Source organism: Marinobacter shunpengi, assembly GCF_045449715.1.
Taxonomy (GTDB): Bacteria; Pseudomonadota; Gammaproteobacteria; order Pseudomonadales; family Oleiphilaceae; genus Marinobacter.
This window is the reverse complement of sequence record NZ_JBJJLA010000016.1, coordinates 1-56,953: the sequence shown is the minus strand read 5'-3', so window position 1 is coordinate 56,953 and position 56,953 is coordinate 1. Positions and strand designations below refer to the sequence as shown.

At 62.8% G+C, this 56,953-nt stretch carries 52 protein-coding genes (1 of these 52 cut by a window edge); 37 read left to right on the top strand and 15 right to left on the bottom strand.

The annotated features are described in order from the left end of the window. From hflK to ACJO3T_RS10555, 4 genes are all read left to right on the top strand, one after another. Positions 1–1,151, top strand: the 3' portion of a protein-coding gene (gene hflK / locus ACJO3T_RS10570; RefSeq protein WP_406964113.1) for an FtsH protease activity modulator HflK. It extends 67 nt beyond the left edge of the window; 1,151 of the gene's 1,218 nt are visible here — the last part of the coding sequence; its start codon lies beyond the left edge, outside the window; its stop codon occupies positions 1,149–1,151. A 2-nt stretch (positions 1,152–1,153) separates the two neighbouring features. Next, positions 1,154–2,032, top strand: coding sequence for a protease modulator HflC (gene hflC / locus ACJO3T_RS10565; protein ID WP_406964114.1), 879 nt, complete (start codon positions 1,154–1,156; stop codon positions 2,030–2,032). Positions 2,033–2,197: 165 nt separating this feature from the next. After that, positions 2,198–3,385 (top strand): ATP phosphoribosyltransferase regulatory subunit, encoded by a 1,188-nt coding sequence (locus tag ACJO3T_RS10560; RefSeq protein WP_406964115.1) that lies wholly within the window; start codon positions 2,198–2,200, stop codon positions 3,383–3,385. A gap of 83 nt (positions 3,386–3,468) precedes the next feature. Continuing rightward, positions 3,469–4,764, top strand: a complete 1,296-nt coding sequence (locus tag ACJO3T_RS10555; protein WP_406964116.1) for an adenylosuccinate synthase — start codon at positions 3,469–3,471, stop codon at positions 4,762–4,764. Between the two features lie 109 nt (positions 4,765–4,873). Here the strand turns inward: ACJO3T_RS10555 and cmoB are convergent, their stop codons facing one another. Genes cmoB through ACJO3T_RS10535 form a run of 4 tightly spaced genes read right to left on the bottom strand, consistent with a single transcriptional unit; the run spans position 4,874 to position 8,050 of the window. Beyond that, positions 4,874–5,875: a tRNA 5-methoxyuridine(34)/uridine 5-oxyacetic acid(34) synthase CmoB gene (gene cmoB / locus ACJO3T_RS10550; protein ID WP_406978455.1), complete on the bottom strand. Its 1,002-nt coding sequence runs from the start codon at positions 5,873–5,875 to the stop codon at positions 4,874–4,876. A gap of 13 nt (positions 5,876–5,888) precedes the next feature. Beyond that, positions 5,889–6,653 (bottom strand): carboxy-S-adenosyl-L-methionine synthase CmoA, encoded by a 765-nt coding sequence (gene cmoA, locus ACJO3T_RS10545; protein ID WP_406978452.1) that lies wholly within the window; start codon positions 6,651–6,653, stop codon positions 5,889–5,891. 10 nt (positions 6,654–6,663) lie between these two features. Beyond that, positions 6,664–6,996 carry a PA3694 family proteiin gene (locus ACJO3T_RS10540; RefSeq protein ID WP_406964118.1) on the bottom strand — a complete coding sequence of 111 codons (333 nt, stop codon included), beginning with the start codon at positions 6,994–6,996 and terminating at the stop codon, positions 6,664–6,666. A gap of 34 nt (positions 6,997–7,030) precedes the next feature. Continuing rightward, the gene (locus tag ACJO3T_RS10535) at positions 7,031–8,050 is read right to left on the bottom strand and encodes a serine/threonine protein kinase (RefSeq protein ID WP_406964119.1); all 1,020 of its coding nucleotides are present in this window, start codon (positions 8,048–8,050) and stop codon (positions 7,031–7,033) included. Between the two features lie 81 nt (positions 8,051–8,131). Between ACJO3T_RS10535 and ACJO3T_RS10530 the strand changes: the two genes are divergently transcribed. Continuing rightward, the gene (locus ACJO3T_RS10530; protein ID WP_406964120.1) at positions 8,132–9,235 is read left to right on the top strand and encodes an NAD(P)/FAD-dependent oxidoreductase; all 1,104 of its coding nucleotides are present in this window, start codon (positions 8,132–8,134) and stop codon (positions 9,233–9,235) included. Here the strand turns inward: ACJO3T_RS10530 and ACJO3T_RS10525 are convergent. Then, the gene (locus tag ACJO3T_RS10525; protein WP_406978451.1) at positions 9,176–10,021 is read right to left on the bottom strand and encodes a ComFC family protein; all 846 of its coding nucleotides are present in this window, start codon (positions 10,019–10,021) and stop codon (positions 9,176–9,178) included. The genes ACJO3T_RS10530 and ACJO3T_RS10525 overlap by 60 nt on opposite strands. 49 nt (positions 10,022–10,070) lie before the next feature. Here ACJO3T_RS10525 and bioB point away from each other — a divergent pair, with 49 nt between their 5' ends. From bioB to ACJO3T_RS10485, 8 genes are all read left to right on the top strand, one after another. Then, entirely contained in the window at positions 10,071–11,126 is a 1,056-nt protein-coding gene (gene bioB, locus ACJO3T_RS10520) for a biotin synthase BioB (protein WP_406978450.1), read from the top strand. Continuing rightward, positions 11,126–12,307, top strand: a complete 1,182-nt coding sequence (bioF, locus tag ACJO3T_RS10515; protein WP_406978449.1) for an 8-amino-7-oxononanoate synthase — start codon at positions 11,126–11,128, stop codon at positions 12,305–12,307. Before bioB ends, bioF begins: the two co-directional genes overlap by 1 nt. Before the next feature lie 123 nt (positions 12,308–12,430). After that, entirely contained in the window at positions 12,431–13,135 is a 705-nt protein-coding gene (gene bioD / locus ACJO3T_RS10510) for a dethiobiotin synthase (RefSeq protein WP_406964124.1), read from the top strand. Positions 13,136–13,383: 248 nt separating this feature from the next. Beyond that, positions 13,384–13,629, top strand: a complete 246-nt coding sequence (locus ACJO3T_RS10505) for a flagellar biosynthesis protein FlgE (protein ID WP_406964179.1) — start codon at positions 13,384–13,386, stop codon at positions 13,627–13,629. 21 nt (positions 13,630–13,650) lie between these two features. Continuing rightward, positions 13,651–14,352, top strand: coding sequence for a putative metalloprotease CJM1_0395 family protein (locus ACJO3T_RS10500; RefSeq protein WP_406978448.1), 702 nt, complete (start codon positions 13,651–13,653; stop codon positions 14,350–14,352). Positions 14,353–14,606: 254 nt separating this feature from the next. Next, positions 14,607–16,406 carry an acyl-CoA dehydrogenase C-terminal domain-containing protein gene (locus ACJO3T_RS10495; protein ID WP_406978447.1) on the top strand — a complete coding sequence of 600 codons (1,800 nt, stop codon included), beginning with the start codon at positions 14,607–14,609 and terminating at the stop codon, positions 16,404–16,406. 240 nt (positions 16,407–16,646) lie between these two features. Then, positions 16,647–18,437 (top strand): acyl-CoA dehydrogenase C-terminal domain-containing protein, encoded by a 1,791-nt coding sequence (locus tag ACJO3T_RS10490; RefSeq protein WP_406964145.1) that lies wholly within the window; start codon positions 16,647–16,649, stop codon positions 18,435–18,437. 136 nt (positions 18,438–18,573) lie between these two features. After that, entirely contained in the window at positions 18,574–18,837 is a 264-nt protein-coding gene (locus ACJO3T_RS10485; protein ID WP_406964146.1) for a hypothetical protein, read from the top strand. A 4-nt stretch (positions 18,838–18,841) separates the two neighbouring features. Here ACJO3T_RS10485 and holA read toward each other — a convergent pair whose 3' ends face one another. Genes holA through leuS form a run of 3 tightly spaced genes read right to left on the bottom strand, consistent with a single transcriptional unit; the run spans position 18,842 to position 23,016 of the window. After that, positions 18,842–19,843, bottom strand: coding sequence for a DNA polymerase III subunit delta (gene holA / locus ACJO3T_RS10480; protein WP_406964147.1), 1,002 nt, complete (start codon positions 19,841–19,843; stop codon positions 18,842–18,844). Then, a complete protein-coding gene (locus ACJO3T_RS10475) occupies positions 19,840–20,397 on the bottom strand; it encodes an LPS-assembly lipoprotein LptE (protein ID WP_406964148.1) in 558 nt (185 codons plus the stop codon). The genes holA and ACJO3T_RS10475 overlap by 4 nt, the downstream gene beginning before the upstream one ends. Before the next feature lie 33 nt (positions 20,398–20,430). Continuing rightward, a complete protein-coding gene (gene leuS, locus ACJO3T_RS10470) occupies positions 20,431–23,016 on the bottom strand; it encodes a leucine--tRNA ligase (RefSeq protein WP_406964180.1) in 2,586 nt (861 codons plus the stop codon). A 227-nt stretch (positions 23,017–23,243) separates the two neighbouring features. Between leuS and ACJO3T_RS10465 the strand changes: the two genes are divergently transcribed. The 6 genes from ACJO3T_RS10465 (at position 23,244) to ung (ending at position 28,794) form a co-directional block, all read left to right on the top strand. Then, the gene (locus tag ACJO3T_RS10465) at positions 23,244–23,801 is read left to right on the top strand and encodes a zinc ribbon-containing protein (RefSeq protein WP_406964149.1); all 558 of its coding nucleotides are present in this window, start codon (positions 23,244–23,246) and stop codon (positions 23,799–23,801) included. Positions 23,802–23,925: 124 nt separating this feature from the next. After that, a complete protein-coding gene (locus tag ACJO3T_RS10460; RefSeq protein WP_406978446.1) occupies positions 23,926–24,750 on the top strand; it encodes a hypothetical protein in 825 nt (274 codons plus the stop codon). After that, positions 24,747–25,253 (top strand): pilin, encoded by a 507-nt coding sequence (locus tag ACJO3T_RS10455; RefSeq protein ID WP_406964152.1) that lies wholly within the window; start codon positions 24,747–24,749, stop codon positions 25,251–25,253. Before ACJO3T_RS10460 ends, ACJO3T_RS10455 begins: the two co-directional genes overlap by 4 nt. A gap of 120 nt (positions 25,254–25,373) precedes the next feature. Beyond that, positions 25,374–26,469, top strand: a protein-coding gene (prfB, locus tag ACJO3T_RS10450; protein ID WP_406964153.1) for a peptide chain release factor 2 whose coding sequence is annotated in 2 segments (ribosomal slippage) — positions 25,374–25,445 and positions 25,447–26,469 — 1,095 coding nt in all. Because the reading frame shifts where the segments join, the coding sequence is not laid out codon by codon here. A gap of 54 nt (positions 26,470–26,523) precedes the next feature. Beyond that, complete coding sequence (lysS, locus tag ACJO3T_RS10445; protein WP_406964154.1) at positions 26,524–28,056, top strand: lysine--tRNA ligase; 1,533 nt, start codon at positions 26,524–26,526, stop codon at positions 28,054–28,056. A gap of 3 nt (positions 28,057–28,059) precedes the next feature. After that, positions 28,060–28,794, top strand: a complete 735-nt coding sequence (gene ung, locus ACJO3T_RS10440; RefSeq protein ID WP_406964155.1) for a uracil-DNA glycosylase — start codon at positions 28,060–28,062, stop codon at positions 28,792–28,794. 120 nt (positions 28,795–28,914) lie between these two features. Here ung and ACJO3T_RS10435 read toward each other — a convergent pair whose 3' ends face one another. The 5 genes from ACJO3T_RS10435 to nadB all read right to left on the bottom strand — a co-directional run bounded on the left by ACJO3T_RS10435 (position 28,915) and on the right by nadB (position 33,226). Beyond that, positions 28,915–29,748 (bottom strand): HDOD domain-containing protein, encoded by an 834-nt coding sequence (locus ACJO3T_RS10435; protein WP_406964156.1) that lies wholly within the window; start codon positions 29,746–29,748, stop codon positions 28,915–28,917. A gap of 76 nt (positions 29,749–29,824) precedes the next feature. Next, the gene (gene ygfZ / locus ACJO3T_RS10430) at positions 29,825–30,820 is read right to left on the bottom strand and encodes a CAF17-like 4Fe-4S cluster assembly/insertion protein YgfZ (protein ID WP_406964157.1); all 996 of its coding nucleotides are present in this window, start codon (positions 30,818–30,820) and stop codon (positions 29,825–29,827) included. After that, positions 30,810–31,331 (bottom strand): hypothetical protein, encoded by a 522-nt coding sequence (locus ACJO3T_RS10425; protein ID WP_406978445.1) that lies wholly within the window; start codon positions 31,329–31,331, stop codon positions 30,810–30,812. Before ACJO3T_RS10425 ends, ygfZ begins: the two co-directional genes overlap by 11 nt. Next, on the bottom strand, positions 31,315–31,575 hold the full coding sequence (locus tag ACJO3T_RS10420) for an FAD assembly factor SdhE (RefSeq protein WP_406964159.1): 261 nt from the start codon (positions 31,573–31,575) through the stop codon (positions 31,315–31,317). The genes ACJO3T_RS10425 and ACJO3T_RS10420 overlap by 17 nt, the downstream gene beginning before the upstream one ends. Before the next feature lie 46 nt (positions 31,576–31,621). Next, positions 31,622–33,226 carry an L-aspartate oxidase gene (gene nadB / locus ACJO3T_RS10415; protein ID WP_406964160.1) on the bottom strand — a complete coding sequence of 535 codons (1,605 nt, stop codon included), beginning with the start codon at positions 33,224–33,226 and terminating at the stop codon, positions 31,622–31,624. A gap of 214 nt (positions 33,227–33,440) precedes the next feature. Here nadB and rpoE point away from each other — a divergent pair, with 214 nt between their 5' ends. From rpoE to pdxJ, 13 genes are all read left to right on the top strand, one after another. Further along, positions 33,441–34,052: an RNA polymerase sigma factor RpoE gene (gene rpoE, locus ACJO3T_RS10410; protein WP_406964181.1), complete on the top strand. Its 612-nt coding sequence runs from the start codon at positions 33,441–33,443 to the stop codon at positions 34,050–34,052. Next, positions 34,049–34,648: a sigma-E factor negative regulatory protein gene (locus tag ACJO3T_RS10405; RefSeq protein WP_406964161.1), complete on the top strand. Its 600-nt coding sequence runs from the start codon at positions 34,049–34,051 to the stop codon at positions 34,646–34,648. Before rpoE ends, ACJO3T_RS10405 begins: the two co-directional genes overlap by 4 nt. An 81-nt stretch (positions 34,649–34,729) precedes the next feature. After that, a complete protein-coding gene (locus ACJO3T_RS10400; RefSeq protein ID WP_406978444.1) occupies positions 34,730–35,749 on the top strand; it encodes a MucB/RseB C-terminal domain-containing protein in 1,020 nt (339 codons plus the stop codon). A 10-nt stretch (positions 35,750–35,759) separates the two neighbouring features. Then, entirely contained in the window at positions 35,760–36,203 is a 444-nt protein-coding gene (locus ACJO3T_RS10395; protein WP_406964163.1) for a SoxR reducing system RseC family protein, read from the top strand. Positions 36,204–36,349: 146 nt separating this feature from the next. Further along, entirely contained in the window at positions 36,350–37,783 is a 1,434-nt protein-coding gene (locus tag ACJO3T_RS10390; RefSeq protein ID WP_406978443.1) for a DegQ family serine endoprotease, read from the top strand. Positions 37,784–38,054: 271 nt separating this feature from the next. Next, positions 38,055–40,778, top strand: coding sequence for a bifunctional diguanylate cyclase/phosphodiesterase (locus ACJO3T_RS10385; RefSeq protein WP_406964165.1), 2,724 nt, complete (start codon positions 38,055–38,057; stop codon positions 40,776–40,778). Positions 40,779–40,991: 213 nt separating this feature from the next. Beyond that, positions 40,992–42,794 (top strand): translation elongation factor 4, encoded by a 1,803-nt coding sequence (gene lepA, locus ACJO3T_RS10380; RefSeq protein ID WP_406964166.1) that lies wholly within the window; start codon positions 40,992–40,994, stop codon positions 42,792–42,794. 11 nt (positions 42,795–42,805) lie between these two features. Beyond that, entirely contained in the window at positions 42,806–43,642 is an 837-nt protein-coding gene (lepB, locus tag ACJO3T_RS10375; RefSeq protein WP_406964167.1) for a signal peptidase I, read from the top strand. A gap of 39 nt (positions 43,643–43,681) precedes the next feature. Beyond that, positions 43,682–44,056, top strand: coding sequence for a DUF4845 domain-containing protein (locus tag ACJO3T_RS10370; protein ID WP_406964168.1), 375 nt, complete (start codon positions 43,682–43,684; stop codon positions 44,054–44,056). Continuing rightward, the gene (gene rnc / locus ACJO3T_RS10365; RefSeq protein WP_406964169.1) at positions 44,053–44,745 is read left to right on the top strand and encodes a ribonuclease III; all 693 of its coding nucleotides are present in this window, start codon (positions 44,053–44,055) and stop codon (positions 44,743–44,745) included. The genes ACJO3T_RS10370 and rnc overlap by 4 nt, the downstream gene beginning before the upstream one ends. Continuing rightward, positions 44,742–45,659 carry a GTPase Era gene (era, locus tag ACJO3T_RS10360; protein ID WP_406964170.1) on the top strand — a complete coding sequence of 306 codons (918 nt, stop codon included), beginning with the start codon at positions 44,742–44,744 and terminating at the stop codon, positions 45,657–45,659. Before rnc ends, era begins: the two co-directional genes overlap by 4 nt. 7 nt (positions 45,660–45,666) lie before the next feature. Further along, a complete protein-coding gene (gene recO, locus ACJO3T_RS10355) occupies positions 45,667–46,386 on the top strand; it encodes a DNA repair protein RecO (protein WP_406964171.1) in 720 nt (239 codons plus the stop codon). A gap of 13 nt (positions 46,387–46,399) precedes the next feature. Beyond that, entirely contained in the window at positions 46,400–47,134 is a 735-nt protein-coding gene (gene pdxJ, locus ACJO3T_RS10350; protein ID WP_406964172.1) for a pyridoxine 5'-phosphate synthase, read from the top strand. A 190-nt stretch (positions 47,135–47,324) separates the two neighbouring features. Here pdxJ and ACJO3T_RS10345 read toward each other — a convergent pair whose 3' ends face one another. Beyond that, on the bottom strand, positions 47,325–50,216 hold the full coding sequence (locus ACJO3T_RS10345) for an ATP-binding protein (RefSeq protein ID WP_406964173.1): 2,892 nt from the start codon (positions 50,214–50,216) through the stop codon (positions 47,325–47,327). 480 nt (positions 50,217–50,696) lie between these two features. Here ACJO3T_RS10345 and cysM point away from each other — a divergent pair, with 480 nt between their 5' ends. The 5 genes from cysM (at position 50,697) to ACJO3T_RS10320 (ending at position 56,609) form a co-directional block, all read left to right on the top strand. Beyond that, positions 50,697–51,590, top strand: coding sequence for a cysteine synthase CysM (cysM, locus tag ACJO3T_RS10340; protein WP_406964174.1), 894 nt, complete (start codon positions 50,697–50,699; stop codon positions 51,588–51,590). A 28-nt stretch (positions 51,591–51,618) separates the two neighbouring features. Continuing rightward, positions 51,619–52,950: a 23S rRNA (uracil(1939)-C(5))-methyltransferase RlmD gene (gene rlmD / locus ACJO3T_RS10335; RefSeq protein ID WP_406978442.1), complete on the top strand. Its 1,332-nt coding sequence runs from the start codon at positions 51,619–51,621 to the stop codon at positions 52,948–52,950. Positions 52,951–52,992: 42 nt separating this feature from the next. Then, positions 52,993–55,230: a GTP diphosphokinase gene (gene relA / locus ACJO3T_RS10330; protein ID WP_406964176.1), complete on the top strand. Its 2,238-nt coding sequence runs from the start codon at positions 52,993–52,995 to the stop codon at positions 55,228–55,230. Then, entirely contained in the window at positions 55,227–56,072 is an 846-nt protein-coding gene (gene mazG, locus ACJO3T_RS10325) for a nucleoside triphosphate pyrophosphohydrolase (RefSeq protein WP_406978441.1), read from the top strand. The genes relA and mazG overlap by 4 nt, the downstream gene beginning before the upstream one ends. A gap of 192 nt (positions 56,073–56,264) precedes the next feature. Continuing rightward, positions 56,265–56,609 (top strand): pilin assembly protein, encoded by a 345-nt coding sequence (locus ACJO3T_RS10320; protein WP_328185410.1) that lies wholly within the window; start codon positions 56,265–56,267, stop codon positions 56,607–56,609. Between the two features lie 82 nt (positions 56,610–56,691). On the opposite strand, the gene ACJO3T_RS10315 is transcribed toward ACJO3T_RS10320, so the two are convergent. Then, a complete protein-coding gene (locus ACJO3T_RS10315) occupies positions 56,692–56,919 on the bottom strand; it encodes a hypothetical protein (protein WP_406964178.1) in 228 nt (75 codons plus the stop codon). Positions 56,920–56,953: the final 34 nt, after the last annotated feature.

Here is a 56,953-nt window from a genome sequence, read left to right as displayed (position 1 = left end):
GCGGCAATGATCAGGGGCCCCCGGACCTGGATGAGGCCCTGAAGAAGGGGCTGGACAAGCTCAACCGCATGCTCGGAGGCAAGGGCGGCAATCGCTCGGGCGGTTCCGGTGGTTCCGGCGGCAAGGGCGGTGGTGCTGCCGGACTGGGTGCCGTGTTCGCCCTGGGGGCCATCATCGTGGTGGGCTATGTGGTCTTCCAGTCCTTCTACACGGTTGACGAGCAGGAGCGGGCCGTGGTTCTCCGCTTCGGTGAATACCATCGTACCGAGAATCCGGGCCTGCGCTTCAAGATGCCGCTGATCGAGTCGGCTACCAAGGTTCGTGTCACCAACGTACGGAACGCTGAATCCCAGGGTCAGATGCTGACCCAGGACGAGAACATCGTTACCGTGGACCTCCAGGTGCAGTACCGGGTGTCCGACGCCAAGGCTTATGTGCTGAATGTGCGGGATTCCAACCAGGCCCTGGCCTTTGCCACCGACAGCGCCCTGCGTCACGAGGTGGGTAGTTCCGGTCTGGATGATGTCTTGACCGAGGGTCGTGCCGAGCTGGCCATCAATGTGGAGCAGCGGCTGCAACGCTTCCTGGTCGATTACGGCACCGGCCTGGAAATCGTCCAGGTCAACGTGGAAAGCACCCAGCCACCGCCCGCGGTGCAGGACGCCTTCCGCGAGGTCCAGCGGGCCCGGGAAGACGAGCAACGTTTCAAGGAAGAGGCGGAAACCTACCGTAACCGGGTGGTCCCGGAAGCCCGGGGTCGCGCCCAGCGCCTGGTGGAAGAAGCCAGGGCGTACCGTGATGAAGTCGTCGAACGGGCCCGTGGTGAAACCGCCCGCTTCACCGAACTGCTGTCGGTCTATCAGGACGCGCCGGTGGTCACCCGTGAGCGCATGTACCTGCAGGCCCTGGAGAATGTCTATTCCAACACCACCAAGGTGCTTGTGGACACTGCCAGTACCGGCAACATGATGTACCTGCCCCTGGATCGCATGTTCAGTGGCCGTGGCGCCAGTGCCGGTACAACAGGCGGTTCGGACACACAGGACAGCAGCCAGCGACAGGATGAGCAGGGTATTCAGGCGCTGACCGACCGTGTCATCGAGGAGCTGCGCAACCGTCAGGAACTGAGTAACAGCCGGAGGAGTCGATAATCATGGGGCCTAAAAGCATAGCGGGCCTTGCAGGGGCCCTGGTCGTTATCCTGCTGGTCCTGTCCAGTGTGTTCATCATCCCGGAAACCCACCGGGGTGTGGTGCTGCGCTTTGGTGAGCTGATCGAGACCGATGTGCCGGCGGGGCTGCACTTCAAGGTCCCGGTGGTGGATCAGGTGCGGCAGTTTGATATCCGGGTGCTGACCACGGACCTGCCCGCCAAGCAGTACCTGACCATCGAGAAGAAACCGCTGGATGTGGATTCCTACGTGGCCTGGCGTATCCGTGACGTGGACGAGTACTACCGGTCCACCGGTGGCGACGAGTTGCGTGCCCAGTCACTGCTGCTGTCCCGTATCGACAATGGCCTGCGGGACGAGTTCGGTGTCCGTACCATGCATGAGGTGGTCTCCGGCCAGCGCGATGAGCTGATGGAAACCTTGCGGGGCCGGGTCAATGAGCGGGTCATGGAAGCGTTCGGTATCGAGGTGCTGGACATCCGGGTGAAGGCCATCGAACTGCCCGAATCGGTCAGCCAGAACGTCTACCGCCGCATGGCCACCGAACGTGAGAAGCTGGCCCAGGAGTTCCGTTCCCGGGGGCGTGAGCTGGCCGAAGGTATCCGCGCCGACGCCGATCGCCAGCGCACGGTGGTCCTGGCGGAGGCTTTTGCCACCGCCGAGGAAACCCGCGGTGAAGGGGATGGCGAGGCCGCCCGTATCTATGCGGGTGCCTATGGCCGCAACCCCGAGTTCTACCAGTTGTACCGTAGCCTGGAGGCCTACCAGAAGACCTTCTCCGGCAAGGACGACATTATGGTGATCGACAGCAACAACGAGTTCCTGCGGTATTTCAAGGAGGCCAGCCCGGCAACCGAGTAATACCTGGGGTGGTTTGACCCGAAAACCGGGCCCCTCCGTCAGCTGGCGGAGCGGTCCGGTTTTTTTGCGACCGTCAAAGGTGTAGAATCCGCCGGGTTTTGGGTAAAGTTTGGTGCCGCCCCGGGCTCCCCGCCCCAACTGAATTCAGCAGAAGGTAAACAGGATATGACGGTTTCTGACCGCTGGCTGCTCCCCGACGGCGTCGAGGACATCCTGCCGCCCCTGGCCGGCCAGATCGAATCCCTGCGCCGGGACATCATGGATACCTGCCAACGCTGGGGGTACCAGTTGGTGATCCCGCCGCTGATCGAATACCTGGAGTCCCTGTTTACCGGCACCGGCCATGACCTGGCCCTGCAGACCTTCAAGCTCACCGACCAGCTCACCGGTCGCATGATGGGGGTCCGGGCCGACATGACGCCCCAGGCCGCCCGCATCGATGCCCATACCCTGCACCAGGAAGGCATCACCCGGCTCTGTTACGCAGGCCATGTGCTCCATGCCCGTCCACAGCATATGCTGACCGGGCGTACGCCCATCCAGGCTGGTTGCGAGCTGTTCGGCAGTGCCTCGGAGGAGGCCGACCTGGAGGTGATCCGCCTGATGCTGGAAACCCTGAGGGTGGCGGGCATTGGCGAGGTGCACCTGGATCTGGCCCATGTGGCCATTTACCAGTCACTGATTGAGGCGGCGGCGTTCAACGACGAGACCGAGGCGGCCATTTTCGACGCCATGGCCCGCAAGTCGGTACCGGAGCTGGACCAGCTTCTGGGTGACTGCCCGCCGGATTCCCCCGGCGCCCTGCTGAGGGTGCTGGCTCGGGTCAGTGGCGGTCGTGATGCCCTGGGGCGTGCCCGGGAGGCCCTGGCCGGTGCGCCGGACAACGTACTACAGGCACTGGACCAGTTGCAGCGGGTAGCGGATCATCTGATGGAAACCCACCCTGATCTGAGCCTGGGTTTCGATTTCTGCGAGTTACGCGGCTACAACTATCACACCGGCCTGGTGTTTGCGGTCTATGTGCCCGGTCACGGCGATGCAGTAGGCAAGGGTGGCCGTTACGATGCCATCGGCCAGGATTTTGGCCGTGCCCGGCCTGCCACCGGCTTCAGCCTGGATGTCAGGGCGCTGGTGACGCTGGGGCGCCGTGCCGGTCGCTCCCGTTCGGCGATCTGGGCCCCGGCGGACGCCGATCCCGCGCTGGACGCCACCATTGCCGGCTTGCGGATGACGGAAACCGTGGTGCGCGCACTGCCCGAGGATGCCGGTGCCGATCCGGCGGAACGGGGCTGTGATCGGGTACTGGTGCAGCACGACGGGCAGTGGGTGGTGGAACAACTGGGCGCATACTGACGCCGGGCGTGGCCCGTGTTCGGATGCACCCGCATTCATTCTGACAGTGACCGGTCCCTGGCCGGACGGTATGAGAGATTGTCATGGGAAAGAACGTCGTAGTGCTGGGCACCCAATGGGGTGATGAAGGCAAAGGAAAAATCGTCGACCTGCTCACCGACCAGGTGGCGGCTGTGGTCCGTTTCCAGGGTGGCCACAACGCGGGCCACACCCTGGTGATCGAGGGCAAGAAAACCGCGCTGCACCTGATCCCCTCCGGCATCCTGCGAAAGCATGTCCAGTGCCTGATCGGTAATGGCGTGGTGCTGTCCCCGGATGCCCTGCTCAAGGAGGTACGCCAGCTTGAGGATAGCGGAGTTGCGGTCCGTGACCGGCTGCGCATCAGTTACGCCTGCCCGCTGATCCTGCCCACCCACATCCGCATTGACCAGGCCCGTGAGCGGGCCCGGGGCAATGACAAGATCGGCACCACCGGTCGTGGTATCGGCCCCGCCTACGAGGACAAGGTGTCCCGTCGTGGCCTGCGCCTGGGGGACCTCCACAATCCCCGGGCTTTCGAGGAAAAGCTGCGGGAGATCATGCACTACCATAACTTCGTGCTCACCGAATACTTCGGGGAAGAGCCCGAGGACGTGGACCAGGCCCTGGCCACCCTGAAGCAAATGGGCGACGAGATCCTGCCCATGGCCGCAGACGTCACCGACCTGCTGCACGACTACCGCAAGCGCGGTGAGAACATCCTGTTCGAGGGCGCCCAGGGCTCCCTGCTGGATATCGACCTGGGAACCTACCCCTACGTCACCTCCTCCAATACCACCGCGGGCGGTACCGCCACCGGCTCCGGTTTCGGCCCCCTGTTCCTGGACTATGTGCTGGGCATCACCAAGGCCTATACCACCAGGGTGGGTTCCGGTCCCTTCCCGACGGAACTGTTCGACGACCTGGGCCAGCACCTGGCGGTGAAGGGCAACGAGATCGGCACCACCACCGGTCGCTCACGCCGCTGTGGCTGGTTTGACGCCGTGGCCCTGCGCCACGCCATCCAGATCAACAGTGTGTCCGGTATCTGCCTGACCAAGCTGGATGTGCTGGATGGCATGGAGACGGTCAAGGTCTGTGTGGGCTACAAGACGCCGGATGGCGAGATGAGTCGCCCGCCGATCAACTGTGAGGAATACGGTCTGATCGAGCCGGTTTACGAGGAACTGCCGGGCTGGAGCGAGAGCACCGTCGGGCTGACCAGTATGGACCAGCTTCCGGCCAACGCCCGTGCCTATATCCGCTTCCTGGAGGAGCAGATCGAGGCGCCCATCGATATTATTTCCACCGGTCCGGACCGGGTGGAGACCATTACCATGCGTCATCCGTTCGGGGCATAATCCCGGTCCGGAAGCCATGATGAAAAAGCCCCTGACGCGGTGATCGCTTCAGGGGCTTTTTCGTTGTGGGGCGGTCGCAGCGGTGTGACTTTCTACCGTGCAGACTCCTCTAACCGGGCTTGCGGGCGATCACCGTGGCCCGCTGTGGTCCGGGATAACCCTCGATGGTAAGGGTGTGGTCATTGGGATCCAGGAAGTGCTCCAGGGACTGGAACCTCATCCAGTCCGTGGACCGTTGCTCCATCGTGGTGGTGACCGTGACATCCACCACCTCGGCCCCCTCCAGGCCGGCCCTGGCCATCCAGCGTAACAGGGTGGGGCACGAGGGCAGGAACCAGACGTTGCGCATGCGTCCGTAGCGATCCTCCGGCATCAAGGTATAGCCTTCCGGGCCCTCCACCACCAGGGTTTCCAGCACCAGCTCGCCGCCGGGGCGCAGGGTGTCCTTCAGCTCCAGCAGGTGGTCGATGGGGGAGCGTCGATGGTAGAGCACTCCCATGGAGAAAGTGGTGTCGAAGTATTCCAGGGGACGGGGCAGGTCCTCGATGCGCAGGGGCAGCAGGTCCACCGGGGCCGTGGGCTGGTATCGCTTGACCGCCAGGAACTGGCACAGGAACAACAGGCCCGGGTCAATGCCGATCACCTCCGCCGCGCCGGCCCCGAACATGCGCCAGAGGTGGTAGCCGGAACCGCAGCCCACATCCAGGACGCGTCGACCGGACAGGTCCGACAGGGCGGGCGCCACCCGGTCCCATTTCCAGTCGGAGCGCCACTCGGTGTCGATGTGGGTGCCGAAGAAACGGAACGGTCCCTTACGCCAGGGCATCAGCCCTCGCAGCCCCTTCTCCATCAGCTCCGCTTCCGGGGACGACAGGGGAACCAGGCTATCCACCGTCACCTCGCTGCGGTCGCCATAGACCATTGAATCCTGTCGGTCGGGCAGGTGGGCAAGGGCATCCTGCCAGCGCGGCAGGTCGCCGTGAGGATTCTCCACAAAGCGGCGGTAAAGCTGGGTGCGGATGGCATCGGCCCAGTCCTGCCAGCCTTCCTTCTCCAGGCGTAGCAGCATGTCTGACCAGGTGGCCTGCCAGTCGAACTCCGCCATGGTAATACTCACTCCTCAATCAGGCCGGCTTGAACGCCAGCATGGATACAAAATTAAAGCACTGGTACCAGACCATGATGTTCCGGAAGCCAGCCTGTTCCAGCCTGGCCCGGTGTTCCGCCAGGGTTTCGGGAATCAGCACCTGCTCCAGGGCGGAACGCTTCTGGCTGATCTCCAGGTCTGAGTAGCCATTGGCCCGCTTGAATTCATGGTGCAGCCGGGTCTGGGTGTCCTGTTCGGCGTGGTCCTCGAAACGGATTTTTTCCGACAGGATCAGTATGCCCCCCGGGCGCGTGGCCTCGGCGATGCGGGTCAGCAGCTCCAGGCGCCGGTTCGGATCCACGAACTGCAGGGTGAAGTTCAGGGTGGTCACCGACGCATCCTTGATCGGCGTGTCCAGGATATCCTCGCAACGTAACACCACCGGCTGGGGATGATCGTCCAGGGCGATGTAATGTTCGCAGCGCTCGATCATGGCACCGGAATTGTCCACCCCCACCAGGGTGCAGCCGGATTCCCGCATGCCATGGCGCATGGCCAGGGTCGAAGCGCCCAGGGAGCAGCCCAGGTCATAGCAGTGGGAGCCAGGCTGTACGTACTGCTCGGTGATGACCTCGATCATCGGGATGATCGTGGTGTAGCCGGGCACGGAGCGCCGGATCATGTCCGGGAAGACCCGGGCCACTGAGGCATCGAAGCGGAAGTCCTGCCGGGGCTGGTCGGCGGCGTACAGGGTGTCCAGCGCCTGGGCCGGTTTGGCCGTTCTGTTGCGATCTTCTGTCATGATGTTTCCGTCACTCCTGAGCCTGTATGGCAGTCGGGTGGCAGCGTATGCCCCGGTTCTTGTAGTCCACCAGGATGCCCTGGTACCCGGGGTCCGCGTCGGCGGCAATGGCCAGATAGCCATTCTGGCAGGTGGCGTGCAGTTCCGACGATCTGGAGGACATGCGGAAGGGCTGGTCCGGCGTGATGTGGATGGCCTCGAACTCGCCCACCGGCACATGGTCCTTGTTGTCGCTGTGGCTGATCCTGCCACTCATTTCCAGCACCACGACCGTGGCGATAATGCTGACCACGGCAGTGGCAATCAGGCTGCGGATGCTAAAGGAGGCCTCGCGTTGGCTCATGGTGTCTCCGAATGCGAATGTGTGTCAGGCGGGGTTAATACTGGCCGGGAATGGTCAGCACCGGCCCCTGCAGGGCCGCGAGCTGTTCCCGCAGCGACAGCACCTGGTCAGACCAGAACCGGGGCTGGGCAAACCAGGGGAAGAAGCGGGGGAAGGCCGGGTCGTCCCAGCGCTGGGCCAGCCAGGCGCAGTGGGACAGTTGCCGGTAGCAGCGCAGGGGTTCGATCAGGTAGCGTTCCCGGCGGTTGAAGTCCCGGAACATCTCGTAGCCCTCCAGCAATTCGCCAAACTGGAGGCCGCGTTCCTGGTCGTCCCCGTTCAGCAGCAGCCACAGGTCCTGTATGGCCGGCCCGCTGCGACAGTCATCCAGGTCCACAAACAGCAGTTGCTCTTCGCGCACCAGGATATTGCCGGCGTGGCAGTCGCCGTGGAGGCGGATACTGGTGAGTTCGCCGGCTTCATCCACCAGCCGGGCACAGGCGTCGATCAGGTCTGGAATCAGGCTGTCCCAGGCCGGGCGCAGGTCGTCCGGAACCCAGCCGTTGTCCGTCAGATAGGCACTGAAGTTGGTGATGGCGGGCAGGATCGACATGGCCGGCCGGTGCTGGAAGGGTTTACTGGCACCAATATTGTGAAGCTGGCCCAGCCACTGGCCCAGGCGGTAGAGGGTATCCGGGGTACTGGTGTCGGGGGCCTGTCCGCCCCGCTGGGGGAAGACCGCAAACAGGAAGTCGCCGCCGCGACCGAGGGTGTCGCCGGAGGGCAGTCTCATGGGTGCCACCACGGGCACGTCCGCGTCCTCCAATTGCAGGGTGAAAGCGTGTTCCTCGCGGATCTGGTCCTCGGTCCAGCGTCCCGGCCGGTAGAACTTGACGATCACCGGCGGCTGGTCGTCCAGCCCCACCTGGTATACCCGGTTCTCATAGCTGTTGAGGGCAAACAGTCGACCGCTGACGGGAAAACCTTCGTCTTCCACCGCATCCAGGATGATATCCGGTTTCAGATTGTCATAGGGATGGCTGCTGGTGCTGGCCGGTTGGTCGTCCGAGGACATGGTGCTCCCGTTGCGCTGTTAGAATAAGAGAGACAGTATACCGGTTCCTGAGCCGACAGTTCATTAGCCCGGAGGAATGAGGTGGAAACCCTGGAAATCGATACGGTGGTGATCGGCGCCGGCGTGGTGGGCCTGGCCGTGGCCCGTGAGCTGGCACAGGCGGGCCAGCAGGTGATCGTACTGGAACGGGCCGGCCACTTTGGCGAGGGCATCTCGTCCAGGAACAGCGAAGTCATCCATGCCGGACTCTACTACCCGAAGCATTCCCTCAAGGCGCGCCTGTGCCTGCAGGGCAGGGAGCTGCTCTACGACTATTGCCGCCATTTTCCGGTGGGCCACCGACAGACGGGAAAGTGGATCATTGCCAGCGATCAGGGCCAGCACGAGCGGCTGGAGCAGGTGCACCGGGCCGCGACGGACAACGGGGTTGAGCTGCAGGTGGCGGAAGGGGCGTCGCTGGAGCGGGCATTGCCGGGGGTGAAGGCCACCGCCGGGCTGTTCTCTCCCCGTACCGGCATAGTCAGCAGTCATGATCTGATGGTGTCGCTGCTCGGAGAACTGGAAGCCGCCGGGGGGCAACTGGTCTGCCAGGCTCCCGTGGAGGCTGCGTACAGCGATCATGCCATGCACCGGCTGACGGTTGGCGGGGCGTCGCCCTGCGAGGTACGGTGCCGGCGGGTGGTGAACGCCGCCGGCCTGGAGGCGGTCCACCTTGCCCGCTCCTGGTCCGGCCTTGATGCGGCTGCCTGCCCGGAAGCGCACTTTGCCCGGGGCGTCTACTTTTCCTACAGCGGGCGTCACCCGTTCAACACCCTGATCTATCCGGTCCCCGAACCCGGTGGCCTGGGTGTCCACCTGACCCTGGACCTGGCCGGGCAGGCCCGGTTCGGACCGGATGTGGAGTGGGTGCCGGCGCCGGACTACACCGTTGATCCGGGGCGCCGCCAGGCCTTCGCGGCGTCGGTCCGTCGCTGGTGGCCGGGGCTGGACCCGGCACGGCTGCAGCCGGCCTACGCAGGGGTCAGGCCCAAGCTGGCGGGCCCGGACAGCGGGTTCGCGGATTTTCGCATCGATGACGAAGGCCATCATGGTATTCCGGGACTGGTTCACCTGTTCGGTATAGAATCACCGGGGCTGACCGCCAGCCTCGCTATCGCCCGCCATGTGAGAGAACGACTGGCCTGATCGCTGCACCGGTGTGCGGGCCAGGGCCCAGACTTCCACGGTGCGGGCGCCATGCCGGCGCAGCAGCGAGGCCAGGGTGCGGGCAGTGGCGCCGGTGGTGACCACATCGTCCACCACCGCCACATGCCCGGGCACCGTCCCGGTAACCTCGAACACGCCCCTGAGGTTCGACAACCGCTGTCGCCGGTCCAGCCCCGACTGGGCGGTGGTGGCGCGGACCCGTTGCAACAGGCCATCCGTCCAGGGAATGCCGGTGCCAAGGCTGATGGCCTCGGCGATTTCCGCCGCCTGGTTGAAGCCGCGTCTGCGCTGGCGTTTGCGGTGCATGGGTGCGGCGACCAGCAACTGCGGCCGCCGCTCGGGTTCCTCCGCCAGCATCTCCTGCACCTGCGTCACGTAGTCCGCCAGCAGGGGGCGGGCGAACTGACGCTGCCCCCGGTACTTGTAGCGGCCGATCATCCGGTCGACCGGGAACTGGTAGCGCCAGGGGATGAAGGCCCGCCCGAAGGCCGGTGGACTCTTGAGGCACTCGCCGCAGACCAGACCGGGCCCCGGCGTCGCAAGCACCAGGGGCAGGCCGCACCGGAAGCAGGCGGTGGTGTTGGCCGGCAGGTCTTCACGGCAGCCCCCGCAGAGTCCGTTCGAGGACTGGGGCGCCAGGCAGGAGACGCAAAGATCGGGCAGTATCCGGTGATTGTCACCGGTGGCTGGAAACCTGGAATGTCCGGTGATCTGGTTAACCAGATGTCGAAATCCGGTTGACAGGGAGGCGAGGGGCTTTATCATGCGGTTTATCCGTAAACCTGATTCGCTAAAAAGTTAACAGGATAACCCCATGACTGCTACCGCCATCCGACACGACTGGTCCCTTCAGGAAATCAGCGACCTGTTCGCGCTCCCCTTCAACGACCTGATCTTCAGGGCCCAGGGTGTCCACCGGCAGCATTTCGACCCCAACGAGGTCCAGGTCAGCACCCTGCTGTCCATCAAGACCGGCGCCTGTCCCGAGGACTGCAAGTACTGCCCCCAGAGCGGCCACTACAACACCGGTCTGGAGAAGGAAAAGTTGCTGGAAATCGAAAAGGTGGTCGCGGAAGCCAAGGCCGCCCGGGAGAAAGGGGCTTCACGTTTCTGCATGGGGGCCGCCTGGCGCAGTCCCACCAAGAAGGACATGCCCTACGTCACCGAGATGGTACGCCAGGTCAAATCCCTGGGCCTTGAAACCTGCATGACCCTGGGCATGCTCAACGACGACCAGGCCACCGAGCTGGCCGACGCCGGGCTGGACTACTACAACCACAACCTGGACACCTCCGAGAAGTACTACAATCACATCATCACCACCCGCACCTACCAGGACCGTCTGGACACCCTGGAGCGGGTACGCAAGGCCGGCATGAAGGTCTGCTGTGGTGGCATCATGGGAATGGGTGAGGATGCCGATGACCGCTCCGGGCTGCTGATGCAGCTGGCCAACCTGCCGCACCATCCGGAAAGTGTGCCCATCAACATGCTGGTCAAGGTGGCCGGCACCCCGATGGAAGACGTGGAAGACCTGGATCCTTTCGAATTCGTGCGCACCATCGCCGTGGCCCGCATCCTTATGCCCCAGTCCCACGTACGCCTGTCCGCCGGTCGTGAGGATATGAACGACCAGATGCAGGCCCTGTGCTTCATGGCTGGCGCCAACTCCATCTTCTATGGTGAAAAGTTGCTGACTACCGCCAACCCGGAAGCGGACCACGACCGTCAGCTGTTCAAACGCCTGGGTATCCGTCCGGAAGAGCATGCGGTCAAGCACTCCGAGGAAGAGCACGAGGAAGCCCTGGTTCACGCCCTGGAGGAAGAGCGCAACCGTCACCTGTTCTACGACGCCGCCAAGAGCGCCTGATGCGAGACTTCGCCGCCGAACTGGAGCAGCGCCGGGAAGCCGGGCTCTACCGCATCCGCCGCCAGATGTCCGGTCCCCACCAGCCGCTGCTGACGGCGGACGGTGAACCGGTACTGGCCTTCTGTTCCAACGACTACCTGGGCCTGGCCAGCCACCCCGAGCTGGTGGCCGCCACCCGGGCCGGCCTCGACGAACATGGCCTGGGCGGCGCCGCCTCCCACCTGATCTGCGGTCACCACAGTGAGCACCACCGCCTGGAGGAGAAGCTGGCGGCCTTTACCCGACGCTCCGGGGCACTGTTCTTCTCCACCGGCTACATGGCCAACGTCGGCGTGATCACCGCGCTGGCGGGGAAGGGCGATACCATCTTCTCCGACGCCCTCAACCACGCCTCCATTATCGACGGCTGTCGCCTCAGCGGTGCCCGGGTGCGTATCTACCCCCACTCGGATACCGAAACCCTGGCCGAACAACTGGCGGAAACCGACGGCCACAAGCTGGTGGTCACCGACGGCGTATTCAGCATGGATGGCGACATCGCCCCCCTGCGGGAACTGGCGGCCCTGTGCCGGCGCCACGACGCCCTGCTGGTGGTGGACGACGCCCACGGCTTCGGCTGTGTCGGCCCCGAAGGCAGGGGCTCGGTGCTGCAGGCTGGCCTGTCGGAAGAGGACGTTCCCCTGGTAGTGGGCACCCTGGGCAAGGCCTTCGGCACCAGCGGCGCCTTCGTCGCCGGCCCGCCCATGCTACTGGACTACCTGGTCCAGAAAGCCCGGTCCTACATCTACACCACCGCCATGCCACCGGCCCTGGCCACCGCTTCCTGCCGCAGCGTTGACCTGGTGGAACAGGATGAACACCGGCGCGGGCACCTGACCCGGCTGATCAACCGCTTCCGCTCCGAAGCGGCGATCATGGGCTATGAGCTGATGCCTTCGGCGACCCCGATCCAGCCCATCATGATCGGTGATCCCCACGAAGCGGTGCGCCTGAGCGGTGAACTGGAGAGGCGGGGCTTACTGGTTACCGCCATACGCCCGCCAACCGTCCCCCAGGGGGAATCGCGGCTGCGGGTCACCTTCAGTGCATCCCACACCGAAGAACAGCTGGACCAGCTCCTGACCGCCCTTCGTGAATGCGCTCCCCAGGGTGTCGTGGACCGGGCCCTGGCCAATGCCTGAAGCCCTGTAGTCCGGCAACCGCTGGCATGCCATCATTTGCGATAATCATGAAACCCTTTCCTGCGTTGCGCCTGCCCCACTCCTGAGCCAGGCGCAACGACAATCCACCGGGAGGACCGAATCTTGGCCAGACGAACCTATTTTGTCACCGGCACCGATACCGAAGTTGGCAAGAGCGTTGTATCGGCAGCCATCCTGCAGAAAGCCGCCGACCTGTCCCTGCGCACCGTGGCCATGAAGCCCGTGGCCTCCGGCTGCGAACAGACACCGGATGGCCTGAAGAACGAAGACGCCCTGCTGCTGATGGAACACATGACCGAAGTGCTGCCCTACGAGCAGGTCAACCCCATCGCCCTGGAACCGGCCATCGCCCCCCACGTCGCCGCCATCCAGGCCGGCCGGACACTCTCCGCCCAACGACTGGTGGGCCTGGCCCGGGGCCTGATGATGAAACCCGCCGACCTGATGCTCATCGAAGGCGCCGGCGGCTGGCGGGTCCCCCTCAACGACCGGGAAACCTATGCCCGGGTCCCCAATGAATTGGGCCTGGGCGTCATCGTCGTCGTCCCCCTGCGCCTGGGTTGCATCAATCATGCCCTGCTTACCGTCGAAGCCATCCGCCACGACGGCCTGACCGTCGCCGGCTGGGTCGCCAATCGCCCCGAGGAAACGGTCATGAGCTGCGAGGAAGAAACCCTGGATTTCCTGAAGGGACATATGGGGGCGCCGTGTCTTGGTGTACTGCCATGGTCTCCGACGGCGGATATCAATGCGCTGGCGGGGGAGCTGGATATTGAGCCGTTGCTGGGAAGGGCTTCTCCGATTTGATGTATCTCTTTTTGGAGGTACGCACGTAGTCGGAGAGCAAGCGGTGGGGTGCCCTTTTCAAACATGGACGTTTTTGAAGAGCCTCCAGGGATGGATCTACGGCGTGTCCCGGAAAAGGGCACCCCGCCGATTGCTCAGGCACCACACCCAAAGGCTAGCAACATTCCGTAACCAAACCTGTTTGAATTTTATACACTCCTGTGGCCCAATATACCCTGGTGAAAAGTCCGGGAGACAGCAGTCCCATGATGATCAACAATGCACTGAACATTGGCATCCAGGGTGTCCAGGACGGCATGCGCGGTATGGACGGCGCCGCCCGGCAAATCGCCCGTGGTGGCGTTGACGGCCCCCGTGGCAGTGCCGACGGCGGCAACAGCCTGATCGAACCGATCACCGACCTCCAACTTTACAAGCGCAGTGTTGAAGCCTCCGCCCAGGTCGTCAAGACCGCCGACGAAACCCTCGGCACACTCCTCGACCTCAAAGCCTAGGAACAACACACGGGCCCGGCCATGGCAATCTCCTCTGCTCTGCCTACCGTCAACCCCTTCCCGGTACAGCCCACCACCGGCCGGGGAACCATACAGCCCGTAACCGGCTCCGAAAGCCGCAATATCGCCGAATCCCGCAACCCCGAAACCGCCCGTGCCGCCGACGAGGCCCCTGAAGCCAGGGGCGAGCGGGGCGAAAAACAACGCCCCGACAACGCCAGCGACAGGACAGCGCAGAACGGCCAGCAACTGGACGAGGCCCTGCTCAAGGAACTCCGGGACCTCAAGGCCCGAGACCGGGAGGTCCGTGCCCACGAACAGGCCCACCAGGCCGTTGGCGGCCAGTACGCCGGATCCATCAGCTACACCTATGAGCGGGGCCCGGACGGCAACCAGTATGCTGTTGGTGGGGAAGTATCCATCGACACCTCGCCCGTGCAGGGGGACCCCCAGGCCACCATCGAAAAAATGCGGACCGTTCGCGCCGCCGCCCTGGCACCAGCGGAACCCTCCGGACAGGACCGGGCCGTGGCAGCCGAAGCCATGCAACTGATGTTGCAGGCCCAGATGGAAATGTCATCCGAGAGCCGGGAAACCGGAGAAGCATCCCCTGATCGTGAATCTGGTCGTAGCCAGAGTATCAGCGCCTCCAATGCCTACCGTGATGTTTCCGGTATGGTTGATCCCGCCAGTGGCAGGGCCGCCTTCCAGGCTGTTGCCTGAAACCTTCCGTCCGTCGTTTTTACTCCCCACAGCAGCTGTTTATAGCGAGCGAAAAGTCTTGACAAGACGATGGCTATAAACGTATGTTTCAAACAGCCGTTTGAAGCGCCCATTACAATGTTGCTCCGCGCCACTGTCAAAGTGCTTCGAACCCGGGACTCTCCGGTTTGCCCTGTTACGGGAGTGGCCGGTTCAACCAGATTTATCATCAGGTCCGATATGCGATCGAACCTGATCGACGTGAGGTGAATTTCATGCCCGAATACAAAGCGCCCCTGCGTGATATCCAGTTCGTAATGAAGGAGCTGCTTGGCAGCGAACAGCACTACGCTTCTATCGAGGGTGGGGAAGATGCCACTCCGGATATGGTGGATGCCATTGTCCAGGAAGGTGCCAAGTTCTGTGAGCAGGTGCTCTCTCCGCTCAACCAGGTGGGTGACCGTGAAGGCTGCACCTGGAGCGAGGACGGCGTGAAGACCCCCACCGGTTTCCGCGAAGCTTACCAGCAGTACGTGGAAGGCGGCTGGCCCTCCATGACGTCCGACCCCGAATACGGTGGCCAGGGCCTGCCTAATTCCGTGGGCATCGTGATGAGCGAGATGGTCGGCACCGCCAACTGGTCCTGGGGTATGTATCCGGGCCTGAGCCACGGCGCCATGAACACCGTTGAGGCCCACGGCACCGAAGAACAGAAGCAGACCTACCTGAGCAAGCTGGTCAGTGGCGAATGGACTGGCACCATGTGCCTGACCGAGCCCCACTGCGGCTCCGACCTGGGCACCCTGCGTACCAAGGCCGAACCTAACGCTGACGGCACCTACAGCATCACCGGTACCAAGATCTTCATCTCCGCCGGCGAGCACGACATGGCGGACAACATCGTCCATATCGTGCTGGCCCGCCTGCCGGGCGCACCGGAAGGCACCAAGGGTATCTCCCTGTTCATCGTGCCCAAGTGCCTGCCCAACGACGACGGTTCCGCCGGTGAGCGCAACGCCGTGTCCTGTGGCTCCCTGGAGCACAAGATGGGTATCCACGGCAACGCCACCTGTGTCATGAACTTCGATGGCGCCAAGGGTTGGCTAATTGGCCCGGAGAACAAGGGCCTGAACTGCATGTTCACCTTCATGAACACCGCCCGTATCGGTACCGCCATCCAGGGTCTGGGTGCCGCCGAGCTGGGCTTCCAGGGTTCCCTGGCCTACGCCAAGGAGCGTCTGGCCATGCGCTCCCTGTCCGGCCCCAAGAACCCGGACGGCATTGCCGACCCGATCATCGTCCACCCGGACGTACGCCGCATGCTGCTGACCCAGAAGGCGGTGGCCGAAGGCGCCCGTGCCCTGATCTACCTTGCGGCGCAGCAGTCCGATATTGTTGTTCGCGGCAAGACCGAGGAAGAGCGCAAGGCGGCTGACGCCATGCTGGGCTTCCTGACCCCAATCGCCAAGGCCTTCCTGACCGAGATTGGCTACGAGTCCGCCAACCTGGGCATGCAGGTCTTCGGTGGCCACGGCTTCATCTCCGAGTGGGGCATGGAACAGAACGTCCGTGACGCCCGTATCGGCATGATCTACGAGGGTACCACCGGTATCCAGGCGCTGGACCTGCTGGGCCGCAAGATCCTGATGACCCAGGGTGAGGCGCTCAAGCAGTTCACCAAGATTGTCCACGTATTCTGCAAGGAAAATGCCGACGACGAGCAACTGAAGGAGTTCATCGAGCCGCTGCAACAGATCAACAAGGAGTGGGGCGAGATCACCATGAAGCTGGGCATGACCGCCATGCAGAACCGTGAAGAAGTGGGTGCAGCTGCGGTGGACTACCTGATGTACTCCGGCTACGCGGTATTCGCCTATCTGTGGGCCCGGTCCGCCAAGGTGGCGCTGGACGCCATGCGTGAAGGTACTCCCGAGGAAGCCTTCTACAACGCCAAGGTCCAGACCGCCCGTTTCTACTTCAAGCGCCTGCTGCCGCGTACCCGCACGCATGTGGAAACCATGTTTGCCGGTGCCGATACCTTGCTGGACATGCAGGAAGAGCACTTCGCGTTCTGAGGATCGCAACCTGAGTGAGACCCTGGTGACCTCCCGGTTGCCAGGGCCGGATTCAGGCATACCGTGGATTTCGGCCCAAGGCCAGTCCAGCCCGCGCTCCGTCAGGACGCGGGCTTTTTTGCGGGCGCTTCAGGCTGCCCCAAAGGCGGCGGATGCGGTAGACTGTTTCCCCTTTATTTTGTGAGAAAGCCCCGTAAAGAGGGCGTTATTCCCCCATACCAATAGACTGGAGAAAACACGATGGCTGACTATAAGGCTCCGTTACAGGAAATCCGTTTCGTCATGAACGAGGTATTTGACGCGCCGTCGCTCTGGGCATCGATGCCCCGGCTGGCTGAACGGGTCGATCCGGATACGGCTGACGCCATTGTCGAGGAGGCCGGCAAGGTCACCACCAATGTCATCGCTCCCCTGAACCGCGAAGGCGACGAGCAGGGTTGTCAATGGGACAACGGCAACGTCACTACACCGGACGGCTTCCGGGAGGCCTACCAGACCATCGTGGAAGGCGGCTGGAACGGCCTGGGTGGCAACCCGGATTTCGGTGGCATGGGCATGCCCAAGACCCTGGTCGTCCAGTTCGAGGAAATGCTGCAGGCCTCCAACATGGCCTTTGGCCTGGCCCCCATGCTCACCGCCGGTGCCTGCCTGGCCCTGGACGCCCACGGCAGCGAGGCGCTGAAGGAAAAGTACCTGCCCAACCTCTACTCCGGTGTCTGGTCCGGTTCCATGGACCTGACCGAGCCCCATTGCGGTACCGACCTGGGCATCATGCGCAGTAAGGCGGAACCCCAGGACGACGGCAGCTACCGCATTACCGGTACCAAGATTTTCATCACCTGGGGTGAGCATGACATGGCCGAGAATATCGTCCATTTCGTATTGGCCAAGTTGCCGGACGCCCCCAAGGGGCCCAAGGGCATCTCCCTGTTCCTGGTGCCCAAGTTCCTGGTCAACGATGACGGCTCCCTGGGTGAGCGTAACGCCTTCAGCTGCGGTTCCCTGGAGAAGAAGATGGGCATCAAGGGTTCCGCCACCTGCGTGATGAACTTCGACGGCGCCAAAGGCTGGCTTGTGGGTGAGGAGAACAAGGGCCTGGCGGCCATGTTCACGATGATGAACTACGAACGCCTGGGTGTGGGTATCCAGGGCCTGGCGGCGGCGGAAGCCTCGCTTCAGAGCGCCCGGGAATACGCCTTCGAGCGGATCCAGAGCCGTGCCCCCACCGGTGCCCGCGAGCCGGAGAAGGCCGCTGACCCGCTGGTGGTGCACCCGGATGTGCGTCGCATGCTGCTCACCATGAAGGGCTATGTGGAAGGTGGCCGTGCCTTCTCCACCTATGTCGGCCAGTGGCTGGACGTGGCCAAGTTCTCGGATAACGACGAGGACCGTGAGCGGGCGGAGGGCCTGGTGGCCCTGCTGACCCCCGTTGCCAAGGCGTTCCTGACCGACCGTGGTTTTGACATGTGTGTGCTGGGCCAGCAGGTGTTTGGCGGCCACGGCTATATCCGTGAGTGGGGTCAGGAGCAACTGGTCCGTGATGCCCGCATCACCCAGATCTATGAGGGCGCCAACGGCATCCAGGCCCTGGACCTGATGGCCCGCAAGGTGGTGGGCAGCCAGGGCAAGCTGTACGAGCTGTTTGCCGGGGATATGGCGGACTTTATCGAGAAAGAGCAGGGCAACCCCGCCCTGGCACCTTTCCTGGCCCCCCTGGCTGCGGCCCTGGAGCGCCTGTCCGATGTCACCGAGCAGGTAGTGGCCCAGTCCAAGGACGATCCGAATGCCCCGGGGGCAGCCTCCGCCGACTACACCAATCTGTTCGGTATGACCGCGCTGGCCTACATGTGGGCGAAGATCGTGGTGGCTGCGGCGCCGAAGGCGGAGGGTGACAGCTCCGGGTTCTATACCGGCAAGCTCAAGACCGCCCGTTTCTACTACGAGCGTCTGCTGCCCCAGACCGTGGCGCTGGCGGAGAGCATTCGCAGTGGCAGCCACTCCATGATGGAGCATGCCGACAACGAGTTCTGATTCAGATCAAGGTATTGCTGGAAACCTCACAAGAGGCCGGCCATTGCCGGCCTCTTGTGTTTCCGGGGTATTGACACCATTTCCGAAACAGGCGCATGTTTAAGTTCGTTCAATCATTGTTACCAAGGAGGTAACCATGAGCATGAAAGACGACCTGAACAAACTTTCGGAGACCGTCAAGCAGTATCGTGATGAACTGAGAGTCCAGCTCCATCTGGCCCGGCAGGATGTCCGCGACGAGTGGGATGACCTGGACGAGTACTGGGAAAAATTCCGCCAGAAACTGGATGAAGTCCGTCACGATGCCGAGGAAGTGGGCGAGGAAACCCGGCAAACCGCCCACAAACTGGGTGAGGAGCTGAAAGCCGGGTATGAGCGGATCCGCCAGCGGTTGAAGTAACGGCTTACTGCCGTAGTAAAGCCGCCAGGTTGGACAGATGGTGCCAGGGCGGCAGGTCACCAAAGCCTTTGGCGGCCCGGTCGGCGTCACTGCACAGGTTCAGTGCCTGATGCAGGCGGGCGGCGTTCAGCCGGCGGGCAGCCTGCTCAATGGCCCTGGCCCGCTGGGGCTGGAATACGCCGTTTTTCTTCAGGAAGTTTCCGGGCACCTCCCGCTTTTTCATGGCCTGCTGCAGTTCCAGTGTCATGTTGATATCCCGCACCAGCATGGCCAGCAGGCCCAGGGGATTCTCCCCTTCCTGCCTCAGTGAGGTGATGACTTTCTGGGCGTGGGAAGCCCGGCCCGCCAGCAGGTCGGTGATCACCTCGAAAATATTGAAGCGGGCGCTGTACTGCACCGCGTCCTCCACCACATCCTCGTTGATCGTCTTGTCCCGTGTCAGCAACTCCAGGCGGTCCAGTTCCTGGCTGGCGGCCAGCAGGTTGCCTTCCAGCCGTTCCGTCAGCAGATCGAGGGCGCCCTGGGTCAGGGTCAATCCCCGGGACCGGGCCCGCTGCTGCAGCCAGCCACCGAACTTGTCGTTATCGATGGGCCACACCGTCACATGGACCCCGGCCTTCTGCATTTGCTTGTACCACTTGCGTTTGGTTTCCGCAGCATCCAGGCGGGCACTGATCAGCAGCAGGAGGATATCGTCGGCGGGTTCCAGAAGGGCCTGTTCGATCACATCGCGACCGTCCCCCAGCTTGCCGGAAGGCAGGTGGATCTCGATGCGGCGGCGTTCGGCAAACAGCGACATGGCCCCCAGCTCATCCCGTACCGAACCCCAGTTGAGGTGCTGGTCGGCATGGTAGACCTGGCGGTCGTTAAAGCCGGCGTCCCGGGCTTTGGCGCGGATCTGGTCGCAGGCTTCCTGTACCAGCAGGGGTTCGTCCCCGGACACCAGGTACACTGGCGCCAGGGATTTCTCCAGTGCCTGTGCCAGTTGCCCGGGGTTGATCTTCATTGTGACGGCTTCTGCTGCTGGTCTTTGGTGGCTTCCAGGATCTCGTCGATCCGCTCCTGGTCGAAGGACACCAGCCGGTAACCGATCTGTCGTACCAGGTTGTCGTAGAGCTGACGTTCAATCTCCTCCCGCTCCCGGCGCTTGGCCAGCACGCTGGTGGAGTCGAAGCGATAGCTCTGGGAGGCACTGACCTCGGTTTCCGGTAGCAGGGGAATGCCCTCGCGGGTCTGCAGGACCACGCTGACGGTCTGGCGCAGCTCGTACTCCGCCGCTTCTGCCTGGGCGGTGATGGCGCTGGTACGCTGGTTCTGGCGGAAGTCGCCCAGCAGGAGCAGGTGGGCGGCCTCTTCCCGGCTGTCGGCGAGTTGCACGTCGCCAATGGTGAACTGGGACTTCAGCGAGTTGCACAGTTCCGTGGGAACGCCGTCATGGCAACCAACCCAGATGGGCTCCAGGGCGGATGGCACCGGTGAGGCGCCCCGCAACTGGAACCCGCAGGCACTGACCAGCAGGGTCAGCAGGGCAAGGGTGCTGGCGTGTCTGAGCTGTTTCATTGCCGTCTCCCGGGACTGACCTGTCGGTACCTGTTAGTTGGCAACCACGTTGACCAGTTTGCCTGGTACCACGATGACCTTGCGTACCGTCTTGCCTTCGGTAAAGCGGGTGACGTTGTCGTGCTCCAGGGCCAGTTTCTCCAGGTCGGCCTTGTCGATATCCGCGGGCACATCGGCCTTGGCGCGCACCTTGCCGTTCACCTGCAACACCACCTGGATCTGGCTGCGTACCATGGCACTTTCATCGGCCACGGGCCAGTGTGCGTCCACCACCGGCTCCTCATGGCCCATGGCTTGCCACAGGGTATGGCAGATATGGGGTGCGATGGGGGAGAGCATCAGCACGGCGGCGTCCAGGGCTTCCTGGATCACGGCGCGGTCCTGCTCGTCCTTCGGCTCCAGCTTGGCCACTTCGTTAAGCAGCTCCATCACGGCGGCGATGGAGGTGTTGAAGGTGAGGCGGCGGCTGATGTCGTCGCTGACCTTGGCAATGGTCTCATGGGTCTTGCGGCGCAGGTCCCTGCGGGCGTCGGTCAACTGCTCCACGTCAATGGCCGCCACCGGGCCTCCGCCAGTATGCTCGCGCACCAGGCGCCACAGGCGTTTGAGGAACCGGTTGGCCCCTTCCACGCCGCTGTCGGACCACTCCAGGGACTGCTCGGGGGGAGCGGCGAACATCATGAACAGGCGAACGGTATCGGCCCCGTACTGGTCGATGATGGCCTGGGGATCGATGCCGTTGTTCTTGGACTTGGACATCTTGGTGACGCCGCCGATCTCCACCGGCTGGCCGTCTTCCCGATGCACGGCCTTAACCACCTGACCCTTGGTGTCCCGCTCGACGGTGACATCCGCCGGGGCGATCCAGGTGGTCTTGCCGGCGTCGTCGGTGCGGTAGTAGGTCTCCGCCAGCACCATGCCCTGGCACAGCAGGCGGTTGAAAGGCTCGGAACTGGTCACCAGGCCCACGTCCCGCAACAGTTTGTGGAAGAAGCGGGCGTAGAGCAGGTGCAGGATGGCGTGCTCGATACCGCCGATGTACTGGTCCACCGGCAGCCAGTAGTTGGCCGCAGACGGGTCCAGCATGCCCTTGTCATAATTGGGGCTGCAGAAGCGGGCATAGTACCAGGAGGACTCCATGAAGGTGTCAAAGGTGTCCGTCTCCAGGGTGGCCGGTTGACCATTGTAGTCGGTTCTGGCCCACTCCGGGTCCGCCTTGATGGGGGACTGTACGCCGTCCATCTCCACGTCCTCCGGCAGGCGCACCGGCAGCTTATCGTCCGGTACCGGCATCTCGGTGCCGTCTTCCAGGGTCATCATGGGAATGGGCGCGCCCCAGTAACGCTGGCGTGATACGCCCCAGTCCCGCAGGCGGTAGTTGACGGTGCGCTTGCCAATGCCGTTCTTTTCCAGGTGATCGGCGATGGCCTCGAAGGCCTCCTCGCTGGTCAGGCCGCTGTAGCTGCCGGAGGATACCAGGGTGCCTTTCTCGGTGAAGGCCTCTTCCTGGACATCCAGCTCGCGGCCGTCGCGGGCGGCAATCACCTGCTGGATGGGCAAGCGGTACTTGCGGGCGAACTCATGGTCCCGTTCGTCGTGGCCCGGTACGGACATCAGGGCGCCGGTACCGTAGTCGGCGAGCACGAAGTTGGCGACCCACACCGGGATCTCTTCCTGGGTGAGGGGGTGGATGGCCTTGTGGCCGGTGTCGATGCCTTTCTTTTCCATGGTCGCCAGCTCGGCTTCGGCCACCTTGCTGTTGCGGCACTCCTCCACGAAACGGGCCACGTCGGAGTGCTCCTCGGCAGCCTGCTTTGCCAGGGGGTGCTCGGCGGACACCGCCATGTAGGTGACACCCATCAGGGTATCCGGACGGGTGGTGTACACGGTCAGACCATCGTCACGGTCCTTGAGCGGGAAGGTCAGCTCGGTGCCCATGGACTTGCCGATCCAGTTGCGCTGCATGGTCTTGACCTGTTCCGGCCAGTCTTCCAGGTCATCCAGGTCGTTGAGCAGTTCCTCGGCGTAGTCGGTGATGCGGATGAACCACTGGGGAATCTTCTTCTGCTCCACCACGGCGCCGGAGCGCCAGCCACGACCGTCCACCACCTGCTCGTTGGCCAGAACGGTCTGGTCCACCGGGTCCCAGTTGACGGTGGACATCTTCTTGTAGACCAGCCCTTTCTCGTACAGGCGGGCGAAGAACCACTGCTCCCAGCGGTAGTAGTCCGGGTCGCAAGTGGCCAGTTCCCGGTGCCAGTCGTAGCCGAAGCCCAGTTGCTTGAGCTGCTGCTTCATGTAGTCGATATTGGACCGGGTCCACTTGGCAGGAGCGGACTTGTTGGCAATGGCGGCGTTCTCGGCGGGCAGGCCGAAGGCGTCCCAGCCCATGGGCTGCATCACGTTCTTGCCCTGCATGCGCTGGTAACGGGAGATCACGTCGCCAATGGTGTAGTTGCGCACGTGGCCCATGTGCAGCTTGCCACTGGGGTAGGGGAACATGGACAGGCAGTAGTACTTGGGTTTGCCGGGCTCCTCCTTCACCGTGAAGGTGTCGTTGTCTTCCCAGAATCTGCGGGCATTCTGTTCAACATCGCGGGGATTGTATTGCTCGTCCATTCCTGCCATTGCCGTGCGTTACCTTGTGTCGAAAGGGGTGTAGGGCCCCTGTCAGAAAAGTGTTGTCAAATGGGCCGGACATTCTAACGTACTGCAGGCGCAACAGGTAGCCTGCCGGTGAGAGCGGTCCGACCCGCTCCCGGGGGCTGCGCGCCCCGCGTGATTCCGCACTTGTTCGGTGGCCCTGATGTGCCACACTGAAAGAAACCCGGTAGCGAGGAGTTGCCATGACCGAGCAGGACAAGAAACAGCAGCCAAAACAACTGTCTGAACAGGCACTCAAGGCCTATGACCGGATGCTGGAGCGGGTGGAGGCCCGACTGGCGGAGACCGAGGAACGGACCCTGGAGACCCTGCGCGAGGAGATCGACGATGCGGTGGAGTTCGAGACCGAGCTCAAGCGCCTGACCCGGGACGAGGCCAGCCTGCTGGCCGCCTACCTGCGCCGGGACCTGGAGCACCTGGTGACCTATGTGGAAGGCACCGGCGAGGGCCTGAAGGAATGGCTGCAACTGGACCTGTCACTGCTGGAGCACAAGCTGGCGGACATGCTGTTCTCCATCGCCGACAAGACCCGCCTGGATACCCTGGAGCTGGACCAGAAGCTCCACAACGAGAACGTCACCCATTACCTCTCCGGCGAGGTGGCCACCGCCGGTATGTTTCGCTGCCTCAATTGCGGCCACATGAAATGCCTCACGGCGACCAGCCAGATTGCCCCCTGCGAGGCCTGCGAGAGCCATTACTTCGAGCGGGTGACGGGGCAGTGGCCGGAACGGGAGTAGTGGTGGATGTCCGGGGACTTCCGGTTAACCCGTAGCGGTATCTGTGACGACAGATACTGAACTGCAGGCTGCTTTGCGATAGCATGCAGCCTTCCACCTTTTTCTTCCGGGAGAGTTGCCACCCATGGACTGGGACCGTTTCCATTTCCTCTGTCGTCACTACCAGGCCTCGCCCGGTCGTCTGCTGCCGGGTGGCACCGATTGTCACCAGGAGGGAGAGCTGACAGCGTTCGGTGCACCCCTGCCGGCCCGGTCACTGGGGGCGGCATCGTTGCGGCGTCTGCAGGGGCTACCTCCCGATACGGCCGAACCCCTGCTGAGCTGGTACGGCGAACAGGATTTCAGCCCCATCCTGGCGCCGCCGCCCCGGGTGCGCGGCGTGCTCCTTTATCTCAGCGCCCTGTCGCTGGTCCTGGGCTTCATGATGGCGATCTACCACTTGGTGGTGCTGCCGCGCATGCGGGAGTTCTATACCAGTGTCGAGGTGCCCGGCACCGCACCGGCGTTTGCCATGATCGAGCAGGGTAGCGCCCTGCTCGGTGTGGTGGTTGTCCTGCTGGTCCTGGTCTGGCTGCTTGCCTGGCAGGTCCGGCGCCTGTACCGGTTCCCCGCCTCCGGTGCCGACAGCCTGGTATTGCGATGGATGCCCGGGGGTATCGGCAGGCGTTATCGGGAACTGGCGGACCTGATCCAGGTGCCGGTTGCCCATGCCGTTGGCGAGTCGCCGGGCAGCGCGACCGCCCGGGAATACCTGGCCTGTTGTCAGGGCCGGGTTCCGGGACCTGACCTGCCACGCCTTATCCGGCGTCAGGCGGAAGCGCTGGCGCGCAGGGTGGTCCTGTGTCTGCAGGTTGCGGTCGCGCTGGTTGGCGTGCTGATCGCCCTGGGCATCGGGCTGTTCCTGGCAGGCGCATACTCACCCATCTTCTCAACAGGAGCGATTGTATGAACAGGAAGGTTCGGGCTTCCCGGGGGTTTACCCTGATCGAGCTGATGGTGGTGGTGTCGATTATCGGCATCCTGGCGGCCATTGCGCTGCCCCGGTACCAGGAGTACATCCAGCGGGCCCAGATGGCGGAGGCCCTGAGCCTGTCAGCCCCCATCAAGGAGGCGGTCAACAGTTACTACCGGGAGTACCTGGCGTTTCCGGAGGACAACAGGGCGTCGGGAGTGCCGGCTCCGGAGCTGCTGCCGTCCAACTATGTAACGGGCGTTGAGGTGGCGGAAGGCGCGATCCACATCCACCTTGGCAACAAGATTGGTGCCCCCCTGCAGGGCAGTATCCTGACCCTGCGGCCGGCACGGGTCGACGGCAGTCCCGTCAGCCCCATTTCCTGGCTCTGCGGCTACGATACCCCGGTGCCGGGAATGAGTGCGGTGGGGGAGAACCGTACCGATATAGCCCCCGAACTCCTGCCTCATTCCTGTCGCGAGCGTCGGGTTCAGGGGTAGGCTGAACTGACGCCAATTTTCCGGTAGAATTCCGCCTCTGTTTTCAGGACCCTCCGGTATGGCGTCGATGCTGTTTCCGGGGGTTCCGCAATGCCATTGACCATAACGAGTAAGGGCTCCATGGAAATCAATCCTATTGTTACGAAGATCAAGGAACTTCGTGAGCGCACTGAAGCGCTCAGGGGGTATCTTTGACTACGATCAACGTAGTGAACGCCTGACCGAAGTCGAACGCGAGCTGGAGCAGCCATCCGTCTGGGACAATCCGGACCGGGCCCAGGCCCTGGGCAAGGAGCGCGCGGATCTGGAGCTGATTGTCCGCACCATCGACAACCTCACCACCGGCCTCGACGATGCCGACAGCCTGCTGGAAATGGCTGCCGAGGAAGAGGACGAGGGCACGGTAGCCGATATCGAGTCCGATCTGGACGCGCTGGACAGGGAGCTGGAAAAACTCGAGTTCCGCCGCATGTTCTCCGGCGAGATGGACGCCAATAACGCCTACCTGGATATCCAGGCGGGCTCCGGCGGCACCGAGGCCCAGGACTGGGCCAACATGCTGCTGCGCATGTACCTGCGCTGGGCCGAACGCCGTGGCTTCAAGGCCGAGATTGTCGAGCTGCAGGAGGGCGAGGTTGCTGGTGTCAAGAGTGCCACCATCCATATCCAGGGCGACCATGCCTATGGCTGGCTGCGCACCGAGACCGGCGTGCACCGCCTGGTTCGCAAGTCGCCGTTTGATTCCGGCAATCGCCGTCATACGTCGTTCTCGTCTGTGTTTGTATCGCCAGAAGTGGACGACAGCTTCGAGATAGAGATTGATCCCTCGGACCTTCGGGTGGACGTGTACCGGGCATCCGGCGCTGGTGGTCAGCACGTTAACCGGACGGAGTCCGCAGTGCGTCTGACCCACAACCCCACAGGTATTGTAGTGGCCTGTCAGGCTGGTCGCAGTCAGCACCAGAACAAGGCCCAGGCCATGAAGCAGCTCAAGGCCAAGCTGTTTGAGCGTGAGATGCAGGAGCGCAACGCCGAGAAGCAGAAGCAGGAAGATGCCAAGTCCGACATCGGCTGGGGCAGCCAGATCCGCTCCTATGTGCTGGATGATGGCCGCATCAAGGACCTGCGAACCAAGGTGGAAACCAGCAGTACCCAGAACGTACTGGATGGTGATATCGACAAGTTCATCGAAGCCAGTCTGAAGATGGCGCTGTAACCAGCGCCGTCTCAATCGTATTAACCCGGAAACCCCGACCTATTGTGAGCCAAAATGACTGATCACAACCCGAACGCCACCCATTCCGAGGACAACAAGCTGATTGCCGAGCGCCGGGCCAAGCTGGCCGAGCTGCGTGAGGGCGGCAATCCGTTCCCCAATGACTTCCGCCGCGATGCCACTGCCGCCGAACTGCAGGAGAAATACGGGGATAAATCCAAGGAAGAGCTGGCGGAAATGGGCATCCAGGTGGCCATTGCCGGTCGCATGATGCTTGATCGCAAGGCGTTCAAGGTGGTCCAGGACATGACCGGCCGTATCCAGATCTACGCGTCCAAGGACGTGCAGAAGGATACAAAACAATGGGACCTGGGGGATATCGTTGGTGTCCGCGGCACCCTGTCCAAGTCCGGCAAGGGTGACCTCTACGTGACCATGGACGAGTATGTGCTGCTCACCAAGTCCCTGCGCCCGCTGCCGGAGAAGCACAAAGGGCTGACCGACACCGAGGCCCGCTACCGTCACCGGTACGTGGACCTGATGATGAACGAGGACAGCCGGCGGGTTTTCAAGGCCCGCTCGAAGATCATCAACGTGATGCGTCAGTACTTCACCGAGCGGGACTTCACCGAGGTGGAGACGCCCATGCTCCAGGTCATCCCCGGCGGTGCCACCGCCAAGCCGTTCGTGACCCATCACAATGCCCTGGGCATCGACATGTACCTGCGTATCGCCCCGGAGCTGTTCCTCAAGCGCCTGGTGGTGGGCGGTTTCGAACGGGTGTTCGAGATCAACCGCAACTTCCGTAACGAGGGCCTGTCCACCCGTCACAACCCCGAGTTCACCATGGTGGAGTTCTACCAGGCCTACGCCGACTACAACGACCTGATGGACCTCACCGAGGACATGTTGCGCACCATTGCACAGAAGGTACTGGGCACCACCACGGTGACCAATACCCGTACCCTGGCGGATGGCACCGAGGAAACTGTTGAGTACGATTTCGGCAAGCCCTTCGAGCGTCTCACCGTGGTGGACGCCATCCTGCGCCATAACCCGGACATTACCCGGGAACAGCTGGCGGACGATGCCAGCGCACGCCAGGTGGCCAAGGATCTGGGCATCCAGCTGAAGCCGGGCTGGGGTCTGGGCAAGGTGCAGATCGAGATTTTCGAGGCGACCGCCGAGCATCGTCTGATGCAGCCCACGTTCATCACCGATTACCCGAAGGAGGTGTCGCCCCTGGCCCGCTGCAAGGACACTGATCCCTTCGTCACCGAGCGTTTCGAGTTCTTCGTGGGTGGTCGCGAGATCGCCAACGGCTTCTCGGAGCTCAATGACGCCGAGGACCAGGCTGAGCGCTTCCTGGCCCAGGTGGCGGAAAAGGACGCCGGCGACGACGAGGCCATGTTCTACGACGAGGACTACGTCATGGCGCTGGAGTACGGCCTGCCGCCCACCGCCGGTGAGGGCATCGGTATCGACCGCCTGGCCATGCTGCTGACCGACTCCGCGTCCATCCGCGACGTCATCCTGTTTCCGGCCATGCGCCCGGAGCATAAGGCTGGCCACGGGCAGGAGGAATAAGTCATGACCCCGGCCGAAGGACTGGCGCAGCAACTCCGGCCCGAGCGGGGCTGGGGCCAGTGTCTTGCCGACGAATTCCGCCAACCCTACATGGAACAGTTGGCGGAGTTCCTGGCCAGTGAGGAACAGGCCGGCAAGGTGCTGTTTCCGGAGAGCCGGCATTGCTTCAACGCCCTGAACAGCACGCCGCTGGATCAGGTGAAGGCGGTGATCCTGGGGCAGGACCCATACCACGGTCCGGGGCAGGCCCATGGCCTGTGCTTTTCGGTGCGGCCCAATGTGCAGGTGCCGCCGTCGCTGGTGAATATCTTCAAGGAAATCCAGGATGACCTGGGCATTGCGCCGCCGGATCACGGCTGTCTGCAGCCCTGGGCCGAGCAGGGTGTGCTGCTGCTCAATGCTGTACTGACGGTGGAGCAGGGTAATGCTGGTGCCCATCAGGGCAAGGGCTGGGAAACCTTTACCGACAGGGTTATCGAGACCATCAACCAGCGCCGCGAGGGCGTGGTGTTCCTGCTATGGGGCAGCTACGCCCGCAAGAAGGGCCGCATCATCGACCGCAACCGTCACCTGGTGCTGGAAGGTCCGCACCCGTCCCCGCTCAGTGCCTACCGTGGTTTCTTCGGCTGCAAGCATTTCTCCCGCGCCAACCAATGGTTACAGGAGCAGGGCCAGACGCCCATCGACTGGTCGCTACCCAGCAAGGCGGAGCTGCTGGAGCGTTACAGGAAGAGGTAGAGGGTGCTGGAGACCGGACAGTGGAGTGGGGGCGCTCCCACCTCTCCCCAACGAGGGAGAGGGCCTGGGAGAGGGCGCGCAGGGCGTCGGACGCAGAGTGGGAGTCCGGGGGCTCAAGCGTTACTTCAGTAACGCCATGGCCGCTTCCATCTGGGCGTTCAGGTCTTCCTCCTCACTCATGTCGAGGTTCGGATCCAGGCCCAGGCGGTCGAAGGCGGTGACGGTGCTCCAGTCCATGTCGTTGACCGGATGGTCGGTGCCGGCCAGCAGTTGCAGGTTGGCAACCATCACCAGGTCGGCATAGTCCGCCGACGCCACCTGGCGCTTGTAGTTCTGGTATTCCAGGGGAACCATCTGCAGCTCTTCCGGGAAATCCCATTTCCTGAGAATGGCGGCGCCGATACGCGGATGGATCTCGTCCACCACGTTATCCAGCATCACGCTGCTCACCTGGACATCATTATCTTCCACATAGCGCAGGATGGGCAGCACGCCGATCAGGTGTACCAGACCCCCCAGGGTGGCCTGGTCCGGCTTCAGGCGGGTGTATTGCTGTGCCAGTACATGGCAGACGCCGGCCACTTCGGTGCTGGTTTGCCAGGTGGCCCGCAGGCGCTTGTCGATCATATCCGTGGTGGCCTGGAACATCTGCTCCATCGCCAGGCCCATGGCCAGGTTGCTGGTATAGGCCATGCCCAGGCGACTGACTGCCATGTTCAGGTTCTCGATGGCCCGGGAGCCCCGGAACAGGGGGCTGTTGCAGACCCGGATCAGGCGGGCGGACAACGCCGTGTCATTGCTGATGACCTTGGCCAGATCCATGATCGAGGAGTCTTCGGCCTCGGCGATGTCGCGTACCTGCAATGCCACTTCCGGCAATGTCGGCAGGATCAGCTTGTCGTTCTCGATGGCCGTGAGTATCTCGCTGCGAATGGCGTCAACAAATTCGGACATAGTGTGTCTGGGTTCCCGATCGTATTGATATTAATGGTCACTGTTATAGCAGAATGCGCCAGCTTTTCCTGTCACCTTATGTATCCGGGGACTGCTCGGCGGGCTGTTCCCGCTCAGGTACGGCATAGGGTAGCGGCAGGATGGTCAGGGGCTGGCCGGTGGCTTCCAGGTTCAATCCTGCATCGGCTGCGGCGTGCTTGATCACCGCCAGCAATTGAACGCTGCCGTCATCCAGTGACACGGAACGCACCACCTCTCCCACCGGCTTGCCATCGGCGACGATACTGCTCCCGGGTGCCGGCGCCTCTCCCCCGGGGGCGCTCAGGCGATAGACACTTTTCTTGAGCTGCCCCAGGAAGTGCATGCGGGCAATCACTTCCTGGCCGGTGTAACAGCCCTTTTTAAAGTGAATGCCATCCAGGTGTTGCCAGTTCAGCATCTGGGGTACCCACTTCTCCCGGGTGTCGGCATCCAGCTCGGCAACGCCCGCGGCAATTTCGCTGGCATTCCAGTCCGCCAGGGTGGCGTCCCCGAGCTGTTCCAGTCTTGCCTGTACTGACGGGGCTGCTGCGGATGGCAGCCAGAGTTCGAAACGGGGCAGGCCCTCGGCCGTGGGCTGGGTCCGGATCAGGTGCCCGTCGCCGAGGGCCATCGTTCCACCGGGTTCGGTGGGCAGGGTGGTGTCGTCCAGGAGGGTCCTGGCGGACTCCTCGCCGAGCAGTCCGATGACCTCGCCGCTGTCCAGCCGCTCCATGGAAGTGCCTCGGAACAGCATCAGGTACTTGTTCAGGTGTCTGGATACGTCGTCGGCAATGGCCGTCGGCATGGTCAGCAGGATGTCATCACCGTCCCTGACCAGCCGGGTGAGCAGGTAGGCCCGGCCCTTGGGCGTGCTGGCGGCGGCCCTGGGTGAGTAGCCGGGGCTCACGTCCGCCAGGTTCTGGCTCATCTGCCCCTGCAGGAAATCGTTGGTACCGGGGCCACTGATGCGGAACAGGACCCGGTCGGAGAGATGGGCCGCAGCCGGGAGTACCGGCTGTGTTCGGGCGAGGGGTGTGGCGTCAGTGGTCATGGGTCTTGCCTCCGGGCCATGGGTGTTGCGTTGGGTTTGGTTGTACGGTGGCAGCATTGATGGGGGCGGGTGCCTCCGGCATCAACCTCAGCCAGGTCCTGAATCGCCTGAGGGCGTCGGTCGGCGAATTGCCCCGGGATGCTTCCGGCACCAGTACCGCTTGCAGCCGTTGACCGCCGGTAACCGTGCGTAGCGCCAGGAACAGGCTCTGGCCGGATAGCCGGCTGTCCGGCAGCACATGGACCTCGGTTCCGGTCTGGTCTGCCAGGGTGGCGAACAGTTGGGGCCCGTGGACGGTCAACCGGACCACCGCCTGGCGGTGACCGAGGGAGCCGCACCGGCGCCAGCGGTCCACCGCTCCCAACCCCGCCAGGGGAGACAGTATCGCCACCCAGGGCAGGCCGCTCCAGGCCATCACCAGTGTTGCCAGCAATAGCAGAAGCCAGGGGCCCGCCGCAGCCAGGCCAGCAACCCGGCTGGGGGACAGGGACAGGTCAATCCGGTTGTACACGGTCCAGGATCATGCGCACGATGCGTCGCAGGTCCGGATCTTCCGGTTCACTGCGTTGCATGAACCATTCGAACATGTCCGTGTCCTCACAGCCAATCAGCTTGTGGTAGCGCTGCTGGTCTTCCTCCGGCAGGGAGGGGTAGGCCTGCTCCAGGAAGGGGAGTAGCAGGACGTCCAGTTCCAGCATGCCACGGCGGCTGTGCCACCACAGGCGATTGAACTCGGGGTTACTCTTTTCGGACATTGATTCAGTGCTCGCTAGGAAATGGGGCGCAGGCCGGGACCTGCGCTCAGGGTGATGCAATCCGGTACGTTGTCGGCACCAGCACCGTATCTTCCGGCTCGTTCTGTAGACCCGGATGGTCCAGGGTGAAGTGAAGGCCGCGGCTTTCCTTGCGCTGCAGGGCAGAGCAGATGATCAGGTCTGACACCGTGACCAGGTTGCGCAGTTCCAGCAGGTCGTTGCTGACCCGGTAGTTGCTGTAGAACTCGCTGATTTCCCTGGCCAGCAGGTCGACCCGGTGCTTGGCCCGTTGCAGTCGCTTGGTGGTGCGTACGATGCCTACATAGTCCCACATGAAATGACGAAGTTCATCCCAGTTGTGGGAAATGATGACGTCCTCGTCGGAGTCCCGTACCTGGGACTCGTCCCAGTCCGGGGCCGGTGGCGGCGCCGGAATATCGGACTCGCGCCGGGCGATATCCGCCGCCGCGGCCCGGCCATACACCAGGCATTCAAGCAGCGAGTTGCTGGCCATGCGGTTGGCTCCGTGCAGGCCGGTAAAGGCCGCTTCGCCCACGGTGTAGAGCTGGTTGATGTCGGTGCGGGCCCGCTCGTCGGTGATAATGCCGCCACAGGTATAGTGGGCCGCCGGCACCACCGGGATGGGGTCGCGGGTAATATCGATGCCGAAGCCCAGGCACCGTTCGTGGATGGTGGGGAAGTGCTCGCGGATAAAGTCCGCCGGCTTGTGGCTGATGTCCAGGTACAGGTGATCCGCCCCCAGGCGCTTCATCTCGTGGTCGATGGCGCGGGCGACAATGTCCCGGGGCGCCAGTTCGCCCCGGCTGTCGAACCGGTCCATGAAGCGGCTACCGTCCGGCAGCTTGAGCAGGCCGCCTTCGCCCCGCACGGCCTCGCTGATCAGGAAGGACTTGGCGTGGGGGTGATACAGGCAGGTGGGGTGGAACTGGTTGAATTCCATGTTGGCCACCCGGCAGCCGGCCCGCCAGGCCATGGCAATGCCGTCACCGGAGGCACCGTCCGGGTTGGTGGTGTAGCGGTATGCCTTGCTGGCGCCACCGGTGGCAATTACCGTGAACCTGGCCCGGAACAGCTCCACATGGCCGGTGTCCAGGTTGAGGATGTAGGCGCCCACGCAGCGGTTGCCCGGCAGCGCCAGTTTGCGGTTGGTGATCAGGTCCACCGCCACCCGCCGGGACAGCAGGTCGATGTTGGCGCGGCTGGCGGCCTGTTCACTCAGCGTCGTGGACACCGCGTTGCCGGTGGCGTCCGCCGCATGGATGATGCGCCGGTGGCTGTGGCCACCCTCCCGGGTCAGGTGAAGCTGTTCGTTCTCGTCGCGGGTGAACTGCACGCCGCTGTCAATCAGCCAGCGGACGCTTTCGGACGCGTTCTCCACGGTGTAGCGTACGGCGTCCTCGTGGCAGAGGCCACCGCCAGCGGCCAGGGTGTCGGCGGCGTGCGCCTCCAGGGAATCGTCGCTGTCCAGCACGGCGGCAATACCGCCCTGCGCCCACAGGGTGGCGCCGCTGGTGATGTCGGCCTTGCTGATCACGCCCACGCTCAGGTGCGTGGGCAGGTTGAGGGCAACGGTCAGGCCGGCCGCGCCGCTGCCGATAATGAGAACATCGTATTCGTGGGACTGTGGCATGTGGTCGTTTTCGCGGGCCATAATAGTGTGGCGAGTATTGAACTAAACTTTCTGCCTGCTGTCTATTTGCCCACAGCGGAACCGACGTGCAAACCGGGGTTCAGTAAGCCCGGATTTCCGCCGCCAACTTGTGGAAGAAGCGCCTATGATCATGAGCGAGAGACGGCAGCCAGGTCCAGCGGCCCAGTTAAAGGAGGCACCCGCCGGCCCCACCATGAAACCGGACGCCGAACAGACCCGGCCCTCGGCTCCCGATGGCCAGACAGACCTTCAACTGGTGCGCAAGGCCCGGCAGGGCGACCGCTCGGCCTTTGACCTGCTGGTGCTCAAGTACCAGTCGCGGGTGGCCTCCATAATAAGCCGTTATATCTATGACTCCCAGGAGGTGCTGGACCTTACCCAGGAAACCTTTGTGAAGGCCTATCGGGCCATCGAGCGTTTCCGGGGCGACAGCGCCTTCTATACCTGGCTTTACCGGATTGCGGTGAATACCGCCAAGAATTTCCTGGAGGCCCGGGGGCGTCGGCCCCAGGGTGTGGCGGATGTCAACGATGCGGAAAGCTTCGAGGATGGCTTCCGCCTGCGGGACGTCGGTTCGCCGGAGGGGTTCCTGCAGCGGGACCAGTTACGGGAGGCGCTGGAAGCGGCCATCGCATCGTTGCCGGAAGAGTTGCGTTCCGCCTTCCTGTTGCGGGAATACGAGGGCCTGTCCTATGAGGACATTGCGCGGATTCTGGAGTGCCCCATCGGAACCGTCCGTTCACGGATCTTCCGGGCGCGGGACGCCATTGACCGCCAGTTGGGCCCGATGCTGGATAATACATGAGTGATGAGAACAGCGAGGTACAGGCAATGGATGATCGGCTAAGAGAAACCTTGTCTGCCATGATGGATGACCAGGCGGATGAGCTGGCGGTGCGTCGGGTGCTGTCCCACCACGACCAGCCGGCCGTGCGGGACCAGTGGCAACGCTGGCAACGCATCCGTGACGTGATCCATGAAACCCCCAGTGGTCATGCCGGCCTGGATGTACGGGACGCGGTGAATGCCAGCCTGGACCGATCGGCCTCGGCTGAATACAGCCACCGTCAGGCGGTACGACGTCGTCATGCACCCTGGCGCTGGTCCGCAGTCGCCATGATAACCTTCGGGGTCGCCATTGGCTTTGGCGCCGGTAGTGGCTGGGACGTCATGTCCGGCACCGGGGGCGATACACTGGTGCCGGTCCAGGCGCAGGTGCCCTCAGCTGCACCGGACTCCGCTGTGCCGCAGGTCACCCTGCAGGGGCTGGATGCCCGCCAGCGTGAACAGGTCAGCCGCTACCTGCTGGAGCACGCGCAGAACAACAGCGTGGTGGCTGGCCAGGGAGCTGTGGGTTACGCCCGCCTGACAAGCATGTCCGGTGCCGGTACGGGGTATTAGGCCTGGTCGGTGCCGGCTCGCCGGCAACATCGTTTAACCGTTCTGTCTGACTGGCAGTTGCACTATTCAGAGGGGAGTGTCTTGAAACTACGCGCCCGGGTTGCAGCGCATACCGCGATCATGATGGTGCTGGCGGTTACCATGCTTGCCGCCTGGCCCGTGCGGGGGGCTGAACAGGAAACCGCGGACGCCTGGCTGTTGAAGCTGGGGCCGGCCCTGAACATGACCACCTACCGGGGGATCTTTGTCTACTCCCGTGGCGATCAGGTCAGTTCCATGATGATTGCCCACCGTTACCGGGATGGCCGGGTGGAGGAGCGCCTGGTACAGCAGGACGGGGCTAATGGCGAGATCCTGCGTCGGGGTAACCAGGTGCTTTGCGTATTACCGGAGCATGGCCGCATCCATCTTGACCAGGTGATTCCTTCCGGCCCCTTCGGCGAGGCGTTCGCCAGCCAGCGGGTGCCGGTGGGGGCCTGGTATCAGCCGGAACTGCTGGGTGACGACCGCATTGCCGGTTATCCCACCGTGGTGATCGGTCTGCAGCCCCGGGACGAGCACCGGTACGGCTACCGTCTGTGGATGGAGAAGCACACCGGCCTGTTGCTCAAGAGCCATGTGCGCCAGGATGGGGACGTCCTCGAACACTTCCAGTTCACCATGCTGGAGATCACCAACGAGTTGCCCGATTCGGAGTTCGTGATTGAGTCCGGCGTTGAGGTCAAGGAAGTCACTCCGGACCTGCCGATGTCGGATAAGCCCGGCGAAATGGATGGCTGGACCCTGGGCTGGAAGCCGGAGGGATTCATGCCGGCGGCGGCTCCCCGCACGGACCGGGGCCAGGCGGTGGCGTTTTCCGACGGCCTCGCCACCTTCTCGGTGTTTGTTGAGCCTGCCAGCGGCGTGGACATGCCCCAGGGAGCGTCCCGTGTCGGGGCGACCACAATCTACATGCATTATGCCAATCCGGGCCCGGAGGATGCCCGGGAACGGTTCCTGATCACGGTGGTGGGTGAGATTCCGCCCCGCACGGCGATGCGAGTGGCGCAATCGGTCACTGTGGATGACAGTAACGCCCTGGCGCGAACACTGATGGACTGATGGGGCGAGCATGATTCACGAAACCGGCACGGTGATCTCCGTCAGCGGCAATGAAGCCTGGGTGCAGACCATTCGCGAGAGTGCCTGCCAGTCCTGCAGTGCCCGTCATGGCTGCGGCCAGAAGGCCCTGGCCACCATGAGTGGCGGGCAGTCGCGACAGATCCGTGTGTTCAACACCCTGGACGCCCGCCCTGGCGACCAGGTGACCGTGGCTATCGAGGAGTCGGCGCTGCTCAGGGCCTCGCTGCTGGTTTATGCGGTTCCCCTGGTATTGATGATCGTGGCTACTGGGTTGGCCGGCGCCCTGCTGCCCGGCAGAGACGGGCTGGCAATACTCGCCGCCCTGGTGGGGTTGGGCGGTGGCCTGTGGCTCGCACGATGGGTCTCGCACCGGCACGCCGCTCGCTGGCAGCCGGTCATGGGGAGGGTGATTCCCCTGGAGTCGGGGCACTGACCTGTACAGTTTTTAATTTGAAACGGTTCGACGTCATCACCAGATATTTCGGGTCGCTGAAATGGCATCGAGCGGCAGGATCATCCCGCCGCACGGCATGTTTTCAGGGGCCGGTTGTGTAGAAACGGCAAGTTAAGGGAGCCTCCATGACAAGACAGTTTCAACCTGGCCAGCGCGCCTGGCTGCCATCCGTTTTACTCCTTCTGGTCGCATCGCTACTGACACTGACGGCCCAGTCCGCTGCCGCACGTTCGCTGCCGGATTTTACCGGGCTGGTGGAGGAAAACTCAGCCGCCGTGGTGAACATCAGCACCGTGTCCGAACCGGACCCGAGGCGTCAGCAATCACCGTTCAGCGACCGTGAACTGGAACAGATGCCGGACTTCTTCCAGCGGTTCTTCGGCGGACCACAGTCCCCCTATGGCGGTCCGTCGCAGCCTCGCCGTTCCATGGGTTCCGGTTTCATCGTGTCTGAAGATGGTTATGTGCTCACTAACAACCACGTGGTCGAGGGGGCAGATGAGATCATGGTCCGCCTGAACGACCGGCGGGAGTTGCAGGCGGAGGTGATTGGTACCGATCCGCGTTCGGACATGGCAGTGCTCAAGATCGAGGACGAGGAACCCCTGCCGGTGGTCAAGATTGGCGAATCCTCCGGGCTGAAACCGGGGCAGTGGGTCTTCGCCATCGGCTCACCCTTCGGTTTCGACTACACTGTCACTTCCGGCATTATCAGTGCCATTGGCCGGTCGCTGCCCAGCGAGAATTATGTGCCCTTTATCCAGACAGATGTGGCCATCAACCCGGGCAACTCTGGCGGACCGCTGTTCAACATGGATGGCGAGGTCATTGGTATCAATTCCCAGATCTATACCCGGTCAGGTGGTTTTATGGGCGTGTCCTTCGCCATTCCCATCGATGACGCCATGAACGTGTTCCGCCAGATCCGGGATGAGGGCAGCGTTGCCCGGGGCTGGCTGGGTGTGCTGATCCAGGAGGTGAACCGTGACCTGGCCGAATCGTTCGGGCTCAGCCGTCCGCGGGGTGCGCTGATTGCCGAAGTGATGCCGGATTCGCCGGCCCAGCAGGCCGGCCTGGAGGCCGGGGACATCGTGTTGTCCTATGAAGGTGAATCCATCGAACGCTCATCGGACCTGCCGCCCATGGTCGGTCGAACACCGGTCGGTGACGACGCGGAACTGACAATCCTTCGCCAGGGCGAGCGGCAGACCATTGACGTGGAAATCGGACGCCTGCCGGAAGAGGAGGGTGCCGATGATAGCCGGGGTGAGCCATCAGGCTCTGCCGGTGGTCCCCTGGGCATGCAGGTCGAACCCTTGCCGGACCAATTGGCCAGTCGCCTGGATATCCCCGGTGGGGTGCTGGTGACCGGTGTTGGGCGCGGTCCGGCCTTCCAGGCGGGTATCCGTCGAAATGACGTGATCACCGAACTCAACCGTCAGCTGGTGACCAACCTGGAAACATTCCGCGATGTGGTGAAGGATCTGCCGGACGACCGTGCGGTGTCGGTGCGGATCATTCGCGAGGGTCGTGCAACCTATCTGGTCATGCGCCCCTGATTGCCGGACAGATCCCGGACCAGGATCGGAAAAACCGCCAGCTGTGAAACAGTTGGCGGTTTTTCTGTCTCTGGCGAACTGTTTCGCTGACGGCTTTTCTGATAGCTTTACCTGTTGGCAATAACGACACGAGTGTCCGGTTCCAGGGCATTTACTGGCGTTTTTGTTACATTTTCGCCACACTGGCATATGTATGGAGTTGCTCCGGGACGGGTCTTCCCGGACACTCCGCCGGCTTTACCAGGGACATGGCCAGGGAACGGATCCGGACATGATCAATAAGAAGGACATTGCGCTCAAAGATCTCCTGCGCCCCCAATATTCCCGCATGGCGTGGCTGGTGCTGGTGATTGCCCTTGGCGTGACCGTTGCCCTGTGGGTGCTGTCCATGCGCCTGGTGGAAGACCGCACCGAGAGCCGCTTCAACACCCAGTCCCTCCAGCTCAAAACCGCCATAGAAGACCGCCTGCTCAACTACGAACAGGTACTGGCAGGCAGTGCCGGTCTGCTATCCGTGGCGGGCGAGATCAGCCGCGAGGAATGGCACACCTACATCGACAAGGTCAATATCGACCGTTACTACCCCGGTATCCAGGGTATCGGTGTCACCCGCCGTATTGGCATCAATGAGTTGCGGGGGCATCTGGATGAACTCCATGCCGAGGGGTTTGAGGACTATGTGGTCCGGCCCCGGGGGCTGAGGGAAGAGTTCCACCCCATCGTCTACCTGGAACCCGCCACCGAGCGTAATCGCCGGGCGTTCGGCTATGATGCCTACCAGGATGATATTCACCGGCAGGCCATGGAGCGGGCCCGTGACACCGCCCGTCCGGTAGTCACGGGCAAGGTGGTGCTGGTTCAGGAGGAACTGGCGGAGGACCAGGCGGGGTTCCTGATGTACTACCCGGTCTACCATGGCGGTCAGGTGCCGGCCTCCCTCGGAGAACGTCGTATCCTGCTCAAGGGGTTCGTGTTCAGTGCCTTTCGCACCAACAACCTGCTCGATGGTATTGTCGGCCTGATTGCGCCGTTCCTGGATGTGCGTATCTATGATGGCAGCATAGGGCGGGAAACCCAGATGTATGGCTCCAACCTGGGGTCCCTGGACGAGGATTTCAGCTTCGAGAAGTCCCAGAAGATCGAATATGGCGGGCGTACCTGGGTGATCCAGACCCGTTCGACACCGGCCTTTGATTTCCTGGCGTCTGATCCGCGTCCGGCTATTGTCATGGCGTCGGGCATTATGGTCAGCCTGTTGCTGTTTGCCTTCGCGCTGGCGCTGATACGCTCCCGGTTGCTGGCCCAGATGAGTGCCGGTCGCTACCGGGCCATCACAGAGGGTGCCAGCAACATCACCCTGGTGATGAACCAGCAGGGGCGGCCCACCTACGTCAGTCCGTCCTGCTACACCATCCTGGGTTATGACCCGGAGGAGGCCCGTGGCATACCTTCGGAATCCCGGGTCCACAGCGACGACTGGCCTAGGCTGCAGGCCGGGTTCCGGGCCGCCCTGGAGAAGCCGGGTGAGCAGATGCCGGTCACCCGCGCCCGGGTACGTGACGCCTCCGGTGAGTGGCGTGAGATGGAAGGCTCGTTCACCTCCATGCTGGGGGTGCCGGGAGTGGAAGGCGTGGTGTTGAGTCTGCGTGACCTGACCCAGTTGCGCACCGCCCAGTCCGAGCTGCATCGCCTGGCGTTCTATGATCCACTGACGGGGCTGGCCAATCGCCAGTTGTTCCGGGATCGGCTGGCCCATGTGGTCCGTCGCAGTCGCCGCAGCGATGAGCCGGCGGCACTGATGTTCCTGGACCTGGATGGCTTCAAGCGTATCAACGACACCCTGGGTCACGATTCCGGTGACCAGTTGCTGGAGCACGTGGCCCGGTGGCTGACCGGCTGTGTCCGGGAAGAGGACTCCGTTGCCCGCCTCGGGGGCGATGAATTTGTGGTGCTGCTGTCGAGGATCAGCGGTCCCGACGCCGCCGCCAAGGTGGCGGAGACCATCCTGCGACGCCTGTGTCAGCGCGTGCGCCTGAACGAGCATGACGTGGGAATCACGGTCAGTATCGGGGTCGCGATGATCCCCTACGACAGTGAGGACCCGGGCGTGCTCATGAAGTACGCGGACCTGGCGATGTACCGGGCCAAGGAGCGGGGGCGTAACAACTACCAGTTCTTCACTCCGGCACTGAATCTGCAGGCGGCACGTCGGCTGCTGCAGCAGGAAGAACTCACCAATGCCTTGGATGAGGACCGCTTTGTCCTGCATTACCAGCCCAAGGTCGACCTGGCGGAGCAGCGGGTGGTCGGGGTTGAGGCCTTCCTGCGCTGGCAGCACCCGGAACGGGGGCTGGTGTCCGCCCACCAGTTTATCCGCCTGGCCGAAGAGTCCGGTCTGATTGTCCGCCTGGGCGAAATGGCCCTGCGGCAGGCCTGCATCCAGATCCAGGCCCTGGAGCGGGCGGGCTTTGAGCGGCTGCAGGTGGCGGTAAACCTGTCCGTAAGACAGGTGACCGATCCCGGCTTCCTGGACCTGTTCCGCCGCGTCATCACCGAAACCGGCGTGGTACCGGAACGGCTGGAGCTTGAGTTGCCTGCTTCCCTGCTCAACGAGGACCCCAAGGGGCTGCGGGTGTTGCTGGGGGCGCTCCACGATACCGGCGCCCGGCTTATCCTGGATGACTTCGGCAGCGGTGCCTGCTCCCTGGCGGCCCTGCAGCAGTTACCCCTGGATGCAGTGAAGATCGATGACCGCTTCATTCGGGATATCCCCTACAATGCCAACGCCACCGACGTGGCTTCCGCAGTGATTGCCCTGGCCCACAAGTTGCGACTGACCGTGGTGGCGGAGGGAGTGGAGACCCCGCACCAATTGCAGTTCCTGGAGAAGGCCGGCTGCGCCCAGTGCCAGGGCAACCTGTTCAGCTATCCCCTGGATGAGGATTCCCTGATCAGTTTCCTGGTCAACCAGTATGAAAGGGCATTGATCCCATGACGCGGTTATATCCCATGACTCGGTTATTGCGGGTACTGGTTGGCGGTTCGCTGATGGTAATAAGGCCCCACAACCGGTAAAATCCCGCCTTTGCAATTGTCGGCCCGTGTGCCGGCACCGGCACTGAAATTCTCCACCGGGGCTCCTCCCGCCGGATTTTCGTCCGGGGCCGGGTTCCGGGTGACGACGTCTTCTACGGGTAACCATTTGTCTGTGACTGAACTGAGCCGCATCCGCAACTTCTCGATCATCGCCCACATCGACCATGGCAAGTCCACACTCGCAGACCGCTTTATCCAGGTCTGCGGCGGCCTCACCGACCGTGAAATGGCGGAGCAGGTGCTGGATTCCATGGACCTTGAGCGGGAACGGGGCATTACCATCAAGGCCCAGAGCGTTACCCTGAACTACAAGGCCCGGGACGGGGTGGAGTACAAGCTCAACTTCATCGATACCCCCGGCCATGTGGACTTTTCCTACGAGGTATCCCGATCCCTGTTCGCCTGTGAGGGCGCATTGCTGGTGGTGGATGCCGGGCAGGGCGTGGAGGCCCAGTCCGTGGCCAACTGCTATACAGCCATCGAGCAGGGTCTGGAAGTGGTGCCGGTACTGAACAAGATGGACCTGCCCCAGGCGGAGCCGGACCGGGTATCCCAGGAGATCGAGGACATCATCGGCATCGAGGCCACCGATGCGGTGCGCTGCAGCGCCAAGAGCGGCCTGGGCGTGGAAGACGTGCTGGAAGACCTGATCAAGCGGATTCCGCCGCCCCAGGGTGAGGAGAACGCACCGCTGCAGGCGCTGATCATTGATTCCTGGTTCGACAACTATCTGGGTGTTGTCTCCCTGGTTCGTGTTCGTCAGGGCGTGCTGCGCAAGGGCGATAAGATCCAGATCAAGTCCACCGGCAAGGCGTGGAACGCGGACAAGGTGGGTATCTTCACGCCGAAGCCCACCGAGACCGGCGAGCTGGGCACCGGTGAGGTTGGCTTCGTGGTGGCCGGCATCAAGGATATTCATGGGGCCCCGGTGGGGGACACCATCGTGTCCCACAAGTATGCGGATGACACCCTGCCGGTACCGGGCTTCAAGAAGGTCAAGCCCCAGGTCTACGCCGGCCTGTTCCCGGTCAGCTCAGATGATTACGAGGAATTCCGCGACGCCCTGTCCAAGCTGACGCTCAACGATGCCTCGCTGTTCTTCGAGCCGGAAAACTCCGACGCGCTCGGTTTTGGTTTCCGGTGCGGCTTCCTGGGTATGCTCCATATGGAAATCATCCAGGAGCGGCTGGAGCGAGAATACAATATCGACCTGATCACCACTGCGCCCACCGTGGTTTACGAGGTGGTGACCCGCAATGGCGATACGGTCAGTGTTTCCAATCCGTCCAGCCTGCCCGACATTGGCTCCATTGAGGAAATGCGTGAGCCCATCGTGGAAGCCAGCATCCTGGTGCCCCAGGAGCACCTGGGCAACGTGATTGCCCTGTGCGAGGAAAAGCGCGGTGTGCAGACCAATATGCTGTTCCTGGCGAACCAGGTGCAACTGACCTACGAACTCCCCATGGCGGAAGTGGTGCTCGATTTCTTCGACCGCATCAAATCCGCCAGCCGTGGTTTCGCCTCGCTGGACTACCACTTCAAGCGTTTCCAGGCGGCCAATCTGGTGCGGCTGGACGTGATGATCAACGGCGAACGGGTGGATGCCCTGGCGTTGATCGTCCATCGGGAGCAATCCCATTACCGGGGACGTGCGCTGATCGACAAGATGAAGGAGCTGATTCCCCGGCAGATGTTCGATATTGCCATCCAGGCCGCCATCGGTAACCAGATCGTCGCCCGGGTGACGGTCAAGGCCCTGCGTAAGAACGTAACCGCCAAGTGCTACGGTGGCGACGTCAGTCGTAAGAAGAAGCTGCTCCAGAAGCAGAAGGAAGGCAAGAAGCGCATGAAGCAGCTTGGTAACGTTGAGGTACCCCAGGAAGCCTTCCTGGCGGTGCTGAAAGTGGACAACTAGGGTTCTACTGAATGGACATAAACTTTCCGCTGATCCTGGTCGTACTGACCTTTGCCACCGGCATTATCTGGCTGGGCGACCGGCTGTTCCTCAGGCCGCGTCGGGAAGCCGCCTGGCAGGAGTCCGGTGGTGTGGTGGCCGCCGGCGGAAGCGATGCACCGGAGGGCTCCGCCCCGACCGTGGATGAGGACGAGCAGGCCGGCCCCCCGGAACCCTACCTGGTGGACCTCAGCCGTTCATTCTTCCCGGTACTGGCCATTGTCCTGGTGTTGCGGTCGTTCCTGGTGGAACCCTTCCAGATTCCTTCCGGCTCGATGCTGCCGACCCTGGAGGTGGGGGATTTCATCCTGGTGAACAAGTACGCCTATGGCCTGCGCCTGCCGGTGCTGGGCACCGAGATTGTCGAGATCGGTGATCCTGAGCGGGGTGACATCATGGTGTTCCGTTTCCCGGAAGACGGCAAGACCAACTACATCAAGCGGGTGGTGGGCCTGCCGGGCGACCGCATCCGCTATCGCGACAAGACCCTCACCATCAACGGCGAGGAGGTTCCCACCCGTTTCGTGGCCCACTTGCCGCCGTTTGAAATGCTGGAAGAGCAGCTCGGGGATGTGGAACACAACATCTATCGCAACCTGGGCAGCCGGGGTGGCGCCGGTGAGGGTGAATGGATTGTTCCGGATGGGCACTACTTCATGATGGGAGACAACCGGGATAACAGTAATGACAGCCGTTTTTGGGGTATGGTTCCGGATGAGATGGTGGTTGGCAAGGCATTCCTGATCTGGATGCAGTGGCCATCACTGACCAGCCTGCCTTCATTCGACCGGGTGGGCACCATCGACTGATGGGCGAATGAGTCGCCGTTTTTTATGAGGTACGTGCGTATGAAAACTCCATTCCACCAGCGTGGCGCGTCCACCGTGGGCATCCTGATTGCCGTGCTGTTCTTCGCCAGCTTACTGACCCTGGTGATCAAGTTGGGGCCGGCCTATCTTGATGACTACACTGTGAAGGGGGCCCTGGAGGGTCTCGACGGCGAAGAGGGGCTGTCCGAGATGACGCCCGCCGATGTCCGGCGCCTGGTCACCAAGCGCCTGAGCGTGAACAACGTGGATGGCTTCGATGCCAAGGAAATCAACATCGAAAAGGACGGTGACCTGGTGATCATCAGCCTGGACTACGAGGTTCGCACCCATGTGGTGTCCAATGTGGATGCCGTGATCAACTTCAGTCATTTCTATGAGCTGAGAGGACAGTGATAAACCAACCCGACCTGGACCGATTACAGCGCCGCATTGGTTATACCTTCCACGACCCGGAACTGCTGATGCTGGCGCTGACCCATCGCAGCTTTGGTAACCAGAACAACGAGCGGCTGGAGTTCCTGGGTGACTCGCTGGTCAACATGATCATTGCCGAGCACCTGTATCACCACTTCGAGCGGGCCCGGGAAGGTCAGCTCAGTCGCCTGCGGGCGCGGATGGTGAAAGGGGTGACGCTGGCGGAGATTGGCCGCGAGTTCGAGCTGGGCCAGTACCTGAGGCTCGGGTCGGGGGAAAAGAAAAGCGGCGGTTTCCGGCGGGACTCCATCCTTGCCGATGCGGTGGAATCCATCATCGGGGCCATCTACCTGGACAGCGGTTTCGACACCTGCCGGCAGCAGGTGCTGCACTGGTTCGAAAAACGCCTCCAGCGCCTCGATATCCAGGATACCCAGAAGGACCCCAAGACCCGCCTGCAGGAATACCTTCAGTCCCGGCAGTTCCCGCTGCCGCGCTATGACGTGATATCCGTGGATGGCGAAGCCCACGCCCAGACCTTCCATGTGTCCTGTGCGTTACCGTCCCTGGACCGCCAGACCACCGGCGTGGGCAGCAGCCGGCGGATCGCCGAACAGCAGGCGGCCCGCGCCGCCCTTCAGCAACTGGGCGTGGAGACGAACGAATGACGGATATGACCCGGCCTGATGATCCCGACAGCCGCTGCGGCTTCGTGGCCATCGTCGGCCGCCCCAATGTGGGCAAATCCACGCTGCTGAACCATATCCTGGGCCAGAAACTCAGCATCACCTCACGCAAGCCCCAGACCACCCGGCACCAGATCCTCGGTATCAAGTCCGAGGGGGCGGTACAGGCGATCTATGTGGACACCCCGGGCATGCACGAAGAGGAGCCCCGGGCCCTGAACCGGTATATGAACCGGGCTGCCTCATCGGCACTGAAACATGTGGATGTGGTGGTGTTCGTGGTGGATCGTCACCACTGGACCCCGGCGGATGAGATGGTGCTGCAGAAGCTGACGCACCTGAAATGCCCGGTGATCCTGGCGGTCAACAAGGTGGACCAGGTGGAGAAGCGGGAAACCCTGCTGCCGGTGCTGGAAAAGCTGGCGGCCAAACGGGACTTTGCCGAGATCATTCCTCTGTCCGCCCTGAAGGACCAGAACCTGGAACCACTGGAAGAGGCGGTGGCCCGCTTCCTGCCGCAAAGCGTCCATTTCTATCCGGATGACCAGATCACCGACCGCAGCGAGCGGTTTGTCGCCGCCGAAATGGTGCGGGAGAAGATTACCCGTCAGTTGGGGGCGGAACTGCCGTACTCGGTAGCGGTGGAAATCGAGGAATTCAAGCACGATGGCAAGACCCTGCACATTGCCGCGCTGATCCTGGTGGAGCGGGAAGGGCAGAAGAAGATTGTCATTGGTGACAAGGGCGAGCGTCTGCGCCGGATCGGCCAGGAGGCCCGGGCCGATATGGAACGGATGTTCGACTGCAAGGTGATGCTCCGACTCTGGGTCAAGGTCAAACGCGGCTGGGCCGATAGTGACCGGGCGCTCAAGAGCCTGGGCATGAACGACGGCTGAGGCCGTCATGCAGGTAAGCCAGGAACCCGCCTACGTTCTCCACCGGCGACCCTATCGGGAAACCAGTCTGCTGGTGGACCTGTTCACGCTGAATCATGGCAAGGTGGGCGTTATCGCCCGTGGCGCCAACAGCACCCGCAGTGCCATGAAAGCCCAGTTGCAGCCGTTCCAGCCCCTGCTGGTGGACTGGACCGGTCGATCGGACTTGAAGACCCTGACCCACGCGGACAACCGTCCAGGTGTGCAACTCGGCCATGGCAAGGGGCTCTACAGCGGTTTCTACCTGAACGAACTGCTCCAGAAGCTGCTCTCCCCGTTCGATCCCGCCCAGGACCTGTTCGCCGCCTACCTGGATGCCCTGGAAGCCCTGTCCACCGCCGGTGACCAGGTGGAGCCGGTGCTGCGTCGTTTCGAAATGCGCCTGGCGGAGGGACTGGGATACGGTTTTGACTGGGGGCTTGCCATGGACAGCGGCGAACCGGTGCAGCCCGGCGGTCGCTACTGCTATGATCCCCAGCATGGCATCCTTGCCGGACCAGGGGACCATGCCCGTCTCACGGGGCTGCCTGGCGAGGCATTGCTGAAACTGGCGGCGGGAAACCTGGAGGAGGCGGATGCCCGACGCACCGCCAAGCAGGTGATGCGGGCGCTGACGGATTTCCTGTTACAGGGCAAGCCGCTGAATAGCCGGGCGCTGTTCGCCGGCGGACGTTCCACTGACTATTGAGGGGCATTGATAGATGAAAGATCGCGTATTGCTGGGTGTGAATGTGGACCATGTGGCCACCCTGCGCCAGGCCCGTGGCACCCGTTTCCCGGACCCGGTCCAGGCAGCCATGGTGGCCGAGGAGGCGGGCGCCGATGGCATCACCATCCACCCCCGGGAGGACCGCCGTCACATCCAGGACCGGGATGTGCTGTTGATGCGTCAGACCCTCAATACCCGTATGAACCTGGAAATGGCGGTGACAGACGCCATGCTGGCCTTTGCCGAGAATGTCCGCCCACAGTGTGTCTGCCTGGTGCCGGAGAAGCGCGAGGAACTGACCACCGAGGGGGGGCTGGATGTGGCCGGCAATGAGGATCGGGTCGCCCGGGCCTGCGAACGTCTGGCGAAGATTGGTGCGGAAGTATCGCTGTTTATCGACCCGGACCCCGAACAGATCGACGCGGCGGTGCGCTGCGGCGCCCCGGTGATCGAGTTACACACCGGTGAGTACGCCGAGGCGGATACTCCGGCGGAGCAGTCCCACACCCTGGAGACCCTGAAGCAGGCAGTGGAGTACGCCCGCCGCAAGGGGCTGGTGGTCAACGCCGGCCATGGCCTGAACTACCACAATACCCTGGCGGTGGCGGCCATTCCCGGGATCAATGAGCTGAACATTGGCCATGCGATTATTGCACGGTCTATTTTTACCGGGCTGAAAGATGCTGTTCGGGATATGCGGGTGATTCTGGACCAGGCCCGGGCCTGAGGTTTCTGGAGTCAGGTCGAGGGGTGGGGGTGCCTTTCTTCCGGAAAACGTCAAACTCGCTTCGCTCAGACAACGTTTCCCTGCAGAAAGGCTCCCCCACCCCTCGGCCCCGGGCAATTGAGCAAGCCTAAAGGGTGACTGCCGAAGGTCGCCCAAGTTCTGGAGGCATAGGGCCAGAAATCACAAACCATCAAACGGGATTCAGATGATCACTGTTGCGGAACAGTGCCAGCCAGTCCGTCTCGTTTCCCCAGATTTCCAGCCGCTCCATGGCCGCCAGCAGGTTGTCGCGCAGGGCCTCCATGTCCTCCGAGCGCCGTTTGATGGCGGTCTCGAACTGTTCCGAGGCGTCCCGCAGTTCCGGCACCCCGCAGTAGCGGGTGGCGCCATGCAGTTTGTGCACGCATTCCAGCACTGCCTCGTAATCCTCCTCTGACCATTTCGCCCTGATGGTCTCCTGGTCCGGCCGGAGCTGCTCCAGCAACATGCTGAACAGCTCTTCCGCCAGATCCGGCTTGCCAGCGGCCAGGCGGATGCTCTCCTCCACATCCACCACCGGTTTCTGGCGGCGACGGGTAGAAGGGCGCAGTGGCCGCCGGGTGTCGCGGAATTCAGCGACACCACGGGTTTCCTCCTCCTCCGGCTGTTCCGGGGGGTGGTAGCCGGTGAAATCGGACAGGGTTTCCATGAGCTGGCTACTGTTGACCGGCTTCGCCAGGTAACCGTCGAAGCCCTGTTGCATCAACCGTTCCTGCTCGTCCGCCAGGGCGTGGGCGGTCAGCGCGATAATGGCGGTGCGGTGATGGTTGTTGTCCAGTCCCCGCAGCCGGGCGGTGGTTTCCACGCCGTCCATACCCGGCATCTGCAGGTCCATGAAGATGGCGTCAAAGCTCTGGTTGCGGGCCTTGCTCAGGGCCTCGAAGCCGCTGGCCGCACCCTCGGCGGCAATGCCGCAATCCTTCAGGAGCGTCAGTACCAGCTTCAGGTTGGCCTCGTTGTCGTCTACCGCCATCACCCTCGGCAGGTTCGAGGCGGCACCACCGGGTGGCGGCAGGGCGCCTTTCGTCCGCTCCCGGGGGCTCCGCTCGTTGCGGGTCTCAATGCCGTGGACCAGCATCAGCAACTCATCATACAGCGGCTCGCGACAGATGGGTTTGATCATGTGGCTGCTGGCCATCCCGGTGAGGATGGTATCGTGGGACTCCAGGGTCGGTGTCAGCAGCAGTGTGCGGCAGTCCCGGTCTACCTCCAGGCTGCGGATCAGTTCCCGGTACTGGCTGGAATTGAGCAGGTGCCGGGTAATTCCCACAATGGCCACGGCGTAGCCGGACTGCTTCTGCTGGGCCTCTTCCACATGCTCCAGCACCTCCACCGGGGAGTTGACCCGGGTAACGTCGATGCCCCAGTCCCGGAGGATGTGTTCCACCGCCAGGCCAGTGGTCTTCTGCTGTTCCAGATAGATGATCCGTTCGCCGCGAAGGGCATCGTGGGGCAGGGGCGCCTCGGTGCCCGTGGACAGTTCGGTGGTCAGGGTGAACCAGAAGGTGGAGCCCTTGCCCAGTTCGCTCTCCAGGCCGATATTGCCGCCCATTTCCTCCACCAGGCGCTTGGAGATCACCAGCCCGAGGCCGGTGCCGCCGTACTGGCGGGCGGTGGAGGCGTCCGCCTGGCTGAAGGCGTTGAACAGCGACTGCTGCTGGGCACGGGACAGGCCGACGCCGGAGTCGGAAATGCTGATGCGCAGGGTGACCTCGTTGTTCTCCGTGTCTTCCTCTTCCAGGCTGGCCCGCAGCACCACCTCGCCGGTCTGGGTGAACTTGATGGCGTTGTTTACCAGGTTGGTGATCACCTGCTTCACCCGCAGCGGGTCGCCCATCATGTTGTTGGGCACATCGGCGTAGACCAGGTGCACCAGGTCCAGGTTCTTGCCATGGGCCGCCGGCGCCAGCATCACCATGACCTCCTCCACGATCTCCCGCAGGTGGAAGGGCACCCGGTCGAGGATCAGCTTGCCGGCCTCGATCTTGGAGAAGTCCAGGATGTCGTTGATGATGGTCAGCAGGATTTCCGAGGACTTGCGGATGGTGTTCAGATGTTCCGCCTGCTGCTTCTGCAGTGGCCCCTTCAGCAGCAACTCGGTAAAACCGATGATGCCGTTCAGCGGCGTGCGGATCTCGTGGGACATGTTGGCCAGGAATTCCGACTTGATGCGGCTGGCTTCCAGGGCGTCCTTGCGGGCGAAATCCAGTTCGATGTTCTGGATCTCAATGGTTTCCAGGGTTTCCCGCAGGTCCTCGGTGGCCTGGTCGATGTTCTGCTGCATCTCCGCCTGGGCCTTGCTCAGCTCTGCCGCCATGTCGTTCAGGCCGGATTCCAGTTGTTCGAACTCCGGACCCGCGCTGGTGTAGACACGGGTATCCAGGTGGCCTTCCTTGAGGCGGGCCACGGCTCGGTTGAGTTCGAACACCGGGTGGGTGAAGGACCGGCTCAGGCGCAGGGCGATGGCCAGGCTGAGCAGCACGCCGGCCACAATCACCAGCAGGGAAATAAACAGTGCCTTCCAGGTTTCCTTCTCGGTGCGCACGTGGGACATTTCCACAGCAGCCCAGCCGATGGGTTCCATATCGTCGGAGGCCGTGGTGGCTCCCGACTCAAGGTCCAGCAGGTTGTCCAGCATCAGGTCCTGCAGGTAGACCGGCGACATGAATACCGTGGTGTCCGAGGCTGTCCAGCGGGCCACCGACGAGCCGTCCGGGAACTGGTCCGGCGTTTTAAAGCTGGTGGCCGGGCCGGTGTGAAGCAGCCGCTCCCGGCGGGCGTTGTAGAAGGTGATGGAGCGCACGTCCTGCTCTTCCAGCAGGGCGTTGGACAGGCTGCTCAACAGGCTGCGGTTGGAGGTGAACATGCCGTACTCGGCAGCCGCGGATAACTGGCGGGACAGGGAATCGCCCCGGTCGTCCAGCAACTGGTTGATGTTCTGCACCCAGCTCCAGGAGAAGAACACCCCTAGCAGGACGGTGGTAACCAGGGTGGGAACCAGCGTTACCACCAGGACTTTTTTGCGAATACCCCAACGACGCATACGTCTGTGCCTACCCCTTGTCCGATCCCTGGTTTATGGTCACCCGCCGCTGCGACCGCCCCACTTTGGCCCCTTTTGAGCGCTCATTTTCGTTACATAGAACCACTATGCGCCTCAAATGACCGTCAAAATGGCCTCAAAGTGGGACGCTCTCGCCAAGCGCGATTTCGCCTGCCGGTCCTTGGCGTTCCCACCCTGAAGTGGCCGGCCGCTTTTTTCTTATAGCCCACGGCAATGGTTATAGCGGGAACCTGTATTGGGCGAGTTGCCTGGTTATGCGTATGATGTGCACCCTGGTGCCCCTGCACGTTAACGAACCAGCCAGGTGGGGCAACAGGACCATCGAAACCGTCCTGACAATCTGTTGAACTTAACAACCTGTTGAACTTAACAACTCAAAACTGTCTCAAAAACGCCTCAAGTGTAACATAAGCGTTTTGAAAAGCTGTGCAGCCCATCTCGACGAGGAGCACCCACGCCATGCATTTCCCCACCATCGAGGACTACGTCGGCCATACCCCGCTGGTCCGGTTGCAGAGACTGCCCGGTGATACCAGCAATGTCATCCTGGCCAAGCTGGAGGGCAATAATCCTGCCGGTTCGGTCAAGGACCGCCCCGCCATCAGCATGATCCAGGAGGCGGAACAGCGGGGGGATATCCGGCCGGGGGATACCCTGATCGAGGCCACCAGTGGCAACACCGGTATCGCGCTGGCCATGGCAGCGGCCATCAAGGGGTACCGCATGAAGCTGATCATGCCCGCCAACATGAGCGAGGAACGCCGGGCCTCCATGCGGGCCTATGGTGCCGAGATCATTACCGTATCGAAGGAGGAGGGCATGGAAGGCGCCCGCGACCTGGCGTCCCGCATGCAGGAACAGGGGGAAGGGCTGGTACTCGACCAGTTTGCAAACCAGGACAACCCGCTGTCCCACTACCGGACCACAGGGCCGGAGATCTGGGAACAGACCCAGGGCCATATCACCCACTTCGTCAGCTCCATGGGCACCACCGGCACCATCATGGGCGTGTCCCGGTACCTGAAGGAATGCAACCCGGATATCCGCATCATCGGCCTGCAACCGAAGGAAGGCTCGTCCATCCCCGGTATCCGCCGCTGGCCCGAGGAATACCTGCCGAAGATCTACGATGCCTCACGGGTGGACGAGGTGCTGGATGTCAGCCAGGAGGATGCCGAGAACACCATGCGGGCCCTGGCCCGGGAAGAGGGTATCTTCTGCGGAGTGTCTTCCGGCGGGTCCATCGCGGCCGCCCTCAAGCTGTCGGAGCAGGTTGAAAACGCGGTGATCGTGGCCATTATCTGTGACCGTGGCGACCGCTATCTCTCCACCGGGGTGTTTCCGGGCGCCTGACTGTATTTTCCTACCAGAGACATTGTGTATGAGTCGTAGACGCAGGAAACCCCTGCCCAGGGAACCGCTGCCGTGTGCCATTGAGGCGTTCAGTCACGATGGGCGCGGCATCGCCCGCGAGGAGGGCAAGACCCGATTCGTGGACGGTGCCCTGCCCGGCGAGCGGGTGATGGCGAAGATGATCTCCACCCGCAGCAAGTTTGATGAGCTGCGTACCGAAGAGGTGCTGGAGGCGTCACCGGAGCGGACCGAACCGCCCTGTGATTTCGCCGACCTCTGTGGCGGCTGCAGCCTGCAGCACATGGCGCCGGATGCCCAGATCCGGTTCAAGGAGAACACCCTGCGGGAACACTTTGCCCATTTCGGGGGCATCGAGCCGGAGCAGTGGATCGAGCCCATGCGCTCGCCCTCCCTGGGCTATCGCCGCAAGGCGCGGCTGGGGGTGCGGTTCGTGGCCAAGCGGGATTCGGTGCTGGTGGGTTTCCGGGAGAAGCGCAACAGCTTCCTGGCGGACATCAACCGCTGCGTGGTGCTGGACCCTCGCATCGGTGACCGCATTGACGACCTTCGTGTCCTGCTCTATGGGCTGGAGGCCTACCAGCACATCGCCCAGGTGGAAGTGGCCTGTGGCGACGATGACGCCGCCATGATTTTCCGCAACATGATTCCCCTGAGCGAATCGGATCGCGAGGCGCTGGTGGCATTCGGCAAGGCCCATGACTTGCATATCTACCTGCAGCCGAAGGGGCCGGATACGGTCCACCGGATCTGGCCGGACGGCGGCGAGGAACGGTTGAGCTACCGGCTGCCGGAATTCGACCTGACCATGAGCTTCCATCCCATGGATTTCACCCAGGTCAATGCTGACATCAACCAGCGCATGGTACACCGGGCCATCGAGTGGCTGGATGTGCAGCCTGGCGAGCGGGTGCTGGATCTGTTCTGCGGCCTGGGCAACTTCACCCTGCCACTGGCCCGCAAGGCCGGCCAGGTGGTAGGCGTGGAAGGCGACGATGCCATGGTGGTACGGGGGCGGGAAAATGCTGAACGCAACGGGCTGGACAATGTCACCTTCCACGGCGCCAACCTGCAGGGGGACTTCACCCGTGAGAGCTGGGCCTCGGAGGGCTTTGATCGCATCCTGATTGATCCGCCCCGGTCCGGCGCCCAGGAGATCTGTGAGCACCTGACTGCTTTCGGTGCCCGGAGAATCGTCTATGTTTCCTGCAACCCCGCCACCCTGGCACGGGATGCGGGGGTGATCGTCAGCAAGGGGTATCGCCTGAAGCAGGCGGGTGTGATGGATATGTTCCCCCACACCACCCATGTGGAGTCCATCGCGCTGTTCGAGAGGGACTGACCAGCGGCGGGCTTTTGTTCGGACACAAACGGCAGCAATAGCATGGTAAAAGTACGGGAAGACTACGCGGTTACCGCGGACGGACAGGTGGATATCGAAGGCTGGGTACGCCATATCGCGGCCCAGACCCGCCTGGAGAACCCGGACCAGTTCCGCAGGGCCTGTGAGCTCAGTGCCGAGATCGACCGCCGTGCCGTGCAGGAAGACCGCCTCTGGGCCCCTGGCGCCAGCAGTTTCCGGACTGGCATCGAGATGGCCCAGGTGCTGGTGGAGCTGCACCTGGACCAGGCCAGCCTGGTGGCCGCCATCCTCTACCGGGCGGTCCGGGAGGGTCGTATTGGTCTGGAGGAGATCCAGAAAGAGTTCGGCGACGAAGTGGCCGGCCTGATCGAGGGCGTGGCCCAGATGGCTGCCATTTCCGCTATCCATCACCCCCTCAAGGGCAATGTGCTGGGCCAGACCGAGGGCCAGCTGGACAATGTCCGAAAGATGCTGGTCACCATGATCGACGATGTCCGGGTGGCGCTGATCAAGCTGGCGGAGCGGACCTGCGCCCTGCGGGCGGTGAAGGATACTGCCTACGAGAAACGCATGCGGGTGGCCCGGGAGGTGTTCGACATCTATGCACCGCTGGCGCACCGGCTGGGTATCGGTCACATCAAGTGGGAGCTGGAGGATCTGTCCTTCCGTTATCTGCACGAGACCGCCTACAAGAAGATCGCCAAGCAGCTCGACGAGAAGCGACTGGACCGTGAGGGTTACATCCAGAAAGTACTCCGGGAACTGGGGGACGAATTGCGCCGCTCCGGTATCAACGCTGAGCTGTCGGGCCGGGCCAAGCATATCTACAGCATCTGGCGGAAGATGCGGCGCAAGGGCATCGACTTCTCCCAGGTCTACGACGTCCGCGCCGTGCGCCTGCTGGTGCCTGAAATGCGGGACTGCTACGCCGCCCTGGGCATTGTGCATAGCCTCTGGCGGCATATTCCCAACGAGTTCGACGACTACATCGCCAACCCCAAGGAGAACGGTTACCAGTCGCTCCACACCGCCGTGATCGGGCCCGGGGGCAAGGTTATGGAGGTGCAGATCCGCACCCACAAGATGCACGAGGAAGCGGAACTGGGAGTCTGTGCCCACTGGCTCTATAAGGGCACCGATACCGGCAATCGCTCCACCGGCTACGAGGCCAAGATCAACTGGCTGCGCCAGGTGCTGGAGTGGCAGGAGGATCTGGGTGACCTGTCCGGGCTGGAGGACCACCTCACCGGCGATATCGCCTCGGACCGGGTCTACGTGTTCACCCCAGAGGGCCACGTGGTGGACCTGCCCCAGGGGGCCACACCGGTGGACTTTGCCTACCGGGTGCATACCGAGGTGGGGCATGCCTGCCGGGGTGCCCGGGTCAATGGCCGCATCGTGCCGTTGACCTATCCGTTGCAGACCGGGGACCAGGTGTACATCCTCACCTCCAACAACCAGGCGCCGAGCCGGGACTGGCTCAATCCCAGTCTGGGGTACATCCAGACGCCCCGGGCACGGGCGAAGGTCACCCACTGGTTCAAGCAGCAGGACCGGGGCCGGAACATCGCGGACGGGCGGGCGATCCTGGAGGACGAGTTCAAGCGCCTGTCCATCTACGACCTGGACCTGAACGAACTGGCCCGCAAGGTGAACTACCCGGCAGCGGATGACATGTTCGCCGCCATCGGTGCTGGCGACCTGCGTCCCACCCACGTGGCCAACGTCGGCCAGGAGATGCTGGAACCCCGGGAGAAGCAGCTTGACCTCAAGTTGCTGGGCAGCCGCAACCGCAAGTACGACACCGACTCGGACATCCAGATCCGCGGCGTGGGCAAGCTCAAGACCCAGGTGGCCAAGTGCTGCAAGCCGCTGCCCGGGGACGCCATCGGGGGCTATATCACTGTGGGCCGGGGGGTCACCGTGCACCGTCAGGACTGCCTGACCTTTTTGCACCACAAGGAGTACGAGCCCAACCGGATTATCGAGGTCAGCTGGGGTGGACGGCCCGAGGCCACCTATCCGGTGGATATCGAGATCGAGGCCTATGACCGCTACGGCCTGCTGCGGGACATCACCCAGGTGCTGACCGCGTCCCGGAGCAACGTGCTGTCCCTGAACACCCTGTCCAATGTGGACGATAATACCGCCACCATGCTGGTCACCGTGGAAATTCACAGCCTGGAGCAACTGGCCCGGCTGCTGGCCCAGATCCGCAACCTGCCCAACATCATCGAGGTAAGGCGCAAACGGTCATGAATTACAGCATCGAGGACCTGAAGACCCTGATGGCCCGACTGCGGGACCCGGACACCGGCTGCCCCTGGGACACCAAACAGACCTTCCGCACCATCGTGCCCCACACCCTGGAAGAGGCCCATGAAGTGGCTGACACCATCGAGCGGGAGGACTATGCCCACCTGAAGGAGGAGCTGGGGGACCTGTTGTTCCAGGTGATCTTCTATTCGCAACTGGGCCAGGAACAGGATCTGTTCAATTTTGATGCCGTGGTACACACCCTGGTGCGCAAACTGCTGCGCCGGCACCCCCACGTATTCCCCGAAGGCACCCTGGAAAGCCGGGTGGATCCCGACAACCGGCCCACCGATGAATGGATCGCGGCGAGCTGGGAACGGATCAAGGCCGAGGAGCGGGCGGAAAAAGGCGAGACCAGACCCGTGCAACCGGCCAGCCGGCTCGACGACATCCCCGCCTCCCTGCCGGCCCTGACACGGGCGGACAAGCTGCAGCGCCGCGCCTCCCGCCACGGCTTTGACTGGCCGGATATCGAACCGGTGTTCGACAAGCTGCAGGAGGAAATCGCCGAGTTAAAAGTGGCCTGGCAGAACGCTCAGCAGGACCCCGCCGCCCGGGATGAGGTGGAGGATGAGCTGGGCGACCTGATGTTCGTCTGTGTCAACCTGGCGCGGTTCCTGAAGGTTAACCCGGAACAGGCGTTGCGGCGGACCAACCGCAAGTTCGAGGCCCGCTTCCGTGCCATTGAGGGCATACTGCGGGAGCAGGGCAGGGACATGGATGACGAATCCCTGGAGGCCCTCGATGAGATCTGGAACCGCGTCAAGGGTGTGGAGCGCTCGTAAGGCCATGGGCGATCTGATACGCAAAACCCGCAAATAGGTACAAATCTTTACCGATTTCAACGCTTGTATTCTGCACCATTCAACTACACTGCGGGGTAAGGGGAGTTCCCAGGCCAGGGGGCCTGAAACCGGACTCTCCCGCCCTCAGCCACCAATTTGATCGGGCGCAGTCGAAGGCAGGAGTCGAAGCATATGAAGATCCGCGATCTGGTTAGTCATTGGGATAAACACGCCAAGGGTCGTCTGACCCGGGACGCCTATTACGTCAAGCTGGCCGACAGCCACCACGAGGAACTGTCGCGACTTGCTGCCCTCTACCCGATGAAGTCTCCCCAGGACCTGATGCGGGACCTTATTTCCGCCGCCCTTGATGAGCTGGAAACCTCCTTCCCCTACGTGGAAGGCGACAAGGTGGTGGCCTACGACGAAGACGGTTTCGAGATCTACGAGGACGTGGGCCTGACACCCCGGTTCGTGGCCCTGAGCCAGAAGCACATGGAAGATCTCAAGCACCGACAGCTGGTGTCGGTGGCCTGATACCGGCAAGTAGAAGCCGGGGCTCCCCCCCAAGGCTCGCTCAGAACAGCCCCTCTCCCTCCGGAGGGAGAGGGGCTACACCTCAAGACCGCTTCAGCTTCTCCTTCAGCGGCGTACTCTCCGCCAGATCATCCAGCGCCGCGGCAATCATGTCGTTGAGGATATCCGCCTCACTGCGGTCCGGGTACATCTCCGCCAGGGCAGCCACCCGTGCCGCGTCTTCCAGCGGCAGTCTCAGATTGTAGTCATGGGTACGGTCGGCGGGTTTCTTTTCTTCCTGCCAGTGCTTGGGAAGGTCGGTTACTTTCATGGAATCTCCTTTTAACCCCTGGTGTGCCGTTTGG

Excerpts from the sequence above, each read along its gene's own strand:
- ACJO3T_RS10525 (WP_406978451.1), bottom strand. The coding sequence starts at position 10,021 with ATGATAAAGCCCCTCGCCTCCCTGTCAACCGGATTTCGACATCTGGTT.
- ACJO3T_RS10490 (WP_406964145.1), top strand. The coding sequence starts at position 16,647 with ATGGCTGACTATAAGGCTCCGTTACAGGAAATCCGTTTCGTCATGAAC.
- ACJO3T_RS10390 (WP_406978443.1), top strand. The coding sequence starts at position 36,350 with ATGACAAGACAGTTTCAACCTGGCCAGCGCGCCTGGCTGCCATCCGTT.
- ACJO3T_RS10395 (WP_406964163.1), top strand. The coding sequence starts at position 35,760 with ATGATTCACGAAACCGGCACGGTGATCTCCGTCAGCGGCAATGAAGCC.
- rlmD (WP_406978442.1), top strand. The coding sequence starts at position 51,619 with ATGAGTCGTAGACGCAGGAAACCCCTGCCCAGGGAACCGCTGCCGTGT.
- ACJO3T_RS10320 (WP_328185410.1), top strand. The coding sequence starts at position 56,265 with ATGAAGATCCGCGATCTGGTTAGTCATTGGGATAAACACGCCAAGGGT.
- ACJO3T_RS10420 (WP_406964159.1), bottom strand. The coding sequence starts at position 31,575 with ATGTCCGAAAAGAGTAACCCCGAGTTCAATCGCCTGTGGTGGCACAGC.
- ACJO3T_RS10540 (WP_406964118.1), bottom strand. The coding sequence starts at position 6,996 with ATGAGCCAACGCGAGGCCTCCTTTAGCATCCGCAGCCTGATTGCCACT.
- ACJO3T_RS10505 (WP_406964179.1), top strand. The coding sequence starts at position 13,384 with ATGATCAACAATGCACTGAACATTGGCATCCAGGGTGTCCAGGACGGC.
- ung (WP_406964155.1), top strand. The coding sequence starts at position 28,060 with ATGACCCCGGCCGAAGGACTGGCGCAGCAACTCCGGCCCGAGCGGGGC.
- ACJO3T_RS10435 (WP_406964156.1), bottom strand. The coding sequence starts at position 29,748 with ATGTCCGAATTTGTTGACGCCATTCGCAGCGAGATACTCACGGCCATC.
- ACJO3T_RS10475 (WP_406964148.1), bottom strand. The coding sequence starts at position 20,397 with ATGAAACAGCTCAGACACGCCAGCACCCTTGCCCTGCTGACCCTGCTG.
- era (WP_406964170.1), top strand. The coding sequence starts at position 44,742 with ATGACGGATATGACCCGGCCTGATGATCCCGACAGCCGCTGCGGCTTC.
- ACJO3T_RS10315 (WP_406964178.1), bottom strand. The coding sequence starts at position 56,919 with ATGAAAGTAACCGACCTTCCCAAGCACTGGCAGGAAGAAAAGAAACCC.
- pdxJ (WP_406964172.1), top strand. The coding sequence starts at position 46,400 with ATGAAAGATCGCGTATTGCTGGGTGTGAATGTGGACCATGTGGCCACC.
- bioB (WP_406978450.1), top strand. The coding sequence starts at position 10,071 with ATGACTGCTACCGCCATCCGACACGACTGGTCCCTTCAGGAAATCAGC.
- lysS (WP_406964154.1), top strand. The coding sequence starts at position 26,524 with ATGACTGATCACAACCCGAACGCCACCCATTCCGAGGACAACAAGCTG.
- ACJO3T_RS10535 (WP_406964119.1), bottom strand. The coding sequence starts at position 8,050 with ATGTCCTCGGACGACCAACCGGCCAGCACCAGCAGCCATCCCTATGAC.
- ACJO3T_RS10500 (WP_406978448.1), top strand. The coding sequence starts at position 13,651 with ATGGCAATCTCCTCTGCTCTGCCTACCGTCAACCCCTTCCCGGTACAG.
- lepB (WP_406964167.1), top strand. The coding sequence starts at position 42,806 with ATGGACATAAACTTTCCGCTGATCCTGGTCGTACTGACCTTTGCCACC.
- nadB (WP_406964160.1), bottom strand. The coding sequence starts at position 33,226 with ATGCCACAGTCCCACGAATACGATGTTCTCATTATCGGCAGCGGCGCG.
- ACJO3T_RS10460 (WP_406978446.1), top strand. The coding sequence starts at position 23,926 with ATGGACTGGGACCGTTTCCATTTCCTCTGTCGTCACTACCAGGCCTCG.
- ACJO3T_RS10555 (WP_406964116.1), top strand. The coding sequence starts at position 3,469 with ATGGGAAAGAACGTCGTAGTGCTGGGCACCCAATGGGGTGATGAAGGC.
- mazG (WP_406978441.1), top strand. The coding sequence starts at position 55,227 with ATGAATTACAGCATCGAGGACCTGAAGACCCTGATGGCCCGACTGCGG.
- ACJO3T_RS10345 (WP_406964173.1), bottom strand. The coding sequence starts at position 50,216 with ATGCGTCGTTGGGGTATTCGCAAAAAAGTCCTGGTGGTAACGCTGGTT.
- relA (WP_406964176.1), top strand. The coding sequence starts at position 52,993 with ATGGTAAAAGTACGGGAAGACTACGCGGTTACCGCGGACGGACAGGTG.
- holA (WP_406964147.1), bottom strand. The coding sequence starts at position 19,843 with ATGAAGATCAACCCCGGGCAACTGGCACAGGCACTGGAGAAATCCCTG.
- recO (WP_406964171.1), top strand. The coding sequence starts at position 45,667 with ATGCAGGTAAGCCAGGAACCCGCCTACGTTCTCCACCGGCGACCCTAT.
- ACJO3T_RS10560 (WP_406964115.1), top strand. The coding sequence starts at position 2,198 with ATGACGGTTTCTGACCGCTGGCTGCTCCCCGACGGCGTCGAGGACATC.
- ACJO3T_RS10465 (WP_406964149.1), top strand. The coding sequence starts at position 23,244 with ATGACCGAGCAGGACAAGAAACAGCAGCCAAAACAACTGTCTGAACAG.
- bioF (WP_406978449.1), top strand. The coding sequence starts at position 11,126 with ATGCGAGACTTCGCCGCCGAACTGGAGCAGCGCCGGGAAGCCGGGCTC.
- ACJO3T_RS10485 (WP_406964146.1), top strand. The coding sequence starts at position 18,574 with ATGAGCATGAAAGACGACCTGAACAAACTTTCGGAGACCGTCAAGCAG.
- ACJO3T_RS10455 (WP_406964152.1), top strand. The coding sequence starts at position 24,747 with ATGAACAGGAAGGTTCGGGCTTCCCGGGGGTTTACCCTGATCGAGCTG.
- rpoE (WP_406964181.1), top strand. The coding sequence starts at position 33,441 with ATGAAACCGGACGCCGAACAGACCCGGCCCTCGGCTCCCGATGGCCAG.
- ygfZ (WP_406964157.1), bottom strand. The coding sequence starts at position 30,820 with ATGACCACTGACGCCACACCCCTCGCCCGAACACAGCCGGTACTCCCG.
- cysM (WP_406964174.1), top strand. The coding sequence starts at position 50,697 with ATGCATTTCCCCACCATCGAGGACTACGTCGGCCATACCCCGCTGGTC.
- ACJO3T_RS10495 (WP_406978447.1), top strand. The coding sequence starts at position 14,607 with ATGCCCGAATACAAAGCGCCCCTGCGTGATATCCAGTTCGTAATGAAG.
- hflC (WP_406964114.1), top strand. The coding sequence starts at position 1,154 with ATGGGGCCTAAAAGCATAGCGGGCCTTGCAGGGGCCCTGGTCGTTATC.
- ACJO3T_RS10405 (WP_406964161.1), top strand. The coding sequence starts at position 34,049 with ATGAGTGATGAGAACAGCGAGGTACAGGCAATGGATGATCGGCTAAGA.
- leuS (WP_406964180.1), bottom strand. The coding sequence starts at position 23,016 with ATGGACGAGCAATACAATCCCCGCGATGTTGAACAGAATGCCCGCAGA.
- ACJO3T_RS10385 (WP_406964165.1), top strand. The coding sequence starts at position 38,055 with ATGATCAATAAGAAGGACATTGCGCTCAAAGATCTCCTGCGCCCCCAA.
- ACJO3T_RS10370 (WP_406964168.1), top strand. The coding sequence starts at position 43,682 with ATGAAAACTCCATTCCACCAGCGTGGCGCGTCCACCGTGGGCATCCTG.
- cmoA (WP_406978452.1), bottom strand. The coding sequence starts at position 6,653 with ATGACAGAAGATCGCAACAGAACGGCCAAACCGGCCCAGGCGCTGGAC.